The sequence below is a fragment of the Zoogloea sp. genome (genome assembly GCF_041914405.1).
Taxonomy (GTDB): domain Bacteria; phylum Pseudomonadota; class Gammaproteobacteria; order Burkholderiales; family Rhodocyclaceae; genus Zoogloea.
On sequence record NZ_JAYSDK010000001.1, the window covers coordinates 113,810 to 170,559 of the forward strand.

Genomic DNA, 56,750 nt, shown 5'->3' on the forward strand with positions numbered 1-56,750 from the left:
GCTCGAGGGGCGACCAGCCCTTGCCACCGTATTCCGCCGGCCAATGGGCCACCGACCAGCCCTGCTGGTCGAGCAGGTGCATCCAGCGCACGTAGTCGTCCTTCGACAGCACCTGGTGGCGGTGGGACTTGTCGCGCAGGTCGGCGGGCATCACGGTAGCGTGGAAATCGCGCACCGCCTGGCGCAGGCTGTCGGCCCGCGCCCTCAGTTCGGAAAGCGGAGCCGGGCTCATCGTGCCTCCTCGTCGGAAATCTTGACCAGCTGGACACCCCGGTTCTTACCGTGGAACACCCGGCCGATGGCCTCGACCATCGACTCCAGGCCGTCCAGCACCTCGATCTGGTACTTCAGCGCGCCGGTGGCGACCCATTCCTGCAGGATGCCGACCACCTCGTCGTAACGGTGCAGGTACTCGCTGACCAGAAAGCCCTCCATGCGCGCCGCCTTGTTCACCAGCGTCATCAGCGACGCGGTGTTCTGGGTGACGCCGCCGTTGTAGCTGGACACCAGCCCACACAGCACGACGCGGCCCTTGAAGCGCAGGCGCTCGATGAGCATGTCCATCACCGGGCCGCCGACGTTCTCGTAGACGACGTCGATGCCTTCCGGGCACAGCGCGTCGAGACGCGCGGCGACGTCCTCGGACTTGTAGTCGATGACATGCTCGATGCCGCATTCGTCGCGCAGCCAGCCACACTTCTCGCTGCCGCCGGCGATGCCGACCACCTTCAGGCCGAGCTTCTTGCCGATCTGGCACACCAGGGAGCCGACGCTCCCGGCAGCGGCGGTGACCACCAGGGTCTCGCCGGCCTTCGGACGGCCGATCTCGGTGAGGCCGCAGTAGGCAGTGAGGCCCTGTACGTCGAGCACCGAGCGATAGGCGGCCAGCGGCACGCCCGGCCGCGGGCGGACCTTCTGCAGCTGGCCGGCCGGCGCCACCGACCACACCTGGCAACCGCCGAGGCCATTCACGTAGTCGCCGGGAGCCAGCGACGGATCACGGGACGACTCGACGATGCCGAGGGTGATGCCGGTCATCACCTCGCCGAGAGGCTGCGGCGGGAAGTAGGTTTCCTTCTCGTTCATCCACAGGCGCATGGACGGCGGGATCAGCAGGTACAGGTTGCGCACCCGCACCTCGCCGGGGCCGGGCTCGGGGATCGGCGCACGGGTCACCTCGAAGTGCTCGCGGCCGACCTCACCAGTCGGGCGGCTGGCCAGCCGCCACTGCACGTTGAGGGTATCTAGAGGGGCGTTCACTTGCCGCCTCCCAGCCCGAGGTACTTGTCGAGGGTCTCGTGGTGGTGGCGGATACGGCTTTCCTGGTAGCTGGCCAGACTGACCGTACCCTTCTTGGACGCGCGCAGGCCCTTGGTCATCGCGCCGAGGTTGCGCATGTCCTGGTCGAACACCGGGCCGAGGGCGCCCAGCTCCGCCGCCGCAGAGAAGGGCTGATCGTCCGGCAGGCGGTTGAGCTTGGCCGGCGGCGGCGGCACTTCACCTTCCTTGTGGCGCCACAGCAGCATCACGTCGAAGATGCAGCTTTCGTGGTTGTTGCCGTCGGGGATCACGCGATACACGATGTTGCCGCAGTAGCCGGACCAGATCTGGGTATTCGGGAAGATCGAGTACAGGATGGCGTCCTGCAGTTCGGCCAGCGTGGCGTGAGCCAGGTCGCGGCCCGATGCCTCGCCGAAGATGCGCCGGTTCAGCTCGCCAATGTACTGGCGGGCGGTCTGGCCTTCGGGCAGGGTGTGGGCGCTGCCGTCGGAGTCGGCCATGCGGCCGGATTCCTCGAGAATGTCGTGCAGCACCAGCGGCTCGACGACGCCGCGGGTGTGGGTGCTGGGCACCGCCATCGGGGTGACGCTGCGGCTGATGTTGTCGCCGTACATGTCGTACTGGCTGTCGCAGTCAGCGGTGAAGGTGAGCAGCTGCGGGTGGGTCACGCGGGCGTGCATGGACTCCATGAAGGCTTCCTGGGCCACCTTCCAGTTGGCTTCGACGCGGCGCTGCACGTGGGCGACGATCACCGAGCGCTCGAAGGCGTAGTCGCGGAAGTGCTCGGGCAGCGCGTCCAGGTAGTCGTTCAGCGGCTGGGCATTCTCATCCAGGTTGATGAAGACGAAGCCGAGCCAGCTGTCCACGCGCACCGGCGGCAGGTCGTTGTTGCGCCCTTCCAGGTGCTTGAAATCCCAGGTGCAGGGCATGCTGGCGAGCTTGCCCTTCAGGTCCCACGTAAAGCCGTGGTAGGGGCACTTGAGCTGGCCGACGGTGCCGCCGTTCATGCGCAGCGCGCGGCCGCGGTGCAGGCAGGAATTGTGGAAGGCGCGGATCACGCCATCGTCACCGCGCATCACGATGATGGAGCTGTCGACGATGTCGTACACCAGGTGGTCGCCGGCCTTCGGGATCTGTTCCTCGCGGCCGACGAACTGCCAGGTCTTCGGCCACATCTTTTCCGCTTCAAGACGGTGAAAGGCTGCCGAAGCATAGCGATCGACGGACAGATCCGCGTCGCCGAAGCCCGGGTTGTGGGGGGCCAGGTAGTCGGGCACCGGCACCGTCTCCTGCTTGAGGAGCTGCTGGAAGACACCCGGGTCGCCGCCCTGTTCCTGCGGCAGGATCTCGAATTTTTCGCTGGGCTTGTTCATGTCTCTGTCTCCGTCCGTTTCTCTTTTGTGTGGGGCGGCCGGCTTCAGCCGGCCTGCAGGATGGTCACGGCGCTGACGCCGGGGGCGCCATAGACGTGGGTGTAGCCGAGCCGGGGCGTACCCGGCACTTGCCGCGCGCCGGCCTGGCCGCGCAGCTGCGTGCAGATTTCGATGACCTGGCGCAGGCCCGAAGCGCCCACCGGCTCGCCGTTGGCCAGGCAGCCACCATCGGTGTTGATGGGCAGGCGGCCGTGGATGTCGGTATCGCCGTTCTTCAGCAGGTGGGCCTGCTCGCCGTGTTCGCAGAAGCCGTTCTCGGCGATGTGGATCAGCTCGGAGCCGCTGTCGGTGTCCTGCAGCTGGATCACGTCGATGTCCTGCGGCCCGACACCGGCCAGCTCGAAGGCGGCGCGGGAGGCCATCACCGTCGGCGCCGGGGATTGCTGCGCGGCCAGGCCCGGGTTGAAGACCTCGAAGGAGCCGTGGTGGCGGGTACGCATCACGGCGGCCTTAACGATCACCGGGTTGGCGCTGTATTTACGGGCATGCTTGGCGCTGCACAGCACCAGCGCCGCGCCGCCTTCCGCCGGGTTGCAGAACATGAACTTGCGCAGCGGCAGGTTCACCGGCATCGACCCGGCGATTTCCTCGTAGGACAGCTCGCGGCGGCGCCACGCGTGGGGCGTCAGCGCGCCGTTGCGGAAGGCCCGCTGGGCGATGCGCACCAGCGCGTCCTCGCCGATGCCGTGCTCGTGCATGTAGCGCTGGGTCTTCAGCGCGAAGAACTGGGTGGTCAGCATCAGGCCGGTTTCGCCGTACCAGTCCTCCAGCCCCCAGTCCTTCGGCCTGGGGTTGAAGGCGCCGCGCGGGTGCTTGTCGAAGCCCACCGCAACGCCGATCTCGGCCACGCCGGACTGGATCGCCGCGATCACGCTGGCCAGCGCCGAGCCGCCGGTGGCGCAGCCGTTGGCCACATTCACGAAGGGGATGCCGGTCAGGCCCAGATGGTTCGACAGCGCGTCGGCGTTGCCGCCGTCCTGGCTGCCGCCGTAGGCGACGCCGACGTCCTTCCATTCGATGCCGGCGTCCTTCAGGGCCTCGCGCACCGCGTAGGCGCCCTGCTGCTGGCCGGACAGCGCGTCGGTGCGTCCAAAGGGATGCAGGCCGACGCCGATGATTGCAACTTCATTGTCCATGCGGGGAATCTCCAGGGAATCAGGCGGGGGCGAAGGCGTAGGTGTAGACCGGCTCCTCACCGGGCACCTGGCGGTAGGCCTGCAGGGTCAGGATCATCGGCATGCCGATGGCCAGCAGCGCCGGGTCAGCGACGGTCAGGCGGCTTTCCACCTTCACGCCGGACGGCATCTCCACGTAGCCGACGCCGTAGGGCTTGAAATCCGCCTCGGACTCACCGCCGTTGTAGGGCGCCTTGGGCTGGAAACCCTGGATCGTCCATGACCACAGCTTTCCTTCACTGCCCACGCGGTAGGACTCCATGTCGGTGGTACAGCAGCGCGTGCAGCCATGGCTGGCCGGGAAGTACACCTCGCCGCAGGCGCGACAGCGGCTGCCCAGCAAGGCCGGGCGCCCGCCGGCCAGGTCGAGCAGCTCGGGACAGGCAAGTTTCTTGGGGGTATCCAGCTTCATCGGACCGGCCTCGTGTTGGTATAAAACAATCAATTCTGTTTGTTATAGTACAGGAAAGAAATTGATGGGGACAACAGGGAAATGGATTTCTTTGGTGCGGACGATCCCCGTGGGGGCGAATTCATTCGTCCTCAGTCGGTTGAAGGGAGTCCGCGGGCGAATGAATTCGCCCCTACGGGTTCAGCTGCCTGCGCCAGACGGCACAAAGGGGCCGCGCGGCCCCTTTGTCTTTCTACTGGAAACAGACTTCCTCAGTCCGCCACAACCTTCTTCGCCGCACGCCGCGCCTTGGGCGCCGGCGCGGCGGCAGGCTCGGGTTCCGCAGCCGGCATCGGCGGGATCTTGGTGCCGTGCACGGCCTCGTAGGCTTTCTCGAACTCCATCATCGCCACCGAGGCGAGCAGCTTGTGCAGGCGGTGCAGACGATCGCCCTGCATGTAGGGGGTCGGATTGACGGCGACGCCCTTCAATGAATGGAAGAACAAGTCGCGCAGCACTTCGCCGGTCTGCGGGTAGTCAGCCCAGAACGGGAACCGCTTCAGCATGCTGGCGTTCTTCTTGTCGTCGAGCGCCTTCTCGAGGGGCTGCATGACCCGGGCGAGGTCCTTGTCGGTACGGGCGCCGCGCTGAAGTTCCTGCAAGGCGATGAAGGACGGCCGCGCGTAGTAGTACTTCTGCAGCATCTCGAGGGTATCGAGCATGCTCTCGTAGGTGGCCAGGTCACCTTCCGGCAGGCGGATGCGCCGGCAGGCGTCCTCGTATTCAGCGGCGCGCAGGTCGGTGATGTACTCAGCGGCGGCCTCGAAGACGTCGGCGCGGGACTTGAAGTGGTGGGTCATCGCGCCCCGGGAGACGCCGGCCTTCTGGGCGATCTTCTCGGTGGTGGTCTGGGTGTAGCCGAGCTCGACGAGGCACTGCAGCGTGGCCTCGAGGATCTGGTTGCGGGTGGCCTGGCTCTTCTCGGCCTGCCACGTACCGCCGCTGGCCTTGGAGCGGGCGGCGTCGCGCTTGGGGCGGACGATCTTGCGTACCGGCGGAGCCTCGGGGCTCAGCAAAGATTCCGGTTTGTTTTCTTCAGTCATGTAGGTATCCCCCAGATCCGGGCAGTGGCCGCCGGTCCGGCGTAGTCGTGAAGCGCCAGGGCACGCCGAGGCAAAGTGAAGCGCCCTTTTGCTCTCTGCTGCGCCCCCGGCGGACGCCGGGGGAAAACGCGTGTTATGTATTTATTTCAGCAGGTTTTCCGGCGAGGATTCTACGACAAGCGAACCGAGTGTCCATAGTCGACGGTCAAGACACTGCCGTTCATGTACGACGACGCTTCGCTGGCCAAGAGCAGCAGCGGACCGTCGAGTTCCTCCAGGCGCCCAAGGCGTTTGGCGGGCAGGTGGGCAATCTCCTTCTTGCCGGCCTCCGATTCGTAGAACGGGTTGGTCATCTCGCTCGGGAAGTAGCCCGGCGCGATCGCATTGACGCGGATGCCGTGAGGCAGCAGGTCCAGCGCCATGTAGCGCGTCATGTGGATCAGCGCGCCCTTGGTCGTACCGTAGTTGATGAAGTTGGGATACGCCAGGTGGCCGAGAATGGAGGCGATGTTGATGATCGAGCCGCCCTGCTCAGCGGCGATCAGGCGCTGCGCCACGGCCTGGGTCACGAAGAACGGGCCCGACAGATTCACGTCGAGCACCGAGTTCCACTGCGCCTCGCTCATCTGATGGAACACCGTCGGATCGGTGGCGCCGGCGTTGTTGACCAGGATGTGCGCCGGGTTGCCGAAGCGCTGCTCGATGGCGTCCAGCGCGGCGCCGATGGTGGCCTGGTCGCCGACGTCCATGCGGCAGGCCATGGCCTGGCCGCCGGCGTCACGGATCGCCGCGGCGACCGCCTCGACGCGCTCGACGCGGCGCGCGACGCAGGCCACCTTGGCGCCGGCCGCCGCCAGCACGTGGGCCATGCGTTCACCCAGGCCGGAACCGGCCCCGGTCACCAGGGCGACCCGACCTTCCAGGGAAAAACGTTGCAGGAGCGTTCCTGCCTCAATGTGGGTCGTCATCTTGTTGTCCTTATCGTGGTTTCAGGCCAGCGCCGCCGGATCGGCCAGCGCGTCGGCGATACAGCGGGTGAAGCGAGCCGCGTCGGCACCGTTGATCACCCGGTGGTCGTAACTCAGGGACAAGGGCAGCACCGGCACGCCGACCACTTGCCCCTCCACCAACTTGAGCCGCTCGGCCGTACGGGTGACGCCGAGGATGGCGACTTCCGGCGCATTGATGATCGGCGTAAAGCCGGTGCCACCGAGGTTGCCGAGGGAGCTGATGGTGAAGCAGCCGCCGGACATCTCGGTGATCGGCAGGCCCTTGCCGCGAGCCCGCTCAGCCTTTTCGGCCAGCTCGGCAGCGATCTCCGGGATGCTCTTCTTGTCGCAATCTCGGATGACCGGCACAACGAGGCCGTTGGGCGTTTCCACGGCGATGCCGATGTGGAAGTAGCGCTTCATCACCAGGCCGTCACCGTTCGGCGTCAGCGAAGCGTTGAAGCGCGGGAAGGCCTGCAGCGCCTTCACCGCCGCCTTGACCAGGAAGGCCACCTGGGTAACCTTCACGCCGGACTCGGCGCTGATCGCCTTGCGCGCCGCGTCCAGCCCGGGCAGTTCGGCCTCGTCCTGGTGGAACACGTGGGGGATCTGCGCCCAGTTGCGGGCCAGGAAGGACGCCACCAGCTTCTGGTGGCGCGGCAGCGGCACCGTCTCCACCTCGCCGAACAGGCCGAAGTCCATCACCGGCATCGGCGGCAGGCTGGCCGGCCAGGCCGGCACGGCGGGCGCTTCGGGCTTTGCGCTCATCACACGAGCTCGCCGATGACGGTGCCGACCTCGTAGGTTTCGCCGGCTTCCTTGATGATCTTCAGGGTGCCGTCGGCCGGGGCCTCGACTTCCTGCACGGACTTCTCGCTCTCCATCGTGTACAGCAGCTGGCCTTTCTCTACGGCGCCGCCGTCCGGCACCATCCATTCGGTCAGGATGGCTTCATTGACGGAAAAGCCGAGCTTGGGGAGGATGATTTCGGTTGCCATGGTGTTGTCCTTGTCGGGGTTGGGGGTTGGCTTACTTCAGGGTTTCGCGAATGGCCGCCAGGATGCGTTCGCGGGTCGGCACGAAGGCGGCTTCGAGGGGCTTGGAGAAAGGCACCGGCGAGCGCGCCGCGCCGACCCGCGCCACCGGAGCCTTGAGCTGGCCGAAGAGTTCCTTGTGCAGGCGCGCGGAGATCTCGGCGCCGACGCCGAAGTCCACCTGGGCTTCGTGGGCCACCACCACGCGGCCGGTCTTGCGGGCCGAGGCGAGGATGGTGTCCATGTCCAGCGGGGAGATGGTGCGCAGGTCGATGACATCGGCGGCGATACCTTCCTTGGCCAGTTCCTTGGCCACGCCGATCACGTCGTGGAGGGTCTTGCTGTAGCTGATCAGCGTGATGTCGCTGCCTTCCTGCACGATCCTGGCCTTGCCGATCGGCACCCGCACGCCGGGCTCCGGCGCTTCGCCGGGGACGAAGTACAGCGGCAGGTTCTCGATGAAGATGCACGGGTCGTCGTCGAAGATGCACGACAGCATCAGGCCGTAGGCGTCCGCCGGGGTTGCCGGGGCGACGACCTTCAGGCCGGCGGTGTGGGCGAACCAGGCTTCCAGGTAGTCGGCGTGCTGGCCACCGGTGCCGAAGCCGGCGCCGGTGGTGGTGCGGATCACCAGCGGCACGTGGGTCTGGCCGCCCGTCATGAAGCGCAGCTTGGCGGCGTGGTTGACGATCTGATCCATCGCCACCGTGGTGAAGTTCATCAGCATGATTTCGGCCACCGGACGCAGGCCGGCCAGCGCGCCGCCGACCGCCGCGCCGACGATGGCCTGCTCGGCGATCGGCGTCGATTTGACGCGGCCGGTGCCGAACTTGGTGGACAGGCCGGCGGTGCACTTGAACACCCCGCCGCCTTCCCGGTCGGCGATGTCCTCGCCGAGGACCACCACCGATTCGTCGAGGGCCATGGCGTCATGGAGGGCCAGGTTGATGGCCTGGGCGGAATTCATCTTCTTGGCTGCGGTGCTCATGCTTGGGCTCCCTCGGCAACGACATCCTTGGCGAGTTCGGACACATCGGGATAAGGGCTGGCGAGGGCGTACTCGACGGCCTCTTCGAAGGCGGCGGCGTTGGTGGCCTCGATGTCGGACAGCTGGCCGTCGCTGGCGTGGCCCTGGGCGATCAGCCAGGCACGGAAGCGCGGCAGCGGATCGGCGGCGATGGCGGCAGCCATCTCGTCCTTGGCGATGTAGTGGCTGTCGTCGCCCATCAGGTGGCCGCGGAAGCGGAAGGTGTTGGCTTCCAGCAGGGTCGGGCCTTCGCCGGCGCGGGCACGGGCGACCGCTGCGCTGGCGGCCTGCCACATGGCGACGGCGTCGTTGCCGTCCACCTCGACGCCCGGAATGCCGTAGCCGATGGCCCGGTCGGCGATGGTCGCCGCGCCGGTACCGTATTCGTACTTGGTGTGCTCGGCGTAGCCGTTGTTCTGGCACACGAAGAGCACCGGCAGCTTCCATACTGCGGCCAGATTGAGGGCTTCGTGGAAGGCGCCGATGTTGGACGCGCCGTCGCCGAAGTTGACCACCGTGACCTGGTCGGTGCCCTTGAGTTGCGACGCCCAGGCCAGGCCGTTGGCGATCGGCAGGCCGGCACCGACGATGCCGGTGGTCACCGGCAGGCCGGACGCGACGTGGGTCACGTGCATCGGCCCGCCCTTGCCCTTGCAGGTGCCGGTGGCGCGGCCGAGCAGTTCGGCCACGAAGGGCTTCAGCGGAATGCCCTTGGCGAGCTGGTCGTGGATGCCGCGATAGGTGGTCACCACGTAGTCGCTGGCCTTGAGGTTCACCGAGATCGCCGCCGGGATCAGCTCCTGGCCCCGCGGCGAGTAGTACGGCGAGGCGATCTGGCCGGCCTTGATCAGCTCGATGAAGCGGTCGTCCGCACGCTTGATCAGCGTCGCGATGCGGTAAATGTCCAGCAGGACCGCCTTGCTGGGTTGCTGCGTTTCACTCATGCCCTACCTCTCGATTGGGTTGGTAACGGGGGGCCGTGGAACCGGCGGCTCATCCGGCAAACGGAAAAGAAACCAACAATCCCGTTTGTTTTTTTGCAGTATATCGGCAGTGATCAGGGGGCACAAGGGGATCCGAAAGAGGTTTTTCGGTGCGGCCATCGATCCCTGTCACGGGCGGATTTCCAGCGTTGCACGCCGGCGGGCGAATGAATTCGCCCCCACAGGGGAAGGCCCGGCCCCCATCGCACCGCACCAGAAAGCCCAGTCCCAGCACCGGCTTCGGCTTCGGCTTCGGCTTCGGCTTCGGCTTCGGCTCCAGGCTCGCGCTCCGGCACCTGTAGGGGCGAATTCATTCGCCCGCCCCTGCCATCCCCCAACTCATACCCGACGCCCGCTCACCCCTCCAGATACGTATCCAGCGTCCGGTGGTGCGCGCGGATGCGCAGTTCCTGGTAGCTGGCCAGCGTCACCACGCCGGTCAGCGAGGACTTCAGGCCGCGGGTCATGTGCGGCAGGTTGCGCATATCCTGGTCGAGCACCGGGCCCAGCGCGCCGAGTTCCGGCGCCGCGCTGAAGGGCTCGTCGTCCTTCAGCCAATGCACCGCGGGCGCCGCCTGCTTGGCCTCACCGGCCTTGTGGCGGCCGAGGACCATCACGTCGTAGATGCAGCTCTCCGGGTTGTTGCCGTCCGGCATGGCCCGGTAGACGATGTTGCCGAAGTAGCCGGCCCAGATCTGGAAGTGCGGGAACACCGAATACAGGATCGCGTCCTGCAGTTCGGCCAGCGTGACGTGGGACAGGTCGCGGCCGGTGGCCTCGGCGTAGGCGGCGCGGTTCATTTCGCCGACGTACTGGCGCGCCGTCATGCCGTCCGGCAGGCGGTGGGCATCGCCATTGGCGTCCGCCATGCGGCCCGACGCGGCGATGCAGTCGCGCATCACTTCGGCCTGGCTGACCCCCTCCAGGTTGGGGCTGGCGATGGACATCGGCGTGATGCAGCGGGCGATGTTGGGGCCGAACACGTCGTACTGGCTGTCCACGTCGTCGGTGAAGGTCATGATGTGCGGGTGGGTGGCGCGCACGTGAAAGGATTCGAAGAAGGCTTCCTGGGCCAGCTTCCAGTTACAGGGGATGCGCTTGCGCACGTGCAACAGCGTGGTGGCGTGCTCCAGGTCGTAGTCGGCACAGTGATCCGGTACCACGCCCAGCCAGTCGGCGAGCGGCGCGGCGTTCTGGTCGAAGTTGATGAAGATGAAGCCGGCCCAGCTCTCCACGCGGACCTGCGGCAGGTCCTGGCGCGCCTCCCCGAGATGCTTGAAATCCCAGGCACACGGCAGGCTCTTCATACGCCCGGCGAGGTCCCAGGTGAAGCCGTGGAAGGGGCAGCGCAGACTCTTCACATGGCCACCTTCGGTGCGCAGTGCGATGCCCCGATGCAGGCAGGAATTGGCGAAGGCGCGCACCTGGCCGTCCTTGCCGCGCATGACGATCAGCGAGCGCTCACCGATGTCGTGCACCACGTGGTCGCCCGGATTGGGGATCGCCTCGTCGCGGGCCACGAACTGCCACACCCGCGGCCACATCTTCTCCATCTCCTGGCGGTGGAAGTCCGGCGAGAAGTAGCGTTCGACCGCCAGGTCCGCGTCGCCGAACCCGGGCGCCGGGGCCGGGCGCAGGAAATCGGGCACCGGCACCGTCTCCTCGGCAAGCAGACGCTGGAAGGTAGCCGGATCGCCAAGGTTGTCGGGCGGCAGATAGGTATGCGGCAGTGCGGGTGCATTCATTGTCAGTCTCCTCCTGAGCCTGGCGGCAGCGGGCCACCGGCGGGTTTATTGGCTGGATCGCCACCCGGCCGGGGCCGGCAGCGGCGATGGAGGGATTCTGCCGGGCCCCGAAAACCCCACCTTGATTACGGTCAACAAACGAACATATTTGTTTGTTTTGTTAAATGGCGCACCAGCTTGGCAGCGCGGCCACCACTTTCTATGCTGTGTGCTCCGATCATTGTTTCCGCACCAGACCCGGCCCATGGACAACCCCTTCGTCGCCCAGGCGGCACTCGCCCTGCTGGCCGACAACCCCCGTGACGCGCTGCGCATTGCCCGCATGGGCCTGAGCCTGTGCAACGACGAGCCGGCGCTGCTGGAGATCGCTGCCGACAGCGCCAGCCAGCTCGACCAGGACACCGACGCCGCCCGTTACTGGCAGCGCCTCGGCGAGCTCGTGCCGGACCATTCCCAGGCCTGGAACGGCCTCGGCATCGCGCTGCAGCGCCTCGGCGCCGTCGATGAAGCGGAAGCGGCCTGGCGCCGGGCCCTCGCGCTGCTGCCGGACGATGCCAACCTGCACACCAACCTGGGCCTGCTGCTGGCCGAACGCGGCGCGCTGGCTGAGGCAGAACAGCACCAGCGCCGCGCCGTGGCCCTCGCGCCGGACTCCGCGCCCATCCTCACCAACCTCGGCGACCTGCTCGCCCACGACAGCCCGGAGGAAGCCCTCGCCAGCTACCACACGGCCCTCGTCCACGACGCCGGCTTCGCCACCGCCCACTGCAACCTGGGCGTGCTGCTCGCCGACCAGGGGCAGGCCACGGCCGCCGAAGCGGCCTTCCGCCAGGCCCTCGCGCTGCGGCCGGATTTTCCCCAGTGCCGGGTAAACCTGGCCCAGCTCCTGCTGCGCCAGGGCCGCTTCGACGAAGGCTGGGCCCTGCACGAAAGCCGGCTGGCGCTTGCCTGGCGACGGGGCGAAGTCCCTGCCCCCCACACAACACCTCCCCAATGGCAGGGCGAGTCCCTGCGCGGTCGTTCGATCATCGTGCTGCCCGAACAGGGCTACGGCGACGACATCCAGTTCTGCCGCTACGTCCCGTGGCTGAAGTCGCTCGGCGCCGCGCGGGTCACGCTGGCCTGCCGCCCCGGGCTGACCGCGCTGATGCACACCCTCGCCGGCGCCGACCAGGTGATCGATGCGGACGAGGGCCAGGCGCAGCTGCCGCAACATGACTACTGGACCGTGGCCCTGAGCCTGCCCCTGCGTGCCGGCACCACCTGGGACAGCATTCCGGCCCCGGTGCCCTACCTGCATCCGGACCCAGCCCGCCAGCGCCGGCTGCAAGCCCTGCTGGAGGCCGACGCCCCCGCCGGCACACTGCGGGTCGGCCTGGTCTGGCGCGGCAATCCCCGCCATGCCAACGACCGGGCGCGCTCCCTGCCGGGCCTGGCAACCCTCGCCCCCTTGTGGGCCGTGCCGGGCGTCCACTTCTTCAGCGTGCAGAAGCCCTCTCCCGCCAGCCTGGCAGTCGCGCCGCCGCCGGGCCAGCCGCTCGTCGACCTCGCCCCGCAGCTCGGCGACTTCGCCGACACCGCCGCCCTGATTGCGGGCCTCGACCTGGTGATCAGCGTGGACACCGCCGTGGCCCACCTGGCCGGCGCCCTCGGCCGCCGCTGCTGGGTCCTGCTCCCGGCCCGCAAGGCCGACTGGCGCTGGCCGGAAGGCCGGACGGACAGCCCCTGGTATCCGGACCTGCGCCTTTTCCGTCAGACCAGGCACGACGACTGGAGCGCCGTTGTGGCATCCGTCGCGAAAGCACTGGAAGAATTGCGGGCTAAGTGAAAAACGGGATTGCAGTTTCCCGCCACGCTGACGATGATGCGGGGACCGATCGACCCGCCTTCCGTAGCGAGAACTTCATGCCGCGCCTTCCCGCCGACCGAGGCCAGCACATTCCGAGGATCGTCGGGATCTACACGGTCTTTGCCTCCCTGTGGATCCTGCTGTCCGACAAGGCGGTCGAACTGCTGTTCACCACCCCGGCCCAGATGACCGCCGCCAGCATCGCCAAGGGCTGGGTCTTCGTGGCGGTCACCGCCCTGCTGCTGTACGTACTGATGCGGCGGGCCTGGCTGCGCGCCGAGAACGAACGTGCCGAACGCCTGCGCACCCTGAACCTGCTCGGCGCCATTGCCGACGGTTCGGACGACGCCATCTTCGCCAAGGACCTGGATGGGCGCTACCTGCTCGCCAACCGGGCCAGCTGCCGCTTCGTCGGCAAGCGCGAAGACGAGGTGATCGGCCATGATGACCACGCCTTTTTTCCGCCGGCCCAGGCCGACATGCTGCACGCCATCGACCGGCAGATCGTCGCCTCCGGCGAGACCCAGACCCACGAGGAGATCCTCGATACGCTCGGCGGTAGCCGCGTCTTCCAGGCCACCAAGGGCCCCCTCAAGGACAGCCAGGGCCGGACCATCGGCATCTTCGGGATTGCCCGCGACATCACCGAACGCCAGCACACCGCGACGACGATCCGCCAGCTGAACGCCGAACTGACCGCCACCCTGCAGGCGATCCCCGACCTGCTCTTCGACATGGACGCCCAGGGCGTCTATCGGGGCATCTGGGCCCAGAACGCCGAACTGCTGGCCGATCAGGAAAGCCGCCTGCTCGGCCGCAGCGTCAGCGAGGTGCTCCCAGCCGATGCCGCCGAAGGCGTGCTGGCGGCGATCCGCGAGGCCGCCGCCAAGGGCCACGCCTACGGCCAGGTGGTCCGCCTCGGGCGTGGCCGGGACGCCAAATGGTTCGAGCTGTCGGTCACCCGCAAGGGCTGCGACGGCGGCCCCGCCGCACGCTTCATGATCCTGTCCCGCGACATCACCGAGCGCTACCAAGCCGAAGCGGCGCTGATGGAGCGGGACTTCAAGCTCGGCGCGATCATCCGCCACTCCCCGTCGCCGCTCACCCTCAAGACGCCGGACGGCCGCTACGCGCTGGCCAACCCCAATTTCCAGGAGATTCACGGCCTCGGCGAGGACGAGGTGATCGGCAAGACCGATTTCGACCTTTTTCCGGCGGAAACCGCCCGGAGCTTCCAGGCCAACGATGCGCGCGTGCTGGAAAGCCTGCAGTGCCACGTCATCGAGGAGAGCATGCTGGTGGACGGCCAGCCGCACACCTTCATGTCGCACATTTTCCCGATCCTCGACGCCTCGGGCGCAGCGCGCTTCGTGTGCCGCATCGCGCTGGACATCACCGAGCGCAAGAAGGTCGAGGAAGAGCTGCGCAAGCTGGCCCAGGCGGTGGAGCAAAGCCCCGAGAACATCTTCATCACCGACCTCGAGGCCCGGATCGAGTACGTGAACGAAGCCTTTGTGCGCAACACCGGCTACAGCCGCGAGGAGGTGCTGCAGCAGAATCCGCGCTTCCTGCGCTCGGGCCGCACACCCACCGCCACCTTCCGCGCCCTGTGGCAGACCCTCGTACAGGGCGAGGCCTGGAAGGGCGAGCTGTTCAACCGCCGCAAGGACGGCAGCGACTACACCGCCCTGTCCATCATCACCCCGATCCGCCAGGCCGACGGCCGCATCAGCCATTACGTGGCGGTACAGGAAGACATTACCGAGAGGCAGCGCACCCAGGAAGAACTCGACCGCTACCGCCACCACCTGGAAGAGCTGGTCGCCACCCGCACCCTCGAACTGGCCGACGCGACCGCCGCCGCCGAGGCCGCCAACATCGCCAAGAGCGCCTTCCTGGCCAACATGAGCCACGAGATCCGCACTCCGCTGAGCGGCATCATCGGCATGGCCCACCTGATGCGCCGCAGCACGGTCAGCGAGCGCCAGGCCGAACAGCTCGACAAGATCGAAGCCTCCGGCAAGCATCTGCTGCAGATCATCAACGACATCCTCGACCTGTCGAAGATCGAAGCCGGCAAGCTGACGCTCAATGAGCGGGATTTCACCCTGCGCGAAATGCTCGACGCCACCCTGGCGGTCACCAGCGACGCGGTGGCCGCGAAGGGCCTGCAGCTGCGCACCGATGTCGCGAGCCTGCCGCCCGTCCTGCATGGCGACCCGACCCGCCTGTCCCAGGCCCTGGTCAATTACATCGGCAACGCGCTGAAGTTCACCGAGCACGGCGCGATCACCCTGCACGGCCGCCTGTTGGCCGAGGACGACACCGGCTACCTGCTGCGCTTCGAGGTCAGCGACACCGGCATCGGCATGTCGACGGAGCAGCAGGCCCACCTCTTCGAGGCCTTCGAGCAGGCCGACAACTCCACCACCCGCAAGTACGGCGGCACCGGCCTCGGGCTGGCGATCACCCGCCACATCGCCCAGCTGATGGGGGGCGAGGTCGGCGTACGCAGCGCAGCGGGGGCCGGCAGCACCTTCTGGCTGAGCGGCCACTTCGGCAAGCCGCTCAACCCGCCGCCCCCGGCCGCCCCCGCCGCCGACGAGCGCCCGGAAACCGTGCTCGGCCGGGACCACGCCGGGGCCCGCATCCTGCTCGTCGAGGACAACCCGGTGAACCAGGAGGTCGCCCTGCTGCTGCTCAGCGACGCCGGCCTGGGTTGCGACCTGGCGACGGACGGCGGAGAAGCCCTGCGCCTGGCCGGCGAGCGGGACTACGCGCTGATCCTGATGGACATCCAGATGCCGGTGATGGACGGCCTGCAGGCCACCCGGGAGATCCGCCGCCTGCCCGGCCGCGCCGACGTTCCGATCCTGGCCCTGACCGCCAACGCCTTCGCCGAAGACCGGGAGAACTGCCTGGCCGCCGGCATGAACGACTTCATCGCGAAACCCTTTGAACCCGAAGTCCTGTACACCACCCTCCTCAAGTGGCTGACGAAGCCCGGCGAGGGCTGACGGAGCGTCCCCCTTGCCCCCGGCAATCCCTAGTCATCACGCCTCCAGCCAGCGCAACAGCACCGCGTAGAACGCAGCCGGCTCGACGGGCTTGGCGACGAAGTCGTTCATGCCCGCGTCGAGGCAGTGCTGGCGGTCTTCGGCGAAGGCATTGGCAGTCATCGCCAGGATCGGCAGCTTCGCCTTGCCGGGCAACAGGCGGATCCGGCGGGTCGCCTCGAGGCCATCCATCACCGGCATCTGCATGTCCATCAAGACCAGGTCGAAGTCTTCGACGGCGATCCGCGCCACCGCTTCCGCGCCATCGCCGACCGCGGTCGTCTGCAGGCCGCATTCGTCCAGGAAGAAGCGCGCCACTTCCTGGTTGAGGGGCTCGTCCTCCACCAGCAGGATGCGCGCGCCGGCGTGATCGCGGCGGAGGATGACATCCGCCGGCAGGCGGTCGCCCGACTGCTGCTCGGCGATGCTGACGGCGGGCGCCACGGCGCGGCGGAAGCGCGCCGTGAGCCAGAAGGTGCTGCCGACGCCCGGCTCGCTGCGCACACCGGCCTCGCCGCCCATCAGGCGGGCCAGGCGGCGGGTGATCGCCAGCCCGAGGCCGGTACCGCCGTACTTGCGGGTGGTCGAGTCGTCGGCCTGCTCGAAGGCCATGAACAGGCGCGGCAGGGCCTCGGCCGGGATGCCGATGCCGGTGTCTTCGACCTCGAAACGCAGCAGCAGGCGCTCACCGGCCGCCTCGACGATCCGCACGCGCAGCGTGATGCGGCCGTGCTCGGTGAATTTGACCGCGTTGCCCAGATAGTTGAGCAGGGCCTGGCTCAGGCGCACCGCATCGCCATTGAGCCAGCCCAGTTCCCCGGGCACATCGAAGACCAGCTCCAGGCCCTTCTCGCGCAGGCGCTCGCCGAGCATCGAGCCAATCCGCGCGAGGACCGTGGCGAAGTCGAAATCGGCCTTTTCGAGGACCAGCTTGTCGGCCTCGATCTTGGAGATGTCGAGGATGTCGTTGATGACCCCCAGCAGGTGGTCGGCGGAGCCGAGGATCTTGTCCAGCATGCCGGCCTGCATCCCATCGATGCCGGTTCGGCGCAGCGCGTGGGTGAGGCCGATGATCGCGTTCATCGGGGTACGGATCTCATGACTCATGTTGGCGAGGAACACGCTCTTGGCGCGGGTCGCGCTTTCCGCCTCGTCGGCGCGGTGGGCCAGCTCCTCGTTCAGGGCCTCGATCTCCCGCTCCCTCTCCTTCGCCAAAGTGATGTCGGAAGCCAGGGCAAAGTAGCCGCACACGACGCCGTCCTGGTAGTCGGGGATGTACTGCACCTGGGTCCACCTGCGCACGCCACGCACATCCACCAACGGACGCTCGAAGGATCGCATCTGCCCGCGCAGCACAGCCTCTATGTGGGGACGGGTCATCTCGAACGCCTCTGGGCCGATCACCTGGCGCAGATGCAACCCCTTCACTTCCCGCGGCGTGAGCCCGAACATGCCCTCGAAGGCGTTGTTGGCGAATTCATTGTGCAGGTCGCGGTTCCAGTAGGCGATCAGCGCCGGTACGTTGTCGAGCACCCCGTGCAGCAGCGCTTCGCTCTTGCGCAAAGCCAGTTCCAGCGCCTTGCGCTGGCGGTTGTCGAAGACGGTGGTGCGGGACGCGACGAAGCGACCCGCAGCGTCGCGAATCGCCGTCGAATTGATAAGCACCGCCATCGTGCTTCCGTCCTTGCAACGCAGCTCCCATTCCAGATCCTGAACAAAGCCATCCTCCTGGAAGCGGGCGAAATTTGCCTCGAAGTGCTGCGCCAACTCCGCGGTGAGGACATCGGTCAGATGCAACTTGCCGACCACTTCCCCACGCTGGTAACCCAACCATTCCAGCTCCGTATCGTTGATGCGCAGGAAAACCCCATCACGATCCACCGAGTGGTAGCCACAAGGCGCCCGGTTATAGAGATCCTCGACCTCCACCGAACGCTGGCTCAGCGCCGCATTGGCGGCCCGCAGCTCGGCCGTGCGCACCGACACCTCACGCTCCAGGCGGTCCCGCTCCTTGCTGATGAAATCCTTCTGGCCCGCAACCTGCGCCTGCAGCACGTTGAAGTTGTGCAGCAGCAGGCGGATCTCGCGGCTGCCGGACTCTTCCAGCTGCACCGCCGGCAGTTCCCCGGCAACGGACTCGCCGATCCGCTGCGTCGCCCGTTCGAGAGGGGCCAACGCACGGCGCAGGCCGAACCAGATCAATCCGCCGGCGAGTAGCGCAGCCAGCGCCGCTCCACCATAGATGCGGCCGGTCGCCTCCCGCAGCGGGGCGAAGGCTTCGGCGGTGGGCAGATAGGACACCACCAGCCACTGCCCATCCATCACCGGCGCGGCGGCGCTGATCAGGTCCACCCCTTTCGAGTCCACCGTCCGCCCGGGCCCGAGGTAACCCTCCAGGCGGCGATCGAGCAGCGGATTGACGCCCGCCCCGGGCAGCGGACGCAGGACCCGGCTCGCGTCCGTACTGGCCGCGAAAATGCGCTGCTCGAGGGCATACACGTGAAAACCGCCGGTCTGCCCGTTGCGGACTTCCTCGGTCAGGTGGAAATGGCTGCCCTTCTCGATCAGTTCGGCGCCGCACATGGCACCGAGCAGTTGTCCGTGGCGATCGACGATCGGGACCGCGGCCAGCAGCACCGGCTGGCGCGCAAAACGCCCGAACCACGCGCGGATCACCGGCTTGCGGCTCTCCATCAGGCTCACGAAATACCCGGCGTCCCGGTAGTGGCTGCCGACATGGCCGCGCACCGGACTCTCCGCGATGCGCACGCCATCGCGCCAGATCACATACACGTCACGGGTGAACAAGCGATTGGCCATCGGCTGGGTCAGCAGATAGTCCTGCACCGCACGCGCGGACGGGTCCGGCAAGGCCGCGATGTGCTCCGCCATCACCTTGAGCGTATCGAGGCGGAAGTGCAGTTCCGCATCCAGCGTACGCGCCAGGAAACTCGCCGCGGTGGCCTGCTCGTGGCCGATCAGGGCTTCGAAATCGTCACGCAGGCCGCTGGCCACATGCCAGGCCAGCGCCCCGATCCCGGCCGTGAAGACGAGCACCGACAGCAGTGCTGCCTTGATCTTCAAAGGCAGGACCGAGAACGCATTCCTCCACACGCCGGCTCGCAGTTGCATCGACACCTTGCACCACTCCTCCGCCCTTGCCTCCGCATGCCTGCCACCCCGCGTGGGCTCGGGAATACAATGCGGAAGCGGCGAATCCAACACACCACGTGTAGGAAGGCTCTCCCAGCAGCCTGGCCAACGCTATGCGACACTTCACAAACCACCAGGCTACGACATTTTTTTGGCGCGAGCCCGCGCGGGATGAGAACGCGACACCCAGTCGTGCCACCCGCCAGTCCCTCCAATCACTTTAGATCGACACCCTGCCCATGGATCTGCAACAGCAATTTCGCGATGACGAACTGGAAAAGATCGTCGACGAGGCCACGCTGTACATGTGCGCCTGCCCCGGCCAGGTGGCCTCTGAACTCTTCACCCTGCGCGATCTGATCCGCTACCAGCGCAAATGCCTCGAGAACAGCGACACGGCGCCGGCCGTCCACCGCACGATCGCCGATGCGGCGCTGCAAGCCCATCGACTGATGGAGGACTGCCTGACCCAGGTACTGGAACTGGAAGGCTGGGACCGGCAAACCCTGGTGATGCCCGAAGGCCTGCGCCAGCGCCGCGACGCACTGATCGAGGGCAAGGACTGACACCCCGGAAACAAAAAAACGAAGGGACCACCCCGGGGCTAAACCCCGGGGTGGTCCCTCCACCCGCGCGTCGCTGACTCAGCCGCTCAGCAGCCGGCGGTGACACCCACCTTGGTCGGCGGCGCTTCGGTCGGCACCTCGCCGACGCCGCGCAGGAAAGCCTTGTGCATGTTCTGCAGGGCCGGCTCGTTGGCACCGAAGGTGCTGTAGCGCAGCATGCCGGCGTTGAGGTTCTTCATCACGTTGGTGGACACCCAGTAGTCCTCCTCATCCACCACCTTGCAGATGAACTCGAAGTGCTCCTGCGGCGTGTTGCCATCCCAGCCCTTCTCGCCGCCCTGGCGTACGTAGCTGCGGTAGATGGTGCGGTGCTCACCGGGCTTGTCACCGGGATAGAGCTTGAAGAACTCCACCGACACCGGCGACACCAGCAACGAGGTGTTGGGGTAGATGAAGTGCACCAGCTGGAAGTCGTTGAAGATGTCCAGCGTCCATTCGGACTCGGGGATCTCCTTCAGGCGCTTGATGCTCTCGTTGGGAAAGGCCAGGCGATGGTTGCGCCCCTCGGGGCCAAAGGTATCGAAGGCCGAGGTGTTGCCGATGGAGATGCCGCCGAGGGTGTTCTTGTGCAGGGCCAGGAAGTGGTAGCCCTCGCAGAAGGTGTCCAGCGCCAGCTTCCAGTTGGTCTGCAGCTTCCACTCGTGCTGGGCCACGTAGCCGAGGGAGCCCAGGTCCCACATCTCGAAGACCGGGGCCATGTCACCGAGGATCTCATCCACCGAAACCTTCACGTCGGGGTGCATGCCGGCGAAGATCATCCCGTACTTTTCCTCGACCGGCAGGCGCACCAGGTCGTACAGGGATTTCTCGATGCTGCCGAAGCTCTTCTCTTCCCACACCGCGCGCAGCTTGCCTTTCAGGTCGAAGCCCCAGTTGTGGTACGGGCAGGCCAGCGAGGCGGTCTTGCCGCAGCCGTCCTTCAGGCGCGCGGCGCGGTGGGTACAGGCGTTGAGGAAGGCATTGACCTTGCCTTCGTTGTCGCGGGTCAGCAGCACCGGCACGCCGAGGTCGTCGAAGGTGTAGTAGCTGCCCTTCTCCGGCAGGTCGCTGGAGAAGCACACGAACTGCGGCTCGTCCTTGAAGATGGTGGCCTTCTCGCGCTCGAACAGGGCCTGGTCGGTATACACCGAGGACGGCTGGCGGTAGGCACCGGCGGCGCTGTCGGTGGTGCCGGCATCGACGAGGGCCAGCATGCGCTTGATGAGATCCTTGTAAACCTGAACGTTGTCCATTGTCTCGCTCCTTATCATCAGGACTGTTTGTTTTTTATGTAGGCCGCAGTATCGTCCGTTCGGCCGTTGCCGACAACTACCGGATCAGGTAGTGGCCGGAGCGCCGGGCAGCCCGTCGAAGTAGCGGCCGGCCAGGTTGCCGCCATCCACCACCATCTCGGCGCCGCACACGTAGGAGGCTTCCTCGCCGAGCAGGAACAGGGCCATGCGGGCGATCTCGATGGGCCGGCCGATGCGCGGCACCGGCTGGCTGCGGTAAGCCTTGTCGAGGGCGTCGGTGTCACCGTCGAACATGCTGCCCATGCTCGTGTCGATGCCGCCCGGATGGATCGAATTGACCCGCACGCCGCGCTGGCCCAGCTCCAGCGCCGCCACCCGGCTGAGGCCGCGCAGGCCCCACTTGCTGGCGCAGTAGGCGCCCATCGAGTTCCAGGCCGTCATGCCGCCGATCGACGAAATATTGACGATGCGGCCGTAGCCGCGCGCCGCCATCGCCGGCCCCACGTGCTTGATGCCGAGGAAGGGCCCAACCAGGTTCACGTCCACCACCCGGCGGAAATCCGCCAGGCCGGTCTTGGCCAGGGTTTCCGAGAAGTTGATGCCGGCGTTGTTGACCAGCCCGTCGATGCTGCCCCAGCACTCCAGCACCTCGCTGACGACGCGCTGCCAGTCGGCCTCCTCCGTCACATCGAGATGCTGGAACAGCGCACCGTCGCCGAGCTCGTCGGCCAGCGCCGCGCCATCGGTATCGAGGATGTCGGCGATCACCACGCTGGCACCTTCGGCATGGAACAGGCGCGCCATCGTCGCACCCATGCCGCGTGCCGCACCGGTCACCAGCACTACCCGTCCGGCGAGGCGCTTCATGCCGCCACCCCGGTCTCGACCTGTTCCGCCAGCGCAGCGCGGGCTGCCTCGGTGCCGGCCAGGCGGCCGAACACCACCGCATTGCCGATCGACAGGCCGCCACCACCGTAGCGCGCCCCATGGAAGCAGCCCAGCACCTCGCCCGCGGCGTAGAGACCGGGGATCGGCTGCTGATGCGCGTCGAGCACGCGGGCCTGGCGGTCGATATCGAGGCCGGCGGCGGTCAGGCCGATGATCGCGGCGCGGATCTCCACCGCATAGAACGGCCCCCGGCGGATCGGGAAGTAGGCCGGCGCCTTCTTGAAGAACTGGAAGTCGCCACCGGCGTCGCAGTCAGCGTTGTAGCGGGCCACGGTCTGCGCCAGTGCGGCACCGTCGATGCCGACCTGGTCGGCCAGCGCCGCCAGGCTGTCCGCCACCTTGACGCGGCCGGCCGCGACCTGGGCGCGCAGGGTCGGCTCCTCCCAGGTCGGGATGCTGATACCGGCGTTGTAGGGGTCGAGGTACTTGGTGTTGGTACTGGCTTCCACCAACGCCTGTTCGTCGAAGATCGCCCAGGCCTTGCGCTCGGTCTGCGCATTGAGCAGGTAACCGCACACGCTGTACGGCGACAGCTCGGACATGAAGCGCCGGCCCTCCTTGTTCACCGCGATGATCCACGGCGGCAGGAAGGCCTCCAGCGACTTGCTGAAGCCCGAGGTGGGCAGCACCAGACCGGTGTCGTGACCGACCACGCCGGCGCCGAGCTTCTCGGCCAGCGTGATGCCGTCGCCGAGCACATAAGGCACGTCCTTATGCACCGCCCAGGTCCAGCCCTCGTGACAGGCCGACGGGTACAGGCGCCGCAACATCTCCGGGTTATTGCCGAAGCCGCCGCTGGTGATCACCACCGTCGGCGCGCGCAGCTCGGCGCCGGCGGCACGAATGCCGACGACCCGGCCGTCCTCGAAGAGGATCTCTTCCACACGGCTGCCGAGGGCCGTATCGATGCCCTTCGCCCCGGCCGCGTTGATCAGCGCATCGGCAATGCCGGAACCCGCCCCCTGGCTGGAATGGCCGCGGGCCACCGTGTCCACGCCCGATTTGACCAGCCACTCCTTGGGAAACTCGCTGCCCAGCTCGATCAGCCATTCCAGCGCGGCGCCGCAGTGGTCCGCGTAGTAGCGGATCAGGTCCGGGCGCAGCTGCCATTGGTTGAGGGTCATCAGGTAGTCGTAGAGGTCGTCGGGCGTGTCGTCCATGATGCCGGCGGCCCGCTGCACGCTGGTGCCGCAGGCGTAGAACACCCCGCCCGACTGGGCGGTAGCGCCGCCGAGCCGGCCGTCGGCCTCGACGATCATGCAGCGGGCGCCCTCTTTATGAGCCATCAGCGCGGCGGCCAGGCCGGCGCCGCCCCCGCCGACAATGATCACGTCGTAATCCCAGTCCATCTTGTGTCTCCGTTTCTTGCGTAAGTGGTCGAATGAATTCGACCCCACACGTAGCTTGCCCGTGGGGGCGAATTCATTCGCCCGCAGTCGTAATCAAGTGATACGCACCAGTTGCTTGCCGAGGCTGCGCCCGGCCAGCAGGTCAAGGAGCGCCTGCGGGGCGTTTTCCAGCCCGTCGGCGATGGTTTCGCGGTAATGGATGCGGCCGGCCGCAACATGGCCGGACAGCGCGTCAATGGCCACCGGCCAGCGTGCCGGGTGGTCGCCGACGATGAAGCCCTGCAGCTTCACGCGATTGACGATCAGCGGCAGCAGGCGGCGCAGCCCGGTCGGGCTGGGGTTATCCACCTCCGAGATGGCGCCGCACAGGGCCACCCGCGCAAACGGCTTGAGGCGGCCGACCAGCGCGTCAAGCACTGGCCCGCCGACGTTGTCGAAGATGCAGTCGATACCCTGCGGCACCGCCGCCTTGAGCTGCTGGCGGAAGTCCTCGGCGCGGTAGTCGAGGCAGGCGTCGAAGCCCAGGTCTTCCACCACGTGGCGGCACTTGTCAGGCCCGCCGGCCACGCCGACCACGCGACAGCCGGCGATGCGCGCCAGCTGGCCGGCCACACCGCCGACACCGCCCGACGCTGCGGTGACCACCACCGTCTCGCCGGCCTGCGGCGCGCACAGGTCCATCAGTCCGACCCACGCGGTGACACCGGGCATGCCGGCCACGCCGAGGCCGGCCGACAGCGGCACGCGGGCCGTGTCCACACGGCGCAGGGCCTGGCCCGGCAGCGTGCCGTAGCGCTGCCAGCCGAGGGGGCCGGCCACCGCGTCACCGACCGCGAAATCGGCATGGCGCGACGCGACGACAACACCGGCGGTATCGCCCACCATCACGTCGCCCAGCGCCACCGGCTCGGCATAGGTGCGGATGTCCATCATGCGGCCACGCATGTAGGGGTCGATGGACAGCCACTGGTTGCGTACCAGCACCTCGCCTTCGGCGGGCTCCGGCAACGGCCCTGTCTCGACGCGGAAGTTGGCGGTGGAGGGCTTGCCGTCGGGCCGGCTGGCGAGGACGACTTTCAGGTTGGTTTCGGCCATCGCTCAGCCCCCCGCCCGATCAGCCAAGATCAGCTTGGAGGCCTGCCAGCCCAGCGCCATCGCCGGCCCGTTGGTGTTACCGGAGATCGGCGCCGGCATGACCGAACAGTCCGCCGCGCGCAGGCCCTGCACGCCACGCACGCGCAGGCGTTCATCGACGACGGAAGCGGCATCGCGGCCCATCCGGCAGGTGGCGACGGCGTGGGTGCCGCACAGGGAGGCGCGGCGGAACAGGTCGAGAATCTGCTCATCGGTCTCACAGGCGACGCCGGGGCCGAGCTCCTCCCCGACATAGCCGGCCAGCGCCGGCTGACGCATGTAGCGGCGCATGTAGCGGAGCATGTCGATGGCTGCACGGCAGTCCTCGTCGGTGCTCAGCCAGTTGGGCTTGATGTCCATCGCGGCATTCGGGTCGGCGGAGGTGATGGACATTTCACCTTCGCTGCTCAGGCGCACCAGCTGGCCGTAGGCGGTGATGCCGGGCTGATCCTCGACGCCGTCCGGCACCGGGAAGTTGTCGTCACTGCGCGGATAGGTGAAGGCCGACAGATAGAGCTGGGCGTCCGGCGTCTTCACCGCCGGCGAGGTGCGCACGAAGGCGCCCACCTCAAAGGGCCCGGTGGCCATCGGACCGCTGCGCAGCAGGTAGTACTCCAGCACGCTGCGCACCAGGCCGAGGCCGCGGAAACGGTGGTTGAGGCCCTTGTCGTTCTTCAGGCGGAACGGCAGCAGGAAGCCCAGGTGCTCGCGCATGCGGCGGCCCACGTCAGGCGCATCCACCAGCACCGGCACGCCGGCCTTCTGCAGCACCGCGCCGGGGCCGATACCGGACAGCTGCAGGATCTTCGGCGTCAGCATCGCGCCGCCGGACAGGATCACCTCGCCGCGGCAGCGGTAGCTGACTGCCTCGCCGTTGCGCCGGCCGGCCACGCCGACCGCCCGCGTGCCGTCGAACAGCACCCGGTCCACGTGCACGCCGGTCATCACCTTCAGGTTGGGCCGCCGCCGGGCCGGCTCCAGGAAGGCCTTGGCGGCGCTCCAGCGCCGCCCCTTGTGGATGGTGTGGGCGTAATAGCCGACGCCTTCCTGGTCCTCCCGGTTGAGGTCTTCCTTGCGCTGCAGGCCCATGTCCTGGCCGGCGCGGATCATCGCCTCGCTGACCGGGTAGCGGAACTTGCCGGCGCTGACGTGCAGCGGTCCGCCCACGCCACGCAGCTCGTCGGCGCCGAGGTCATGGTTCTCGATGGTGCGGAAGACTTCCTTCATCGTCGCCCAGTTCCAGTCGGCCCCCGCCGCCTCGCCCCAGGCTTCGTAGTCTTCCGGCTGGCCGCGCACGTAGATCATGCCGTTGATGGCGCTGGAGCCGCCGAGGCCCTTGCCGCGCACCCACATCTCGCCGGGCGGCAGACCCGGCAGGCGCGGCTGCTGGACCGGAAAGTGCCAGGCATGGGCCGGCATCGCGACCAGCTTGGCGAAGCCCTTGGGCATGTTCACCAGCGGCGTCGCGTTGTGATCGCCAGCCTCCAGCAGCAGCACGCGGCTACGGCCGTCCTCCGACAGGCGGTTGGCCAGCACGCAGCCGGCCGAACCGGCGCCGACGACGATGTAGTCGTAGTGTTCCATGAATGCCGTTCTCCTCCAGCCTCGCGCGGCGTCACCGGTCCGGCTGCGTCTTCATTTTTACAAACAAACAATTTTGTTTGTTTAAGACTACTCCGCTTCGGTGCAAAAACCAAGGGGCGACCGGAGACAAATTCTCTGTCCAGCGCCTCACGCTGTGGGTTGTAGGGGCGAATTCATTCGCCCGCAGTGGTCGATCCACGTGCGAAGGGCGAATGAATTCGCCCCTACGGTGTCTTCCGACGTGGGCCCGCGTCTCCCCGAGCTGGGGTTGGGCCTGTGGGGGAGCCTCACTCGGGCAGCGTCACCTTGCGGCGCAGTACCACCGGCTTGCCGCCGGCACTCTTCTTGACCAGCCAGTGAGCCAGCGCGGAATCCAGGTAGTCGGCGTGGCCCGGGAACCAGCGCGCCAGTTCGGCGGCGAACTCGCGGCCGATGGCGATGTTGCCGGCAGCCACCAGCGGCTCGACCTCGCGGGCCGAGCCCAGCACCGCATTGTGGTCGTCCACATGACAATCGGTGGCCGGAAAGTCGCTCGCCTCCATCCACGCCTTCTCGTCGGCGAAATGCTTTTCGGCATGCTCGATGAAGGCGCGCACGTTGCCGGCCAGTTCGTCGTCGGCACAGGTGAGCATGGCGTTCACCACGTCCACGAACTCCCGGTGGGTGTCGTCCATCGGCGTGTAGCCGAGCAGGTAATTGTCGGTCCACGGCAGGCCGTTCGTTTCTTCGCTCATTGCTGTCTCCTAGTGATCTTGTGTTGTGCTTTACCGCGTCAGTATCCCAGAGCGGCTAGCTCCTTGGCCAGATAGGCCTTCTGCCCGTCCCCCGACCAGTCCGTCGCGTCGAAAAGGGAATGGATGGCGATACCCAGCAATTGCACCAGCAGGCGCCGGGCGGCGGTGCCCACGTCGTCCGGCACCACGCGGCAGCGCCCGGCGGCAACCCGCGCCTCCAGCACGCGCTGCAGGATGGAACGCGCGTTCTCGGCCTGGGAGCGTTGCTCGGCGGCGAAATCCGCATCCACCAGGGCCATCTGCCAGAACGCGAAATAGACCTTCCACTCCCCCAGCCGGGCCGGGTCCAGCGGCAGCAGCGCCTCGATGCTGCCCTGCAAGTCGGCCGGGTCCCGCGCCAGCACCTCGTCCACCCGCTGCTGGGCGTCGAGCGCCGACGAGCGGTAGGTGTACAGCAGCAGCTCGCGTTTGTTGGCGAAGTAGTGGGTGACGATGGTCGTGCTGAATCCGGCCTCGGCGGCGATCTGGCGCATCGTCACCGCGTCCAGCCCGACACGGGAAATGATGTCGGTGGCGATGCGGGCGATCTGCCGGCGGCGGCTTTCGTGGTCGACGGGTGCAGGCATGTGTTGACTCTTCAATCAGGCTTGGTCTAGTTTACAACACGTGTTGTAAATAAAAAAAGGCGCGGCGCAACAAAGCTCCGGACGAACCGGACACGCACCGCGCTGGAGACTCGGCAGGCCCCGGACAAGGCCCGCCCCAAGACGAAAATCCAAAGGAGAACGTGATGAGCAGCACTACCCCCAAGCAGTCCACCCGTCGCGACCTGCTGAAGCGCGGTGCCATCGCCGCGGGCAGCCTGGCCACCCTCGGCCTCGCGCCCTCTGCCGCCGAGGCAGCCAAGGCTTCCGCCCAGAAGTGGGACCATGAAACCGACGTGGTCTGCGTCGGCTCCGGCGCGGCCGCCTGCGCTGCTGCAGTCACCGCGGTCGGCCAAGGCGCCAAGGTGATCCTGGTCGAGAAGATGCCGCTGCCCGGCGGCACCACCGGCAAGTCCGGCGGCGTCACCTGGATTCCCAACAACCCTTTCCTGCGCGCCCGCGGCATCCAGGACGACAAGCTCGACTGCCTGCGCTACCTGGCCCGCTACGCCTACCCCCGCGAATACACGCCGCACAGCCCGACCCTCGGCCTCGACCCGCACGACTACCGCCTGCTGGAGACCTTCTACGACAAGGGCTCGAAGATGATCGAGCACCTGGGCAAGCTGGACGCGGTGCATTTCCGTGAATTCAAGATGTGGTTCGTGGACAAGTACGCCCCGGATTATGCCGACCACCTGCCGGAGAACAAGGTCTCCCGCGGCCGCGCTCTCGAACCGGCGGCCGGCGCCGGCTCCAGCGTCGGTGGCGGCAGCCTGGCCAGCCAGATGGAAAAGTGGCTGGCCGCCCGCAAGATGCCGATCCTCCTCGAACACCGGGTCACCCGCGTCGTGAAGGACGGCGAGCGCGTGGTCGGCATCGAGGCCATGCACGGCGACAAGCTGGTGCGCATCAAGGCCCGCCGCGGCGTGGTCTTCGGCACCGGCGGCTTCGCCCACAACACCGAGCTGGTCGGCCTGCACCAGCCCGGCCTGTATGGCGCCTGCGCAATGCCCGGCTCGACCGGCGACTTCATCTCCATCGCCGGCGCTGCCGGTGCCCGCATGGGCAGCCTCAACACGGCCTGGCGCACCCAGGTCGTGCTGGAGGAAGCCCTGCAGAACCGCGCCATCGGCATGGGCGCCTTCGTGCTGCCGGGGGACTCGATGATCCTGGTCAACAAGTACGGCCGGCGCATCGTCAACGAAAAGATCAACTACAACGACCGCACCCAGGTGCACTTCGTCTTCGATCCGGTGAAGAAGGAGTACCCCAACCAGTTCCAGTTCATGATCTTCGACGGGCGCAGCCTGGACGCCTTCGGCGGCGCCTTCCCGATCCCCGCCGACCGCCGCGCCTCGCCGCACCTGATCGAGGGCGCCAGCCTCGCCGAGCTGTCCGCCAACATCGCCGCGCGCCTCGACAAGCTGCAGGACAAGACCGGCGGCTTCAAGCTGGAAGCGGACTTCGCCAGCCAGCTCGCCGACACCGTCGGCCGCTTCAACGGCTACGCGAAGACAGGCAAGGACCTGGAGTTCGACCGCGGCGCGCACGACTACGACAAGGACTGGCAGGCCCTGTTCTCGCCGGTGCGCAAAGGCAGCAGCCAGCCCGCCAACCCGATGCCCAACGTGACGATGCACCCGTTCACCGAGCAGGGTCCGTACTACGCCTTCATCCTCGCCCCGGGTGCCCTCGACACCAACGGCGGGCCGATGATCAACGAGCACGCCCAGGTGCTCGACACCAATGGCAAGCCGATCCCCGGCCTCTACGGCGCCGGCAACTGCATCGCCAGCCCGGCTCGCGGCGCCTACTACGGCGCCGGCGGCACCATCGGCATGGCGCTCACCTTCGGCTACATCGCCGGCCTGCACGCCACCGGAGCTGCAGCCTGATGCGCCCCGCCAGCTTCGCGACCCTCGCGGTCGCTGCGCTGGCGGCCCTGGCATCCGCCGGTGCCGGGGCCGCCGCGCCCGCCGTCAGCGCCTCTGTCAGTTTCGCCCGCGACGTCGCCCCCGTGCTGCGCGCCAACTGCGCGACCTGCCACCTCACCGGCCAGGAAGCCGGCCAGATGAAGCTCCACCCAGGCGGCGCCTACGCTTCCCTGGTCAAGGTGGCCTCGGTGGAGAGCCCACTGCAGCGGGTCGCGCCCGGCGCGCCGGACAAGAGCTACCTGATGCACAAACTGGACGGCACCCACCTGGACGCCGGCGGCAGCGGGGAGCGCATGCCCTTCGGCCAGCCGCCCCTCGACGACGCCACCCGTGAGCTGCTGCGCCGCTGGATCGCCGCCGGCGCCGCCAACAACTGACAACAAGAAACACCGGAGACAAAACATGACGCAGCCCCCCGAAATCCTGCGCGCCGCGCAGATTGACCGCTGGAACGACGAAGCCGACGTGATCGTCGTCGGCATGGGCATCGCCGGTGCCTGCGCGGCCCTGGAAGCCCAGCGCGCCGGCGCCGACGTGCTGGTGATCGAACGCGCCAGCGCCGGCGGCGGGGCCAGCGCCCTGTCGTCCGGCATCTTCTACCTGGGCGGCGGCACCGCCGTACAGCAGGCCGCCGGCTACGAGGATACCCCGCAGGCCATGTACGACTTCCTGATGGCCAACGGCGTGTCGCCGGACGCGGAGATCATCCGCGCCTTCTGCGACGGCTGCGTCGAGCATTTCGACTGGCTGGAAGCCGAGGGCGTGCCCTTCGAGCGCAGCTACTTCCCGGGCAAGGCGGTGTTCCTGACCACCACCACCTGCCTGATGAGCACCGGCAACGAGAAGGTGTGGCCCTACCGGGAGGTCGCCAAGCCCGCCCCGCGCGGCCACAAGGTCGCCCGCGAAGGCGAGAACGCCGGCTCGCTGGCGATGGAAGCCCTGCTGGCCCGCTGCGCCGAAGCCAAGCTGCGCACCCATTTCGACAGCCAGGTCACGGCGCTGGTCATCGACGACGACGGCCGCGTGGTCGGCGTGCGCTACCGCAAGACCGGCGAGGACCGCTTCGCCCGCACCGCCCGCGGGGTGATCCTGTCCACCGGCGGCTACAACATGAACAAGGAACTGCTGGCCGCCCACATGCCGCACATGCTCGGCAACTCCGAGCCCCTCGGCGTGCCCTACAACGACGGCGCCGGCATCCTGCTCGGCCAGTCGGCCGGCGCGGCCACCCAGTCGATGAGCGGCGTCATCGCCACGGCTTCGTTCTACCCACCGAGCCAGCTCATCAAGGGCATCCTGGTGAACACCCGCGGCGAGCGCTTCGTCGCCGAGGATTCCTACCACGGCCGCACCGCCGCCTTCATCACCGAGCAACCGGGCCGCAAGGCCTACCTGATCCTCGATTCGGAGATCTTCGCCTACCTGATCCTCGATTCGGAGATCTTCGCCTACCCGGAGCTAACGGACTTCTCCCACCACACGCTGGTGGACGGCTGGGAAACTGTCGAGGAGATGGAAGCTGGCCTGGCGCTGCCGCCGGGCTCGCTGCAGCGCACCCTCGACGACTACAACCGCCACGCGGAGAACGGCGAGGACCCGCTGCTGCACAAGCACCCGGAGTGGATCAAGCCCCTCACCGCCGCGCCGTACGCCGCCTTCGACGTGTCCTTCAACAAGTCGGTGTATCTGTTCATCACCCTCGGCGGCCTCAAGACCAACGCCCGCACGGAAGTCATCGGCGTGGATGGCGCCGTGGTTCCCGGCCTCTACGCGGCGGGCGCCTGCGCCTCCAGCGTGTCCCGCGACGGCAAGGACTACGCCAGCGGTCTCAGCCTCGGGCCGGGCTCGTTCTTCGGCCGCGTCGCCGGACGCCTGGCCGCCAGCGCCGGCTGACACCTCCGCCCCAGCCCCGTTTTCCCACCCCCGTGACCAAGGAGACTGCCATGGTCCGCAACACCGCCGCCCGCTTCCGCGAAGGCCTCGCCACCAGCCCCTCCCTCGCCGCGGCCGGGCGCCTGCTGGCCGAGTACTCCGCGGCGTTGGGCTGGGAACGCGCCGCCTTCCAGGTGGACATGGAGCAGACCCGCCTGGCGCTGGCAGAGGACGGCCGCTTCGTCGCCATCGACATGGGCTGGTCGACGGACACCCTGAAGCACTGGCAGGACGACCGCCTGGCCCTGCACTGCCCGGTTACCCGGCGCTGCGGGCGCAGCATGGACGCCTTCCTGTGGGACGCCGACCCGGACAGCGAGACCTGGCGCGGCGAAGCCCTCGACGCCGCGCAGCGGGACACGCTGGCGGCCTACCGGGACTGCGCCGACGGCGCGGTGACGGTGCCGGTGCACCGCCCCGGCGGCAAGACCGGTTACGTGTCCTGGTTCGGCCACGACCCAGCCGCGCTGCGCCGCCGCCACCGGGACACCTGGCGCGAGACCTGGCTGATCTCCCACGCCTTCATCGCCCGGGCGGATGCCCTCGAAAGCGCCGCCCGCAAGCGCGACGCTCAGGCCGCCGCCGACACCCTGTCGCCACGGGAGCTGGAGTGCCTGTCGTGGGTGGCCCGCGGCAAGACCGACGAGGAGATCGGGCTGATCCTCGGCCGCTCCCGCGAGACCGTCCATTTCCACCTCGGCAAGGCCATGAAGAAGCTGCAGGCCAGCAACCGCAGCCACGCGGTGGCCATCGCCTGCACCCTCGGCCTGATCCGCCTGTTCTGAGCCCACCATGGCCCTGACCCACATCCATACCCCGCTCCGCCTCGGCTCCGTCGAGCTGAAGAACCGCGTCGTGCGCACCGCCCACGCCACCAACCTCGGCGGCGGCACGATGAGCGACGCGCTGATCGGCTACCACCGGGCCCGCGCCGAAGGCGGCGTCGGCCTGTCGATCATCGAGATCCTGTCGGTCCACCCGACGACGCCAGCGACCCTCAACGTGTTCACCCCCGGTATCGGCGAGGGCTACCGCAAGCTGGTGGACGCCGTCCGCCCCCACGGCATGAAGCTGTTCCAGCAGCTCTGGCACGGCGGCCACAACGCGCTGCCGGTGGACGGCTCGCCGCCCTGGTCGGCCTCCGACGTGCCGAGCCCGACGATAGGCGTGACGCCGCAGCCGATGAGCCAGGCGATGATCGACGAGATCGTCGCCGCCTACGCCGACACGGCGCGGCAATGCGAAGCCTGGGGCCTCGACGGCGTGGAGATCCACGGCGCCCACGGCTACCTGCCGGCCCAGTTCCTGTCCCGCAACGCCAACCGGCGCGACGACGCCTATGGCGGCAGCCTGGCCAACCGCATGCGCTTCCTGCTGGAAGTGGTGACGGCGGTGCGCCGCGCCGTGTCGCCGGGCTTCGCCGTCGGCGTGCGGATGGCCCCGGACCTGTCCGCCGGCGGCATCGGCGTTAGCGACGTCCAGCAGGTGGTGGCTGAGCTGGAGGAGCGCCGGCTGATCGACTTCGTCGACGTCTCCCTCGGCGACTACCACGCCTTTCCCAAGCTGATCGGCGCGATGCACGAGCCCCTCGGCTACGAAATGGCTACCAGCGCACCCATCGCCCGCGCAGCGCGCGCACCGGCCATCGTCACCGGCCGCTTCCGCACCCTGGAAGAGGCCGACCAGGTGATCCGCGCCGGCGATGCCGACCTGGTCGCGCTAACCCGCGCCCATATCGCCGACCCGGAGCTGGTCAGCAAGACCCTCGCCGGCCACCCGGAACGGGTGCGCCCGTGCATCGCCTGCAACCAGGGATGCGTCGGCGGCCTGCTCGGCCCGGCGGCGCGCATGGGCTGCACCGTCAATCCGGCCGTCGGCCTCGAGGACAGCCTGGAGGACGCCCGCCTTCAGCCTGCCGTCACGCCACGCCGCGTGCTGGTCGTGGGCGGCGGCCCAGCCGGCCTGGAAGCGGCCCGCGTGGCGGCCCTGCGCGGCCACCGGGTGACCCTCGCCGAAGCGGCCGACAAGCTCGGCGGCACGCTGCGCATCGCCGCCCGCGCGCCCCAGCGCCACGGCATCGGCGACATCGCGGCGTGGCTCGAACAGGAGATCTATCGCCTCGGCGTGGAGGTGCGCCTGTCGTCCTACCTGGGCGCCGATGACATCCGCCGGGAGGCACCGGAGGCGGTAATCCTGGCCACCGGCTCACTACCGCGCATGGACGGCATTCAGCTGTCCCACCCGGGCGAGCCGATCGCCGGCATCGACCGCCCCCACGTGCTGTCGAGCTGGGATCTGCTGACTGAAAAGCCGCCGCGGGCGGTCCGCAGCGCGGTGGTCATCGACGACGTGGGCCACTACGAAGGCATCGCCGCCGCCGAACACCTCGTCGCGCTCGGCGCCGAAGTCCATTTCGTAACCCGCCACGCCGCCTTTGCACACCAGATGGAGGCCGCCTTGTCCGCCGAGCCGGCCCTGCAGCGCCTGGCTCGCGGCCGCTTCCACCTGCACCTGCGCACCCGCGCCCTCGCCATCGGACCCGACCACGTCGAACTGCTGCCGGCCTACCTGTCGCCCGAGGGGCCCGGTGCGTTCCGGGTCGCCGCCGAGCGGGTCGTCTTCATCTCCCACAACGCGCCATGCCGGGACCTGGCGGACGAACTGGCCAACAGCGGACTGCCGCTCCGGCTGATCGGCGACGCCTGCTCGCCGCGCTTCCTGCCGACGGCGCTGCGCGAAGGCCGGCTGGCCGGCATGGCCATCGACAGGATGGTCGGCCAGCCGGCCTGAGGCGCTGACGAAACAGGCCTGGCTCCACATAAAAAACCAACTATATTGTTTGTTATTGGAGTAGTATTTCCGCCAACACAAGTCACCGGAACGGCCGGACAGCCAGCACACCGAGCCGTGCCCGAATCGCAGACGTCACCGCCGCACAGACGGCGGGGCGTCCCCCGACGGACGAGACCTTGACCATCCATATCAATGAGGGCCGGTCCCGAGCCGGCACCGAAGGAGGACGACATGAGCACCGAGCAACGCATCGAAGAGGCAAAGGAGCGCGGCAAATTCCTGCGCGGCGACCCGATCACCGGCGACCGCTATTACTCCAGGGAATTCGCCCAGAAGGAATGGGACCACGTCTTCACCCGCACCTGGCAGATCGGCGGCATGGCGGCCCAGCTGGCCAAGCCCGGCTCGACCGTGACCCAGAACATCGGCGCGGAATCCATCCTGATGACCAGCGACGAAGACGGCACGATCCGCGCCTTCTACAACGTCTGTCCGCACCGCGGCAACCGACTGGTTGCCGATGACGGCAAGTGCGGTGTGAAGCGCATGGTGTGCGCCTACCACAGCTGGGCCTTCAGCCTGGACGGCGTGGTGCGCCACGTGCGTGACGCCGAGGACTACCCGCAGGGCAACCCGATCGGCAAGATGAAGCTGAAGGAGATCCGCTGCGAAACCCTCGGCGGCCTGGTGTGGTTCAACATGGACCCGAACGCCCCGTCCCTGCGCGACTACCTGGGCGTCGTCGCCGATCAGCTGGAGGCCTACCAGACCGCCAACTGGACGCGGGTCAACTGGATGACCGGCCTGGTGGACTGCAACTGGAAGATCATCCACGACAACTTCAACGAGGCCTATCACATCCTCAGCCTGCACCGCGAGCTGGGCACCTTCATCGACGACGCCTACCAGAACACCGAGTTCGAGCTGTACAAAAACGGCCACAACGTGATGAAGATGAAGGGCCACCTGCCCTCCGCCAATTCCCGCGTGAACGTCGTGCAGCCGCCGCTGGACGCCATCCTGCGCGAATGGGACCTGGACCCGGCGGCCTTCGAAGGCCGCGTGCGCGACACCCGCGTGGCGCTGCAGCAGCAGAAGCGCGCCCTCGGCCCCGCCCGCGGCCACAAGCACTATGAAGGCGTGTCGGACGCCCAGCTGACTGACTACCACCACTTCACGATCTTCCCGAACACCACGCTGACCATGGCCAGCGACTTCTTCCAGGTCCTGCGGCCGCTGCCGCACCCCAGCGATCCGGAGAAATGCCTGTTCGACCACTGGGTCATGATGCCGCCGGTGGAAGGCCGCGACGAGGTGGACACCCCGACCGGCAAGCGCAAGTTCGAGCCGGCACCGCACGAGACCTTCCTGCACGGCGAGGCCTCCATCGGCTTCGTCGCCGACCAGGATCTGAGCGTCGCCGTGGCCCAGCAGCTCGGCCTGCACTCCCGCGGCTACCAGGACGCCTACCTGTCCGGCCAGGAAGACCGCGTGCGCCGCCTGCACGAAGTGATCAACGACTACATCGAAGGCCGCCGCTGAGCGGTCCGGCCTGCTCCCCATGGGGGCAGGCCAGGCAGAGCACCTGCGGGGGATGCCCTGTGGGGGCGAATTCATTCGCCCTCTGCGCGTGGCCCGACCGCTGCGGGCGAATGAATTCCCCCACAACAAACCCCGCCCCAACCCGCAACCCACTCCAACGGAAACCGCCATGCAAAAAGAATTCGACAACAAGGTCGTCCTCATCACCGGCGCCGGCTCCGGCATCGGCCGCGCCGCCGCCCTGGCCTTCGCCCGCGAGGGTGCCCGCGTCGCCGTGGCCGACATCACCGAGGCCGGCGGCAAGGACACCGTCGCCCAGATCGAGGCCGCCGGCGGCACCGCCCGCTTCTTCCGCCTCGACGTCACCAAGTCTTCGGAGGTCGAGAGCCTGGTGCGCCAGATCGTCGAGACCTGGGGCCGCCTCGACATCACCCTCAACAACGCCGGCGTGGACAACGACATGGCGCCGATCACCGAGACCTCCGAAGCGGACTTCGACCGGGTCATCGCGGTGAACCTGAAGGGCGTCTGGCTGTGCATGAAGTACGCCATCGCGCAGATGGAAAAGCAGGGTGGCGGCGTGGTCATCAACACCGCCTCGGCCCTCAGCATCACCGTGGTGCCCGGAGCCTCCCCCTACAACGCCAGCAAACATGCGGTGGCCGGCCTGACCAAGACGGTGGCGGTGGAGGTCGGCGGCAAGAACATCCGCGTCAATGCGATCTGCCCCGGCGTGATCCGCACCCCGCTGCTGGAAAACCACCCCAACCTGCCGGAGCTGGAGAAGAGCCTGCTGCCGCTGCACCCCATCGGCCGCCTCGGCCAGGTGGACGAGGTTGCCAACGCGGTGCTGTGGCTGGCCTCCGACAAGGCCTCCTTCGTCCACGGCGCGCTGCTGACCGTGGATGGCGGCTGGACCGCGATGTAGGGGCGAATTCATTCGCCCTGGGGGGTCGATCCACGCACAGTGGGCGAATGAATTCGCCCCTACCGAACTCGACCAGCCCACTCGATGATGCACCACGGCCCTCCATTCACCTCCGCGGGCGAATGAATTCGCCCCCTCGGGAGACTGCCATGCCCCACACCCTCAACCGCCAGATCACCCTCGCCCGCCGCCCGGACGGCATCCCCGAGGCGGACGACTTTGCCTGGAGCAAGGTCCCGGTCCCCGAGCCCGCCGACGGCGAGGTGCTGATCCAGAACCTCTACCTGTCCCTCGACGCGGCGATCCGCAGCTGGATGAAGCCGGACTGCACCTACTTCCCGCCGATCCCCATCGGCGCACCGGTGCGCAGCACGGCCCTCGGCCGCGTCGTCAAGAGCCGCAACCCGGCCCACAAGGAAGGCGACTACGTGGTCGCCTACGCCTGCAGCGCGTGGCAGGACTACTCGGTGATCGGCGCCGACGGCATCCTCCACACGGTCCAGCCGAGTCCCGACTTTCCGCTGCATTACCACCTGAGCATCTTCAGCGCGATGGGCCTGACGCCCTACTTCGGCATGCTCGACATCGGCCAACCCAAGCCCGGCGAAACCGCGCTGATCAGCGCCGCTGCCGGCGCGGTCGGCTCGATCGCCGGGCAGATCGCCAAGATCAAAGGCTGCCGCGTGGTCGGCATCGCCGGCAGCGACGAGAAGTGCCGCATGCTGGTGGACGAGCTCGGTTTCGACGCCGCCTTCAACTACAAGGGCAAGAACACCGAGCAACTGTCCCGCGACATCGCCGAGCTGTGCCCCAAGGGCGTGGACATCTTCTTCGATAACGTCGGCGGCGAGATCCTCGACGCGGCGCTGCTCAACCTGGCCATGTTCGCGCGCATCGCGTTCTGCGGCGCCATCGGCGACTACACCAAGAGCGGCCCGATCCCCGGCCCCTACAACTACTGGCAGATCCTGGCCCGCTGCGCCACCGTGCGGGGCTTCCTGACGCTCTACTACCAGGACCAGTTCCCTGCCGCCATCGCCGAGATGAAGGGCTGGGTGGACAGCGGCCAGCTGAAGTTCAGCGAGGACATCTCGGTCGGCCTCGACAGCACCATTCCGGCCTTCGCCAAGCTGTTCACCGGCGCCAACACCGGCAAGCTGCTGGTCAAGCTGACCGACGAAGACCTCTAAGCGAAACAAGAAAACCCCGGAGCACCGCCGGCCAGGCGGCGCTCCGGGGTTCGCATTTCAGGCGTGGAAGCCGCCCGTCAGCTGCTGCAGCTCGAACACATTGCCGTCCGGATCACGGCCGTAGGTGGCCTTGGCCACGCCGAAATCCTGCGGCGGGGTGTGGAAGCGCACGCCGGCGGCGCTCAGGCGGTGGTATTCCGCGTCCACGTCATCCACGTCGAAACACAGGTGGGTGATGCCGTGCTTGTGCACCGGCCGCTCGCCATCGACCTTCGGCGGCTGCGTCGGCGCCGCGAACTGGAACAGCTCCACGCACAGTGGGCCGAGCTCCAGCATCACCGTCGTCGCCGCGGTTTCCGGCAGGTCCATGACCCGGTCGATCTTGGCCTGGTCGCCGTTCCAGCTGGCGCGGGCAATCTCCCGGAAGCCGAGCAGGTCGCAATAGAAGGCCTGCAGGCGCGGCAGGTCGGCGGTGGACAGGGCCACGTGATGAACTGCGCGAATCATCCCATGCCCCTCCTCAGTACTTGTAGGACTGGCCGCCGTCGATGGGGACGACCGCCGCGTTGATGAAAGTCGACTCGTCCGACAGCAGGAATGCCACCACCGTCGCCACCTCCTCCGGCCGCCCGAAGCGCTGCATCGGGTTGGCGCTGACGAACTGCCGCCCGACCGCCTCCCAGTTGTCGCCGCCCATCTGGCGCAATGAGCCTTCCACCATCGGCGTCATGATCGCGCCGGGCGCCACCGCATTGACGCGGATGCCGTACTGCCCGTACTCGACCGCCGAATTGCGGGTCAGCCCGACCACCCCGTGCTTGCTGGCCGAATAGCCCGACTGGTTGCCAACGCCCCGGATGCCACCAACCGACGCCATGTTGACGACCGCCCCGCAGCCCTGCTTCTGCATCACGGCGAGCACATGCTTGAGGCCGTAGAAGACGCCGTTGAGGTTCACATTGACGACCCGGTGGAACTCCTCGATGCCGTAGTCGGCGGTCGGGTTCTGGCGGCCTTCAACCCCGGCGTTGTTGAAGAAGCCGTCGAGGCGCCCGTAGCGGGCCACCGTGTCGGCCACGAAGGCTGCCACCGCCGGCTCGTCGGTCACGTCGGCGACCGTCAGGCTGACCGGCGCATCCGGCCGGAACTCGAGAATCTGGCGGCGGGTTTCCTCGAGGGATGCGGCACCCACATCCACCATCGCCAGGCGGGCGCCCTCGCGGGCCAGTTGTAATGCCGTCGCCCGGCCGAGCCCGGAACCGGCGCCGGTGATTAGCACCACCTTGTTGTCGAAACGCATGCGGCTTTTCTCCTCCTTGTTGGATGAAAGGCCGGAAGCCTCGCGGCTTCCGGCCTCATTCGCTCAGACTCAGGGCCTCAGGGCACCAGGCCGAGCTGGTAGACGCGGTCATTGCGGTCCCGCGAGCCCTGGATGCGGTAGGCGGCGAACTCACCGTCCTCACGGCCGGCATAGGGCCAGCAGCCGTTCCAGTCCATCACCAGGTCGCGGTGGCGCATTTTCCAGACGCCGTCGCGCTTTTCCCACACGTCACGGTAACGCATGTTGTCCGGGCAGTTGATCCTGGTGCCGTCGGGCAGCGCCGCCGCCGCGTTGCCGAGCATGTAGGACTCGGCGCGGGCCAGCGTGTCGCTGTCGAACTCGATCAGCACGTTGGCGATGCGGTGATAGGCCCAGATCAGGTTGTCCTTGATGAAGGGAATGTCGTAGTCGCAGAAGGCGTGGGCGTTGCCGTCGAAGATGCCGAAGATCACCGTACCGTCGTGGTGGAAGGTGGACTTCAGCAGCTCGAGGTCGCAGCGATCGACGGCCTGGATGTAGCGGCACATCTGCTCGTGGATCGCCTGCTTGTCCGCCAGCGCGCGGATGCGGGCGGCGCTGCTCATGCCTTTTCTCCGAACAGGGTATAGCTGGGGTCGTCCTTGCCGCGGGTACCGCGCAGCTTGATCATGCCGAACAGGCCCTCGTCCCACACGGTGGTGGTCGGGAAGCTCATGTTCCACTCGTGCACGAAGGTACGCCGGGCGATCTTCCAGGCCCCGCCGACCTTGCGGTACTCGTCCAGGTAGCGGCCGCCGATCAGGGTGTCGGTCTTGGCGCCGTCCTTGTTCCAGGTGCTGACGGTGATCACGTACAGCTCCCCGCGGGCCGTGTCGCCCTCCACCTGGTAGAACTCGTTGGACACCGAGTGGAAGCTACGCTCCAGGCCGGCAGGCGCCACGCACACGCCGACAAACTCGCTGGCCGGGCCGCTGAAGCCGCCATCGCTGACCTGCGCGCCGTCGGCGAACAGGCTGGCCAGCAGGCTGCGGTCGGCGCGGTCGGCGGCGCGGGCGAACAGGGTGCCCAGTTCGCGCAGGGCCTGCTTGTCTTCCAGTTGCTGCAAAAGCTGCTGCTCGTTGTTGTCACTCATGCTGGTCTCCTTCTTGGGTGAATCGTCTTTGTAATGATCGCCGCCCCGTTTCGGGGTCAGCGGTTGGCGTAGCCGGCATCCACGTTGATGGTGGTGCCGGTGACGTAGGAAGCGAGGTCGGAAGCCAACCACAGGCTGGCCTGGGCGACTTCCCGCGCCTCGCCGAAGCGGCCGAGCAGGCTCAGCGCCGCGGCGAAATCGGCCTCGCTGGCGCCCATCGCGTCGAGCGCGCCGCGCAGCATCGGGGTGTCGATGGCGCCCGGCGCCACCGCATTGACGCGGATCTTGTGCACGCCGTTCTCCAGCGCCGCGACCTTGGTCAGGCCGATGACGCCGTGCTTGGCCGCGACATAGGCGCCGTTGTTGGGCTGGGGCCGGAAGGAGCTCACCGAACCGATGTTCACGATCGAACCGCCCTGCCCCTGGCGGATCATCTGGGCCAGCTGGTAGCGCAGGCACAGGGCCACGCCCTTCAGGTCCACCGCCATCACCTTGTCGAACTCGGCTTCATCCAGTTCGGCAAGCGGCCGCGTGTCGGGGGTCACCGCTGCATTGTTCACCGCCACGTCGAGACGCCCGAAGCACTCGACGGTGGCACGGACCAGCTGGTCCACGTCGGCGCCGACGGCCACGTTGGCCTTGTGGAACAGCGCCGTGCCGCCAGCCTGTTCGATGCGGGCGACGACCTCGCGGCCGGCCGCCTCATTGACGTCCGACACCACCACCCTGGCGCCGGCTTCGGCGAACAGCAGCGCCGTAGCGGCGCCCATGCCCATTCCGGCGCCGGTGACGATGGCAACCTTGTTGTGCAGGCTCGGTCCTGTCATGGTTTTCTTCTCCTCTTCCTCGTTGTGTTCATTGTTCGGTTGCCGGCGCCAGCACCACTTCCTCGCGGACCAGCAGGCCACGCAGGCTGCCCGGCGCCACCAGCCCGCGGCCGGCCTCCGCGGCGCGCTGCGCCCAAGCTGCCTGCAGGCTGCGCACATCCGGCCACCAGCTACATTCCACGCCGTCGAAGGCGGTGGAAACATCGTCCGGCGCCTCGACGGCCTGGCGGGTCAGGCGCAGCGGCCGGGCGCCGGGCAACAGCGAGGCACCGTCGCCGGCCAGCCACAGGCGCGTGAAGCTGTCACGGGACAGGGCCGGGTCGCGCTGCCACACCAGCATCAGCTTCACCGCGCCGTCCAGCGCGTCTCGCCGCCGCCCGTCGATAAGACGCTCACGAGCGACGCAGGCGATTGCCGGCGGCGTCATGAAGCACGCCTCGTCCGGCCCCGCCCCTTCCCGGTATTCACGGCTGTCCACTAGCCGGGACAGCGCCGCCACGTCGTCGATCCACAGTTCAGGCGCCCCGTCGGCCATCCGCGCCAGCCCCTCGGGCTGCCAGTCCAGCGCGTGGTTCTGGATGTAGCCACGGAAGAAGCCGGCCTCCACCAGCTTCAGCGCGTGGTCCTTGTGGGTGGTCCGCCAGTATTCGCTGAAGCGGGCCTGGCTGAAGTCGGCGCGGCGGTGCAGGAAACTCACGACCTTGAGGGCGTCCACGCTTCAGCCCTCCGCCTGGCCACGGGCCAGGTAACGGTCGGCCGTGCGTTCAAAATGGCGGATGAGGATTTCCTGGTAGTTGCCGAGGGTCTGCCCTGGCTTCTTCGATACCCGGAAGCCCTGCTGCTGGGCCCGCAGGTTGGCGGTGTCCTGGTCGTAGACCTTGGCCAGCAGCGGATCCATCCCCGGCACCACCGCGTAGGATTCCTCCTCGCGCACCAGCACCATCTCAGGAGGATCAGGCGGCAACCCCTCGGCTGGCAGCGGGCGCAGGAGCAGGATTTCGAACAGGCAACGCTCCGGGTCGTCCTTGAGCGGCCGGAAGCGATACACCATCGGCAGCGACACCCCCGGAAACAGCACCATGTTGGGAAACAGGTGGTATTCGATGGTGTCGATGATCTCGGTGTCGGACACCCCGGCAAGATCGCGGCCGTACTTGTCGCCCAGCACCTTTCTTAGGAAGCGGGCCATCACGGTACGGGCGCGCTCGCCCTCTTTCACCACCAGCGCATCACCGACTACCGAACGGTCGCCGAGCAGCATCGAGTCCGCCAGCTCCTGTTCGCTGAGGGCTTTTTCAAGGTGCGGACTGGTCACCGCCAGCGGGACGTAAAAGCGCGCCACGTGGTCGCCATAGACGTCGTACTGCACATTGGCGTCGCCGGTGCCCTTCAGCAACTGGGGATGGGTTTCGAACACATGGTAGGCCTCCAGGAAGGCTTCCATCCCGGCCTTCCAGTTAGCCGGCAGGATCTTGCCCAGATGCAGCTCGGTGTAACGTTGGCCCAGATCCCAATTGCGGAAATGCTCGGGCAGGACTTCCAGGTGAGTTTCCAGGGACGGCGCATCCTCATCCAGGTTGATGAAGACAAAGCCGCCCCACAGACCGACACGGACTTCCGGCAGGCGGTAGGCGTCCGGCTTCACATGGGGAAAGTCCCACGCGCAGGGCACGCTCTTCAGCGCCCCTTCCAGCGTCCACGTCCAGCCGTGGTAAGGGCAGCGCAGCTCCTGGGCCGACCCCATGCCCTCTTCCGGGCGCAGCTTGGTGCCGCGATGCAGGCAGGCGTTGTAATAAGCCTTGATGCCCTCACCCGTGCGGACCACCAGCACCGAATAGAGACCGACTTCGTACACGTAGTAGTCGCCGACCTGTGGAATGTGCTCTTCACGGCAGGCCCATTGCCAGGTCCTGGCCCAGATATGGGTCATTTCCTGCTCGTAACGCTCCCGGGAGGTGTAGCGGGAGTAGTCGATGTCCTCATCGCCGAGAAACTCGTAGCGGGACTCCCGCAGGACCTGCGGCGGCGGATTGACGTCCCGGGAAACGATGTCCTGGGCGCTGGGCCCCGGACAACGGGCGGCACCGGGGGGCAGGCCGGCATCGTCACCGGGCACAAGAGGCATTGGCAGACGATCGTTCACCTCGTCATCTCCTTGTTCAGGCTGGCATGGGCCAGATAGCGATCGACAGTGCGCTCGAAATGGCGGATGCGCACTTCCTGGTAATTGCCGAGGGTCTGACCCGGCTTCTTCGAGGCCCGGAAGCCCTGCTGCTGGGCCCGCAGGTTGGCCGTATCCTGGTCGTAAACCCGCGCCAGCACCGGGTCGAGGCCCGGCACGACGGAGTAGGACGCGTCCTCGCCGACCAGCACCATCTCAGGCGGGTCCGGCGGCACGCCCTGGTCCGGCAGCGGGCGCAGGAACAGGATTTCAAACAGGCAGCGCTCCGGGTCGTCCTTGAGCGGCCGGAAGCGATACACCATCGGTAGGGAGACGCCGGGGAACAGCACCATGTTCGGGAACAGGTGGTACTCGATGGTGTCGATCATTTCCGCGTCGGACACCGCTGACAGGTCACTGCCGTATTTCTCGCCGAGCACCTTGCGCAGGAAGCGCGCCATCACCGTGCGGGCGGTCTCGCCCTCCCCCACCGTCAGCTCGTCGTTCACCACCGAACGGTCGCCGATCAGCATCGTGTTCACCAGCTCCTGCTCGCTGAGGGGCTTTTCCAGGTGCGGGCTGTTCACCCCGCCCACCGCGTAGAAGCGGGTCACATGCTCGCCATACACGTCGTACTGCACGTTGGCGTCGCCGGTGCCGTACAGGAGCTGGGGATGGGTCTCCAGCACGTGGTAGGACTCGATGAAGGCTTCGAGACCGGTCTTCCAGTTGCACGGCAGGATCTTGCCCATGTGCAGTTCGGTATAGCGCTGGCCCAGATCCCAGTCGCGGAAATGTTCGGGCAGCACCTCCAGGTAGCTTTCCAGGGACGGCGCATCCTCATCCATGTTGATGAAGACGAAGCCACCCCACAGGCCGACGCGGACCTCCGGCAATCGATAGGCGTCGGGCTTCACATGGGGGAATTCCCACGCGCAGGGCACGCTCTTCAGCGCCCCTTCCAGCGTCCAGGTCCAGCCGTGGTAGGGGCAGCGCAGTTCGTGGGCGGCGCCCATGCCTTCTTCGGGACGCAGCTTGGTGCCGCGGTGCAGGCAGGCGTTGTAGTAAGCCTTGATGCCCTCTTCCGTGCGGACCACCAGCACCGAGTAGGGACCGACTTCATACACGTAGTAGTCGCCGACCTGCGGGATGTGCTCCTCGCGGCACGCCCATTGCCAGGTCCGCGCCCACAGGTGGGTCATCTCCTGCTCGAAGCGGGTGCGCGAGGTGTAGCGGGCATAGCCGATGTCCTCCTCGCCGAGGAAGCGGTAGCTCGACTCCCGCAGCACCGCCGGAGCCGGCATCGCGTCCTGCGCCACGATGTCCTGCACGCTGGGGCCGGGGCAGCGCGCCGCGCCGGGCGGCAGGCCGGCGTAGTCGCCGGGGATCAGCGGCATCGCAATACGATCGTTCATATGCGCTGCCTCCTCAGGCCGTCACCGGCATGTCGACGGACACCTCGATGCGCCCGTCCACCACCCGCAGCGCGTAGGTGCGCAGCGGCACGCGGCCCATCTGGCCTTTGCCGCAACCGGTGCGCACGTCGAACATCACACCGTGCAGCGGGCAGGCGATCAGGCCGTTGCGGATGCGCCCGCCTTCGAGGGGCGAATCCTGGTGGGTGCAGCGGTTCTGCACCGCGAAGAACTCGCCGGCGGAATTGCCGACCAGGATGTTGTGGCCGTCGATCTGTACGGCCTTGCTGGCGCCGGGCGGCAACTCGGCGGCATCCAGCACGGAATGGAATGCGTTGTTCATGATTGATCTCCAGGCCGGTCGCCGACGCTCATGATTTGAAGAAGGTGTAGGACACGTCGTCCGCGCCGGGCCGGCCGCGGGCCGCCAGCGCACCGATGCCGGCATCCCAGACCGCGCTGCCGGGCTGGCTGGACATCCAGTCCACAACGAACAGGCGCCGCGTGAATTTCCATACCCCGTCGCGCCGCGCGTACGTGTCCAGGTAGCGGCCACCGACCATGTGGTCGGTCTTCGTGCCATCCTCGGCGACCGCCACGCTCACGCCGATCACATAGCTGCGGCCGGTGGCCTGGTCGCCGTCCACCTCGAAGCGCTCGTTGGAGGCGAAGTGATAGCTGATCTCCACCGCCGGGTTCGGCGCGCTGATGACCTCGGCGAACTGCCGGCCAGTGCCCTTGAACAGTCCGAAATCGATCTCCGAGTCTGGCCACCACAGGGTTTCCAGCAGCGCGCGGTCGCGGCGATCCACGCCTTCGGCGTAGCGCACGTTCAGATCGTGCAGATCCTGCCTGGCCTGCAGCTCGGCCACGGCCCGTTCCAGTTGTTCGATGTTCATGTCGTTCCTCATGCGCCTTCGCCGGCGGGATAGGGTTTGGCCAGCACGCCGCCATCCACGTACATCTGGTGGCCGGTCATGAAGCTCGCCTCGTCACTGGCCAGGAAGGCCACCGCGGCGGCGATCTCGGCCACCTCGGCAATCCGGTTGAGGGGCTGCATGCCGGCATAGATGGCTTCGAGCCGGGCCGGATCATCAGAGGCGTCGAGATACTGCTGGAGGTTGGGCGTGCGCGTGGCGGCGGGGTGCACCGAGTTGCAGCGGATCTTGTAGCCCTGCTCGCCGCAGTGCAGCGCGACGGTCTTGGTGACCGCGTCCTGGGCGGCCTTGGCGGCGCCGTAGGCGACGAACAGCGGCCCCGGGCGGATGCTCTCCACGGACGACACGTTGACGATGGCCCCGCCACCGCGCTTCTTCATGCTCGCCACGCCGTACTTGCAGCCGAGGAAAGTGCCTTCGCCATGCACGCGCATGTGCTTGCGCCAGTCGTCCAGCGTGGCGGCCTCGATATGGGCCGGGAAGGAGATGCCGGCGTTGTTCACCAGGATGTCGAGGCCACCCCAGCGCCGCTCCACCTCGGCGATGGCGGCCTGCCAGGCGGCCTCCTCGCGCACGTCGAGGGACAGGTAGGCCGCACGCGGGCCCAGCTCGTCGGCCAGTGCAGCGCCCGCGGCGTCGTTGATGTCGGTGAGCATCACCGTCGCCCCGTCGGCAATCAAACGACGGGCGATGCCGGCGCCGATGCCGGACGCAGCGCCGGTGACCAGGGCCACCTTGTCATGCAATTTATTCATGCTTTCCTCCCGATTCATTCATTTTTTGCCGAGAAATTTGTCCAGCGTCTGGTGCAGCTGGCGCAGGCGCACTTCTTGGTAATTACCGAGGGTCTGGCCCGGCTTGGTGCTGGACTTGAAGCCGCGCTGCTGGCCGCCGAGATTGCCGGTGTCCTGGTCGTAGATCGTCGCCAGGCCGGGGTCGAAGCCCGGCACTTCGTGGAAGGACTGCTCGAAATCCAGCTCGATGACCTCCGCCGGGTCCGACCGGACGCCGGAATCGGGCACCGGCTGCAGGAACAGCAGATCGAAAATGCAGGAATCCGGGTCGTCGCCGTTGGGGCGGAAGCGATAGACCATCGGGAACAGCAGCGAAGGGAACAGACAGGTGTTGGGAAACAGGCAGTACTCGATGGCGTCGATGGTCTCGGACACGCTGAGGTGGGAGAAATCCTTGCCGTAGGCCTTGCCGAAGAGCTGCTGCAGGTGCTGCGCGAAGACCTGGCGGGCGGTGCCACCGGGGGGCACGCGGAGCCGGGTGTCCTCATCGGCGATGCCTTCCACGACGCCCTCGCCGAGCAGCGCGTCGAGCAGTTGCTGCTGGGTGAACGTCTCCTTCAGGTGCGGACTCGGATAACCCACCAGGTGCACGAAGCGCGACACGCTGTCGCCGTAGATGTCGTACTGGCTGTTGGCGTCACCCACCGTCAGGACGCCCTGCGGATGGGTCTCCAGCACGTGGTAGGACTCCAGGAAGGCTTCCAGGCAGGCCTTCCAGTTGGCCGGCAGCAGCTTGCGCACGTGGCGGGCGGTGAACTTGGCGCCCAGGTCCCAGTTGGCGAAGTGCTCCGGCAGCACGCCCAGGTGCTCGGCCAGCGGCGGCGCGTCCTGGTCGAAGTTGATGAAGACGAAGCCGCCCCAGGTGTCCACCTTCAGCGCCGGCAGGTGGAAGTCCTCATCGCGGATGTGCGGAAAATCCCAGCGGCAGGGTACGTCGCTGAGCGCGCCGTCCAGCGTCCAGGTGAAGCCGTGAAAGGGACAGCGCAGGTTCTTCGAGCGCCCGGCCGAGCCGGCCGGCTTGAGCTGCGTGCCGCGGTGCAGGCAGGCGTTGGGATAGGCCTTGATCGCCCCACTCTCGGTGCGCACGATGATCACCGACTTGTCGGTGATCTCATAGACGAAATAGTCGCCGGGGCCGGGGATGTCGTCTTCCCGGCAGGCCCACTGCCACACCTTGGTCCACAGCTTGTCCTTTTCCAGCTGGTGGAAGGCGCGGGACGTGTAGCGGGCGTAGGCGATGTCGGCGTCGCCGAGAAACTGGTAGCTCGGCTCGGTGAGATGGGCCGGCGGCTGGTCGCCGTCGGCGCGGATGATTTCGGCGGTGCTCGGCCCCGGGCAGCGGGCGGCACCAGGCGGCAGGATTTCGGCCGGGTGATTCATGGGTGGTGCTCCTCCTTGATGCGTCACGCGCTGTGCCGTTCGGCGCAACGCGCTTCCGATGCCACCGAGGCGGCAGATTAACGCATTACAAACAGATTGGTCTGTCTTTTATATTGTGCAATGCGGTAGCCGGCCTCAGCCCAGCTCACCGCGGGCAGCCAGGTGCAGCGCCGGCTGGTCCTTCAGGAAGGCGTCGGCGGCCGCGTCGGTGCGGGCCCAGTCGACGATCTCCTTGCGGCGGGCGATCTTCCAGCCCTGGCCACGGTCTTCGTACTCGTCGTGGTAGCGGCCGGCGACGAAGAGGTCCTTCTTCTCACCGTTCTCGGTGATGCGGTGGTGGGCGATGAAATACACCTCGCCCTTCGCCTTGCGGCCGTCCAGCGTGATGCTGACCTGGCCGATCAGATGCTGGCTGGCGTCACAGGCGGCCAGGAAGCCCTGCGCGAAGTCGATGAACTCCGCCGCCGGACCGGCGAACAGGCCGCAATCCACCCACGCGTCGGGATGGAAGGCCAGGCGCTGGGTTGGCGGCAGCAGGCGGTCCTGGCCGCGCATGTAGTTGTTGAGGGCCTGGTGGATGTCGCGGCGGGCCGCCAGGTCGGCCACCTCGGCGCGCAGTTGCTGCAGTTCGCTGTCGTTCATCGGATCGTTTCCCCGTTGTCGATGACCACCGAGGTACCGGTGATGTGGCGGGATTCGTCGGAGGCCAGGAAGACCACCAGGTTGCCCACGTCCTCGGGCTTGCCCTGGCCGTGGTTGTGGATCTGCTCGAGGCCGGCCGCGGCGTCGTCGAGGGACGCCAGCGCGGCGGCGGTCATTGGCGTGTCGTGGGCGCCGGGCAGGATCACGTTGCAGCGGATACCGTAGCCCTGCTCCTGGCAATGCACGGCGATGCTGCGGGTCATGGCCAGGATCGCGCCCTTCGCGGCGGTGTAGGCGATGATCGGGCTGATGCCCTTCAGCGCGGCCACCGAGGCGATGTTGACGATGGAGCCGCCGCCGCTCCTGGCCATCGCCGGGATCGCGTGCTTGCAGCCGAGGAAGGTGCCCTCGGCCATCACCGCGTTCAGGAAACGGAAATCCTCCAGGGTCGTGTCTTCGACGCTGCCGAAGCGCACCAGGCCAGCGTTGTTCACCAGCACGTCGAGGCGCCCGAAGCGCTCGACGGTAGCCGCCACCACAGCCTGCCAGTCGGCTTCGCTGCGCGTGTCGTGGCGGATGAAGAACGCGCCTTCGATACGCTTTGCCACCGCCTCGCCTTGCTCGGCGTTGATGTCGGTGAGCACCACCCGCGCGCCCTCGGCGGCCAGCAGGCGCGCATCGGCGGCCCCCAGCCCCGACGCGGCACCGGTGACGATGGCCACCTTGCCTTGCAGTCTGTTCATGTAACCCTCCTGATGAAAGCCGCCGGCCCGGCCCGCCGGGAAGGCAGGCCGGGCCGGCGTCGGGTCAGCGCACGCCTTCCTGGGCGATGGCTGCCGAATCGTAGAAGGCCGCCTGCTTGGCCTCCGTCGGCTTGGTGACGACCATCATGCCGCCCTCGGCCGGGGTGTAGGCCTGGCGCACATAGGCCCCGCTGTTCAGGTCATGCACGACGAACTCGTGGGGGTTGTGGCCGGTGGTCTCGTAGAAGGGGTAGTAGTTGATCTGCGAGACGCGGAAGATCTTGCCGGCATCGTCATAGTTGTCAGCCATGCCGACCGCCGGAATGTCCTCGTCCCAGTAGATCGTGCGGCGCGGGTAGATGTGGCGCTTGCCTTCCTTCAGCGTGGCTTCCACCACCCACACCCGGTGCAGCTCCCAACGCACACAATCGGGGTTGAGGTGATTGGGCGTGAACACCTTCTCGCTGGGGCACAGCTTCTCGTCGTGCAGCTTGAAGGTGTTGTAGGGGATGAAGATCTCCTTCTTGCCCACCAGCTTGTAGTTGTAGCGGTCCTGCGCGCCGTAGAAGACCTGGGTGTCATCCACGGTGCCGACGCCGCCGCCGGCCGGGCTGGGGGTGTCGTAGGCCACGTCCGGCGACAGCTTCACGCGGCGCTGGCCGGGCAGGTAGGTCCAGGCGCGGCGGCCGACGTTGAGCATGTCCACCGAATCGTGCAGCACCAGTTTCTCGCCGGCCTTGCGCGCCGGGCCTGTCCAGTCAACGCGGCCGTATTCGAGGATGTCATCCGACGAGATCGGCTTGCTGCGGCCCGGCTCGTAGTGGGGATAAGTCTGCCAGTAAGCGAAGGAGCCGGTCTCCACGCGACGGCCGCTGCGGTCCACCAGCGTCGAGGTCTGGCCCGGCGACTGGTAGGCGTACTGGTCGTACTTGAGGGTACGGTTCCACATCACCTCGGCGCCGTTCTTGGGGATCGGGAAGGGCACGCCGCCGAAGCAGGTGCCGGCCAACTGCAGCAGGTTGGGCGCGAGCGCGCAGCTGGCGGCGTTCTTCAGCGTGTTGTCGATGACGTACTTGGGGTACTTGGCGGTGCGATGGCTCGGATAGACGTCGATGCGGAAGGTGGCGTACTTCTTCAGCATCTCCTTCTGGCCGGCGGTCAGCTTGTCCTCGTACTTGGCCATGTTGGCGGCGGTGATCGAGAACAGCGGCTTTTCATTGGCGAAGGGGTCGGGCCGGTACTGCGGCTTCTTCGGGTCGTAGCTGGGCGGCGGCTCGATGCCGCCGGTGTAGGCGGGAATGCTGCCGTCGGCGTTGCCGGCCTTGATGGCGCCCCACGGCGTGAGGGTGGTGCCAAGCTGCTTGATTTCCTCCGGCGTCAGCGCGGCGCCGGCGATGCCCGATGCGCCGAGGGCCAGCATCAGGGTGAGAGTCTTTACGTAAGTATTCATGGGGATGAGCTCTTTCCTTGGATCAGAAGGTAGCCTTGACGGTCAGGGAGACCCAGCCGCGGTCGCGCAGGACGCCGCTGCCGTTGGTGCCCTGCCACACTTCGCTGGCGACGCCGGGCACGGCGACCGGGTTGGCGCCCATGCTGTAGCCGCCGAAGTAGTCGTTGTAGGAGAGGTTCACGGTGTACTTGGAGAAGATGTCGAGGCCGACACCCAGGCTCCACGCACCGGAGTTCTCGCCCGGTCCGAGCGGCACCGGGGAATTACCCTTGAGGCCGCGGCTGTAGTTGATCGGCAGGGTCACGTCGACGCCGGGCAGAACCTGGAACCAGGTCGGCGTGAAGGCCACGTTGAAGCCCCAGGCGTCGTTGGTCGCGCAGCCGGAGCGGATGCCGGTGGTGCAGCCGTAGTCCTTGTGCTTGAAGAAAGCCGCGGTGTCGCCATTCACGTCGTCGAGACGCACGTAGTTCAACTCGACCGTCAGCGGCGCCGAGTCATACAGCGGCGTCTTGCCGAAGTAGGCGATCACGTTGGCCAGCGCGTGCCAGGTGTTGCCGAGGGCCAGGCCGGCGCCGTTGGAGGCCAGCGCCGTGCCTTCGCGCCGCGATGCCTCGGCGCCGAAGGACACCGAGCCGATCTGCTTCGACAGGCTGAGGCCGTAGAGCTTCACGTCCTTGGCGTAGGCGTTGTACATGTAGTCCGGGCCACCCACCATGGTCGGGTAACGGTCGTCGAAGCGGCGGTAATAGACGCCCACGTCGCCACCGATCAGCTCCGAGCGGATCTTGCTCATCACGCCCCAGCTGCCGGTGTTGCCGGGCTTGCGGTTGGGGCCGGTGGACAGGTCGCCGACGACCGGATAGCCGAGGTAGCTGGTGCCGCCGAGGAAGCTCAGATCGGCGCCGCCCAGGTAGGTGCCGCCTTCCGGCAGGCGGTGCGGGTCCCACTGCAGGTAGTAGTTGGCGGCGACGCTGATGTTCTTGGTCAGCTGGGCCCCCATCGACACCTGGTTCTGCGGCAGGAACAGCTCCTTCGCTTCGATGCCGGGCGTGGAGGTCGCCTTGCGCAGGTCCAGCGGGCCTTGGCCGTAGGCGATGCTGTTGGCGAAGGTGAACAGGGACTCGCCCCAATACACGTTGTGGCGACCGACGCGCAGGTTGATCGGCACCTCGGCGACTTCCACGCGGGTGAAGGCGAAGGCGTCGAGCAGCTCGCCGGAGCCCTTGTACCAGCGCTCCACGTGCTTGGTGAAACTGTTGTTCGGATAGGCGGTACCCAGCCCGGCCGCCTGGTAGGCCGGATTGCCATGCACGCGGCTGGTGTAGGCGAAGTCGTTCCACGCCGTCGCGGACACGCGGAAGCCGTGGTGTTCCTTGTAGATGAAGTCGAATTCCGACAGCAGGTCCACCCGGTTGGTCACCAGGTCACCGGTGTTCCAGCCATAGTTGGTGGCCTGGGACACCCAGTTGTCGCCGAGCTTGTTGTCGCGCCCCTCGGCACGCCAGCCGGCGTTGTACTTCAGCGTGTTGTCCCAGCGGATCTTCACGTCCGGGTTACCGGCATCGATCTCGAAAGCGCCGGCCTGCATGCTCGCCATGAGCAACGCGGTCCCGCCGACGAGGTTCAGCGCGATGCCCCCTGCACGGGCGGCACGCGATTTTCTCTTGTTTTTGTGCACTCGTTCTCCTCCTTTGAATGTGGTCGTCCGTGTCTGGCGAACCACACATTAAAAACAAACAAACATCTTTTTATTTTGCTTGCGCGGCGACTCCTTTCTTCCCGATGGGAAAGCGACGCCACGACCGGGCGTACCGACCGACCATGCAGGAAACGGGGAAACGGATAAAGCGGAGTCCCGGCAGTCCGGGAACGGGATGCGTCACCCGCCCGAGGGGCAGGTTCGAAGAAAGGCGCGGACAGCGTTGCTGCCCGGGAAAATGAAGCCAAAAGCGTATTGAAGCATCTGACGGACTCCCGCACCGGCTCTCCGGGCCGACAGGCGCAGGGACAGCGGTGACGATGAATTCAAGGGTGTCCCCGTTCAGCGGAACGGCGACTGCGCAAAGCTCACGTCAAACAATCAAAAACAGTCTTGTTCGTTTTTATATTACCCTTGGGAAAAAACCGTTTCAAGCCCGATGTGCAAAAAATATCCCTTGATGCGAGATGGGCGCGGCCGCGATTTCACCATCGCCCGACCTGCGGATGTCCCTGCCCCGGGACATCCGCAACCCCTCCTCAGGCAGCGGCGCGGTAGTCGCTGTCTACGGCCGCTGGCCGCCCATGCACAGGTACTTGATCTCCAGGTACTCGTCGATGCCGTGGCGGGAGCCCTCGCGGCCGACGCCGGACTCCTTGACCCCGCCGAAGGGCGCCATCTCGTTGGAGATCAGGCCCTCGTTGATGCCGACCATGCCGTATTCCAGCGCCTCGGCGACACGCCACACGCGGTGGATGTCGCGGGAATAGAAGTAGGCTGCAAGGCCGTAGGGCGTGTCGTTGGCCAGCGCGATCGCCTCGTCGTCGGTCTTGAAGCGGAACAGCGGCGCCACCGGGCCGAAGATCTCTTCGCGGGCGATGCGCATGTCGGCGGTGATCCCGGCCAGCACCGTCGGCGTGTAGAACCAGCCGCCGCGCGGGTGGCGCGTGCCGCCGGTGACGAGCTGCGCGCCCTTGGCCAGCGCGTCGCCGACCAGGCCTTCGACCTTTTCAAGCGCCGCCGCGTTGATCAGCGGGCCGACCTGGGCGCCGGCGACCAGGCCGTCGTCCACCTGCAGCGCGGCGGCAGCCTCGGCAAGACGCGCTGCGAAGGCGTCGTAGATGCCGTCCTGCACCAGGATGCGGTTGGCGCAGACGCAGGTCTGGCCGGCATTGCGGTACTTGGAGGCGATGGCACCGGCCACCGCGGCGTCCAGGTCGGCGTCGTCGAAGACGATGAAGGGCGCGTTGCCGCCCAGTTCCAGCGACAGCCGCTTGACCGTGTCGGCGCACTCCGCCATCAGACGCTTGCCGACCGGCGTGGAGCCGGTGAAGGACAGCTTGCGCACCACCGGGCTGGCGGTGAGCACCCCACCAACCACCGCCGGCCGCGCGGTGGTGACGATGTTCAGCACCCCGGCCGGAATGCCGGCCCGCTGGGCCAGCTCGGCCAGCGCCAGCGCGCACAGGGGTGTCGCCTCGGCCGGCTTGACCACCGAGGTGCAGCCCGCCGCCAGCGCCGGCGCGACCTTGCGGGTGATCATCGCGATCGGGAAGTTCCACGGCGTGATCGCCGCGGTAACCCCGACCGGCTGGCGGATGGCCAGCAGGCGCTTGTCGGGAGTCGGCGCAGGGATGGTCTCGCCATACACGCGCTTGCCCTCCTCGGCGAACCACTCGACGAAGGACGCGCCGTAGGCTACCTCGCCCCGCGCCTCGGCCAGCGGCTTGCCCTGCTCGCTGGTCATCAGCAGCGCCAGGTCGTCCTGATTGGCCATGATCAGCTCGTACCAACGACGCAACAGCACGGCCCGGTCCTTGGCCGAGCGGGCACGCCAGGCCGGCAGCGCCCGCGCCGCGGCGTCGATGGCGTGCCGGGTCTCTTCGGCCCCCATGTCGGGTACGCGCGCAATCTCCACGCCAGTGGACGGATTCACCACCGGATGAGTCCCGCCAGCGGCCGCGTCGGCCCACTCGCCATCGATGAATGCCTGCTGGCGCAGCAGGGAATTGTCCTTAAGTTTCATTACTTTCCTTTCGCGAACAGCAAGCGCACTACAACATTCAGGAAATGTGATGCGCTCACTCTTTCCGTGCACGTCAAACCGTTAAAATCGGTGTCGATTGTCCAACGATAAGAAAAGCAAGGAAACAACTCCATGCACAGATACGCTCCCGGCAGAACCGACGAACAAGGCCAGGTGGTCGATCAGGCCGAGGAACTCGGCGGCCGCGTGCTGATCGTGGACGATGAAAAAGTCACCCGCGCCTTCCACCGCGCCATCCTGGCCCAGCAGTTCGACGTACTGACCGCCTCGTCCGGCAGCGAGGCGCTGGAGCTGTGTGTCGGACAGACGCCAGACCTGATCGTGCTGGACGTCGAGATGCCCGGCATCGACGGCTACGAGACCTGCCGCCGCCTGCGCACCTTCACCAGCGTGCCGATCATCTTCGTCACCGGCCACCAGTCCCTTGAGGAGCACCTGAAGGCCTTCGATGCCGGCGGCACCGACCTGATCACCAAACCGGTCAATGCCGACATCTTCCAGCGCAAGGTTGCCGTGGCGATCCGCCAGTACCGTGCCGCCGCCGCTCTGGCCGACGAGAAGAAAGCCCTGGAACAGATGGCGATGGGCTTCCTGTCGAGCGCCAGCCAGACCGGCATCCTGCTCGACTTCATGCGCAAAAGCATCGTCAGCCACGACTACCGCGCCTTGGCCGGTTGCCTGCTGACGGCGATCCAGGAACTGGGCCTCAAGTCCTGCGTGCTGATCCGCCATCCCGACGGCGCGACGACCGCAATCACCGATCACGGCGAGCCCACCTCGCTGGAGCAGTCCATCCTCGAGCACGTCTCCGAGATGGGCCGTCTGTTCCAGTTCAAGAAGCGTCTGGTGGTGAACTACGACCGGGTGTCGCTCATCGTCTCGAACATGCCGGACGAAGCGGAGGAGCCCGAGCGGGCCGGCATCCTGCGCGACAGCCTGGCGATCCTGGCGGAATCGGCGGAAGCCCTGTCGGTCAATGTGGACATCCGCCAGGAGGGGCAGAAACGCGCCGAGCAGCTGCAGATCGCCCTCAGCGAGGCCGAGGTGGCACTGACGGACCTCGGCGACCAGAACAAGGCCACGATGCGCGACACCCGCCTGCTGCTGCAGGAGATGGTGGACAGCATCGAGAAAACCTACGGCTGGCTCAACACCAGCCAGACCCAGGAAGCGACGATCAACGCCACCATGGAACAGGCGATCCAGCGCATCCTCGCCCGCCTGGCCAGCGGCGGCGACTTCGACTCCCAGTTCGCCCAGGTCATGCAAGCCCTCAACGCGGGCCGCAACCACAATGCGGTGGAGCTGTTCTAGGCGGGGCGACGACCGCCCAGTCCCTGTAGGGGCGAATTCATTCGCCCGCGAAGCTTTGGGTGCTTTTTCTTTTACCTGGATCAAACCCACCGCGAGCCTTCCTTGACGGGGTAGCACTAGCATCCTAGCGTTACCCCATCATGACGATCAGCGTGTTTTCCTGGTGGGCCCTGCTATCTGCGGTGGCGGGGCTCAACATCCTGGCCTGGCTGTGGTCGGCCGCGGCCCTCAACCGGCGCCAGGGCCTGCTGTCGGCCGATGCCTACGGGTGGCGGCGCTGGCAGCTGCTGCTGTCGGCGGGCTACGTGTTCGGCTGCGCCTACCGCTCCTTCCTGCCGGTGTTCGATGTGCCGCGCCTGTGCCTGTTCGACTCCTGGCTGTCCAGCGTGATCGTCGGCCGCTCGGTGGCGACCATCGCCGAGCTGTGCTTCGTCACCCAGTGGGCGCTGATGCTGCGCGAAGCCGCCCAGGCCACCCGCAGCACGCCCGGCCGGCTGGCATCCAACCTCATCGTGCCGCTGATCGTGGTGGCGGAAACCTGCTCCTGGTACGCGGTGCTGACCACCGCCAACCTGGGCCACGTCATCGAGGAATCCCTGTGGGGCGTCAGCGCGGCGCTGCTGGTGGTCGGCCTGCTGGCGGTGTGGCCGCGCCTGGCGGTGGCGCAGCGGCCGCTGCTGGCCCTGTGGTGCGTGGCCGGCGTCGGCTATGTGTTCTACATGTTCGGCGTGGATGTACCGATGTACTGGACCCGCTGGCTGACCGACGAGGCCCACGGCCGCCAGTACCTGAGCCTCGCCCAGGGCGTACTGGACGCCTCCAGCCGCTGGGTGGTCTCCCACCGCTGGGCCGACTGGCACGGCGAGATGGTATGGATGTCCCTCTACTTCAGCGTCGCGGTGTGGCTCAGCATCGCGCTGATCCACGCGCCGACGCCGGCCCCGGCACGCGCCGTGCTGCGCCTGGTGGCGAGCCGGCGGCCGGTGGGACGGGCGCTGCGCTACTGACGGCCGCGCAGACCGTCATTCAAACCCTGGTCAGGCCTTCTTCACGAACTCCGACTTCAGCTGCATCGCGCCAAAGCCGTCGATCTTGCAGTCGATGTCGTGGTCGCCG

The 56,750-nt window shown here is 67.3% G+C and carries 51 protein-coding genes (2 of these 51 running past the window's edge); 13 read left to right on the forward strand and 38 right to left on the reverse strand.

The window, feature by feature from the left end:
* The 12 genes from ACE3RX_RS00505 to ACE3RX_RS00560 form a co-directional block, all read right to left on the reverse strand.
* On the reverse strand, positions 1-232 hold the 5' portion of the coding sequence (locus ACE3RX_RS00505; RefSeq protein WP_374479182.1) for an acyl-CoA dehydrogenase family protein. It extends 974 nt beyond the left edge of the window; only the first 232 of its 1,206 coding nucleotides appear in the window; it begins with the start codon at positions 230-232; its stop codon lies off the left edge, out of view.
* A complete protein-coding gene (locus ACE3RX_RS00510; RefSeq protein ID WP_374479184.1) occupies positions 229-1,260 on the reverse strand; it encodes an NADP-dependent oxidoreductase in 1,032 nt (343 codons plus the stop codon). The genes ACE3RX_RS00505 and ACE3RX_RS00510 overlap by 4 nt, the downstream gene beginning before the upstream one ends.
* Entirely contained in the window at positions 1,257-2,654 is a 1,398-nt protein-coding gene (locus tag ACE3RX_RS00515; protein WP_374479186.1) for an SRPBCC family protein, read from the reverse strand. The genes ACE3RX_RS00510 and ACE3RX_RS00515 overlap by 4 nt, the downstream gene beginning before the upstream one ends.
* 44 nt (positions 2,655-2,698) lie before the next feature.
* The gene (locus ACE3RX_RS00520; protein ID WP_374479188.1) at positions 2,699-3,850 is read right to left on the reverse strand and encodes a thiolase family protein; all 1,152 of its coding nucleotides are present in this window, start codon (positions 3,848-3,850) and stop codon (positions 2,699-2,701) included.
* A gap of 19 nt (positions 3,851-3,869) precedes the next feature.
* Positions 3,870-4,301: a Zn-ribbon domain-containing OB-fold protein gene (locus ACE3RX_RS00525; RefSeq protein ID WP_374479190.1), complete on the reverse strand. Its 432-nt coding sequence runs from the start codon at positions 4,299-4,301 to the stop codon at positions 3,870-3,872.
* Between the two features lie 251 nt (positions 4,302-4,552).
* Positions 4,553-5,383, reverse strand: coding sequence for a TetR/AcrR family transcriptional regulator (locus ACE3RX_RS00530; RefSeq protein WP_374479192.1), 831 nt, complete (start codon positions 5,381-5,383; stop codon positions 4,553-4,555).
* Positions 5,384-5,553: 170 nt separating this feature from the next.
* The gene (locus tag ACE3RX_RS00535) at positions 5,554-6,351 is read right to left on the reverse strand and encodes an SDR family NAD(P)-dependent oxidoreductase (protein ID WP_374479194.1); all 798 of its coding nucleotides are present in this window, start codon (positions 6,349-6,351) and stop codon (positions 5,554-5,556) included.
* Between the two features lie 21 nt (positions 6,352-6,372).
* Positions 6,373-7,140, reverse strand: a complete 768-nt coding sequence (locus ACE3RX_RS00540; RefSeq protein ID WP_374479196.1) for a 2-oxo acid dehydrogenase subunit E2 — start codon at positions 7,138-7,140, stop codon at positions 6,373-6,375.
* Positions 7,140-7,370 (reverse strand): biotin/lipoyl-containing protein, encoded by a 231-nt coding sequence (locus ACE3RX_RS00545; protein WP_374479198.1) that lies wholly within the window; start codon positions 7,368-7,370, stop codon positions 7,140-7,142. Before ACE3RX_RS00545 ends, ACE3RX_RS00540 begins: the two co-directional genes overlap by 1 nt.
* Positions 7,371-7,401: 31 nt before the next feature.
* Positions 7,402-8,394 carry an alpha-ketoacid dehydrogenase subunit beta gene (locus ACE3RX_RS00550; RefSeq protein WP_374479200.1) on the reverse strand — a complete coding sequence of 331 codons (993 nt, stop codon included), beginning with the start codon at positions 8,392-8,394 and terminating at the stop codon, positions 7,402-7,404.
* Positions 8,391-9,377 (reverse strand): thiamine pyrophosphate-dependent dehydrogenase E1 component subunit alpha, encoded by a 987-nt coding sequence (locus ACE3RX_RS00555; protein ID WP_079435212.1) that lies wholly within the window; start codon positions 9,375-9,377, stop codon positions 8,391-8,393. The genes ACE3RX_RS00550 and ACE3RX_RS00555 overlap by 4 nt, the downstream gene beginning before the upstream one ends.
* A gap of 395 nt (positions 9,378-9,772) precedes the next feature.
* Positions 9,773-11,161, reverse strand: a complete 1,389-nt coding sequence (locus ACE3RX_RS00560; protein ID WP_374479202.1) for an SRPBCC family protein — start codon at positions 11,159-11,161, stop codon at positions 9,773-9,775.
* A gap of 244 nt (positions 11,162-11,405) precedes the next feature.
* Between ACE3RX_RS00560 and ACE3RX_RS00565 the strand changes: the two genes are divergently transcribed.
* A complete protein-coding gene (locus tag ACE3RX_RS00565; protein WP_374479204.1) occupies positions 11,406-12,989 on the forward strand; it encodes a tetratricopeptide repeat protein in 1,584 nt (527 codons plus the stop codon).
* 77 nt (positions 12,990-13,066) lie between these two features.
* Complete coding sequence (locus tag ACE3RX_RS00570) at positions 13,067-16,027, forward strand: PAS domain-containing protein (protein WP_374479206.1); 2,961 nt, start codon at positions 13,067-13,069, stop codon at positions 16,025-16,027.
* 36 nt (positions 16,028-16,063) lie between these two features.
* Here ACE3RX_RS00570 and ACE3RX_RS00575 read toward each other — a convergent pair whose 3' ends face one another.
* Positions 16,064-19,198 carry an ATP-binding protein gene (locus tag ACE3RX_RS00575; RefSeq protein ID WP_374479417.1) on the reverse strand — a complete coding sequence of 1,045 codons (3,135 nt, stop codon included), beginning with the start codon at positions 19,196-19,198 and terminating at the stop codon, positions 16,064-16,066.
* 260 nt (positions 19,199-19,458) lie between these two features.
* On the opposite strand from ACE3RX_RS00575, the gene ACE3RX_RS00580 reads away from it, so the two are divergent.
* Positions 19,459-19,785: a hypothetical protein gene (locus tag ACE3RX_RS00580; RefSeq protein WP_374479208.1), complete on the forward strand. Its 327-nt coding sequence runs from the start codon at positions 19,459-19,461 to the stop codon at positions 19,783-19,785.
* A gap of 86 nt (positions 19,786-19,871) precedes the next feature.
* Here the strand turns inward: ACE3RX_RS00580 and ACE3RX_RS00585 are convergent, their stop codons facing one another.
* The 7 genes from ACE3RX_RS00585 to ACE3RX_RS00615 form a co-directional block, all read right to left on the reverse strand.
* Positions 19,872-21,077: an SRPBCC family protein gene (locus tag ACE3RX_RS00585; RefSeq protein WP_374479210.1), complete on the reverse strand. Its 1,206-nt coding sequence runs from the start codon at positions 21,075-21,077 to the stop codon at positions 19,872-19,874.
* A gap of 84 nt (positions 21,078-21,161) precedes the next feature.
* Positions 21,162-21,944 (reverse strand): SDR family NAD(P)-dependent oxidoreductase, encoded by a 783-nt coding sequence (locus ACE3RX_RS00590; RefSeq protein WP_374479212.1) that lies wholly within the window; start codon positions 21,942-21,944, stop codon positions 21,162-21,164.
* Positions 21,941-23,374 (reverse strand): FAD-dependent oxidoreductase, encoded by a 1,434-nt coding sequence (locus ACE3RX_RS00595; protein ID WP_374479214.1) that lies wholly within the window; start codon positions 23,372-23,374, stop codon positions 21,941-21,943. Before ACE3RX_RS00595 ends, ACE3RX_RS00590 begins: the two co-directional genes overlap by 4 nt.
* Before the next feature lie 93 nt (positions 23,375-23,467).
* Positions 23,468-24,469: an NADP-dependent oxidoreductase gene (locus ACE3RX_RS00600; protein ID WP_374479216.1), complete on the reverse strand. Its 1,002-nt coding sequence runs from the start codon at positions 24,467-24,469 to the stop codon at positions 23,468-23,470.
* 3 nt (positions 24,470-24,472) lie between these two features.
* Complete coding sequence (locus tag ACE3RX_RS00605; protein ID WP_374479218.1) at positions 24,473-26,092, reverse strand: GMC family oxidoreductase; 1,620 nt, start codon at positions 26,090-26,092, stop codon at positions 24,473-24,475.
* 287 nt (positions 26,093-26,379) lie between these two features.
* A complete protein-coding gene (locus ACE3RX_RS00610; protein WP_374479220.1) occupies positions 26,380-26,826 on the reverse strand; it encodes a bacteriohemerythrin in 447 nt (148 codons plus the stop codon).
* A 38-nt stretch (positions 26,827-26,864) separates the two neighbouring features.
* A complete protein-coding gene (locus ACE3RX_RS00615; RefSeq protein ID WP_374479222.1) occupies positions 26,865-27,452 on the reverse strand; it encodes a TetR/AcrR family transcriptional regulator in 588 nt (195 codons plus the stop codon).
* 164 nt (positions 27,453-27,616) lie between these two features.
* On the opposite strand from ACE3RX_RS00615, the gene ACE3RX_RS00620 reads away from it, so the two are divergent.
* From ACE3RX_RS00620 to ACE3RX_RS00655, 8 genes are all read left to right on the forward strand, one after another.
* Complete coding sequence (locus ACE3RX_RS00620; RefSeq protein WP_374479225.1) at positions 27,617-29,368, forward strand: FAD-dependent oxidoreductase; 1,752 nt, start codon at positions 27,617-27,619, stop codon at positions 29,366-29,368.
* Entirely contained in the window at positions 29,368-29,784 is a 417-nt protein-coding gene (locus ACE3RX_RS00625; RefSeq protein WP_374479227.1) for a hypothetical protein, read from the forward strand. The genes ACE3RX_RS00620 and ACE3RX_RS00625 overlap by 1 nt, the downstream gene beginning before the upstream one ends.
* Before the next feature lie 25 nt (positions 29,785-29,809).
* On the forward strand, positions 29,810-31,300 hold the full coding sequence (locus ACE3RX_RS00630; RefSeq protein ID WP_374479229.1) for an FAD-binding protein: 1,491 nt from the start codon (positions 29,810-29,812) through the stop codon (positions 31,298-31,300).
* 50 nt (positions 31,301-31,350) lie between these two features.
* Positions 31,351-32,124: a LuxR C-terminal-related transcriptional regulator gene (locus tag ACE3RX_RS00635; protein WP_374479231.1), complete on the forward strand. Its 774-nt coding sequence runs from the start codon at positions 31,351-31,353 to the stop codon at positions 32,122-32,124.
* Between the two features lie 7 nt (positions 32,125-32,131).
* On the forward strand, positions 32,132-34,129 hold the full coding sequence (locus ACE3RX_RS00640) for an FAD-dependent oxidoreductase (protein WP_374479233.1): 1,998 nt from the start codon (positions 32,132-32,134) through the stop codon (positions 34,127-34,129).
* Positions 34,130-34,363: 234 nt separating this feature from the next.
* Positions 34,364-35,674 carry an SRPBCC family protein gene (locus ACE3RX_RS00645; protein ID WP_374479235.1) on the forward strand — a complete coding sequence of 437 codons (1,311 nt, stop codon included), beginning with the start codon at positions 34,364-34,366 and terminating at the stop codon, positions 35,672-35,674.
* A gap of 169 nt (positions 35,675-35,843) precedes the next feature.
* Positions 35,844-36,602, forward strand: a complete 759-nt coding sequence (locus tag ACE3RX_RS00650) for an SDR family NAD(P)-dependent oxidoreductase (protein WP_374479237.1) — start codon at positions 35,844-35,846, stop codon at positions 36,600-36,602.
* 149 nt (positions 36,603-36,751) lie between these two features.
* On the forward strand, positions 36,752-37,792 hold the full coding sequence (locus ACE3RX_RS00655) for an NADP-dependent oxidoreductase (protein WP_374479239.1): 1,041 nt from the start codon (positions 36,752-36,754) through the stop codon (positions 37,790-37,792).
* A gap of 57 nt (positions 37,793-37,849) precedes the next feature.
* On the opposite strand, the gene ACE3RX_RS00660 is transcribed toward ACE3RX_RS00655, so the two are convergent.
* The 17 genes from ACE3RX_RS00660 to ACE3RX_RS00740 form a co-directional block, all read right to left on the reverse strand.
* On the reverse strand, positions 37,850-38,299 hold the full coding sequence (locus tag ACE3RX_RS00660; protein WP_374479241.1) for a VOC family protein: 450 nt from the start codon (positions 38,297-38,299) through the stop codon (positions 37,850-37,852).
* Positions 38,300-38,312: 13 nt separating this feature from the next.
* Complete coding sequence (locus ACE3RX_RS00665) at positions 38,313-39,092, reverse strand: SDR family oxidoreductase (RefSeq protein ID WP_374479243.1); 780 nt, start codon at positions 39,090-39,092, stop codon at positions 38,313-38,315.
* Between the two features lie 77 nt (positions 39,093-39,169).
* Positions 39,170-39,697, reverse strand: coding sequence for a nuclear transport factor 2 family protein (locus ACE3RX_RS00670; RefSeq protein WP_374479245.1), 528 nt, complete (start codon positions 39,695-39,697; stop codon positions 39,170-39,172).
* A complete protein-coding gene (locus tag ACE3RX_RS00675) occupies positions 39,694-40,224 on the reverse strand; it encodes a nuclear transport factor 2 family protein (protein ID WP_374479247.1) in 531 nt (176 codons plus the stop codon). Before ACE3RX_RS00675 ends, ACE3RX_RS00670 begins: the two co-directional genes overlap by 4 nt.
* Before the next feature lie 56 nt (positions 40,225-40,280).
* Positions 40,281-41,051, reverse strand: coding sequence for an SDR family NAD(P)-dependent oxidoreductase (locus ACE3RX_RS00680; RefSeq protein WP_374479249.1), 771 nt, complete (start codon positions 41,049-41,051; stop codon positions 40,281-40,283).
* A gap of 28 nt (positions 41,052-41,079) precedes the next feature.
* A complete protein-coding gene (locus ACE3RX_RS00685; protein WP_374479251.1) occupies positions 41,080-41,766 on the reverse strand; it encodes an EthD domain-containing protein in 687 nt (228 codons plus the stop codon).
* A 3-nt stretch (positions 41,767-41,769) separates the two neighbouring features.
* Positions 41,770-43,194, reverse strand: coding sequence for an SRPBCC family protein (locus ACE3RX_RS00690; RefSeq protein ID WP_374479253.1), 1,425 nt, complete (start codon positions 43,192-43,194; stop codon positions 41,770-41,772).
* Positions 43,191-44,627 carry an SRPBCC family protein gene (locus tag ACE3RX_RS00695; protein ID WP_374479255.1) on the reverse strand — a complete coding sequence of 479 codons (1,437 nt, stop codon included), beginning with the start codon at positions 44,625-44,627 and terminating at the stop codon, positions 43,191-43,193. The genes ACE3RX_RS00690 and ACE3RX_RS00695 overlap by 4 nt, the downstream gene beginning before the upstream one ends.
* Before the next feature lie 13 nt (positions 44,628-44,640).
* Entirely contained in the window at positions 44,641-44,970 is a 330-nt protein-coding gene (locus ACE3RX_RS00700; RefSeq protein WP_374479257.1) for a Rieske (2Fe-2S) protein, read from the reverse strand.
* Between the two features lie 28 nt (positions 44,971-44,998).
* On the reverse strand, positions 44,999-45,526 hold the full coding sequence (locus tag ACE3RX_RS00705; protein ID WP_374479259.1) for a nuclear transport factor 2 family protein: 528 nt from the start codon (positions 45,524-45,526) through the stop codon (positions 44,999-45,001).
* Positions 45,527-45,534: 8 nt separating this feature from the next.
* Positions 45,535-46,320, reverse strand: a complete 786-nt coding sequence (locus ACE3RX_RS00710) for a glucose 1-dehydrogenase (protein WP_374479261.1) — start codon at positions 46,318-46,320, stop codon at positions 45,535-45,537.
* Positions 46,321-46,338: 18 nt separating this feature from the next.
* Positions 46,339-47,739 (reverse strand): SRPBCC family protein, encoded by a 1,401-nt coding sequence (locus tag ACE3RX_RS00715; protein WP_374479263.1) that lies wholly within the window; start codon positions 47,737-47,739, stop codon positions 46,339-46,341.
* Between the two features lie 135 nt (positions 47,740-47,874).
* Complete coding sequence (locus ACE3RX_RS00720) at positions 47,875-48,381, reverse strand: nuclear transport factor 2 family protein (protein ID WP_374479265.1); 507 nt, start codon at positions 48,379-48,381, stop codon at positions 47,875-47,877.
* Positions 48,378-49,124, reverse strand: coding sequence for an SDR family oxidoreductase (locus tag ACE3RX_RS00725; protein ID WP_374479267.1), 747 nt, complete (start codon positions 49,122-49,124; stop codon positions 48,378-48,380). The genes ACE3RX_RS00720 and ACE3RX_RS00725 overlap by 4 nt, the downstream gene beginning before the upstream one ends.
* A 64-nt stretch (positions 49,125-49,188) precedes the next feature.
* Entirely contained in the window at positions 49,189-50,574 is a 1,386-nt protein-coding gene (locus ACE3RX_RS00730) for a DUF1329 domain-containing protein (protein ID WP_374479269.1), read from the reverse strand.
* Between the two features lie 22 nt (positions 50,575-50,596).
* Positions 50,597-52,252 carry a DUF1302 domain-containing protein gene (locus ACE3RX_RS00735; protein ID WP_374479271.1) on the reverse strand — a complete coding sequence of 552 codons (1,656 nt, stop codon included), beginning with the start codon at positions 52,250-52,252 and terminating at the stop codon, positions 50,597-50,599.
* A gap of 586 nt (positions 52,253-52,838) precedes the next feature.
* On the reverse strand, positions 52,839-54,299 hold the full coding sequence (locus ACE3RX_RS00740; RefSeq protein WP_374479273.1) for an NAD-dependent succinate-semialdehyde dehydrogenase: 1,461 nt from the start codon (positions 54,297-54,299) through the stop codon (positions 52,839-52,841).
* 132 nt (positions 54,300-54,431) lie between these two features.
* On the opposite strand from ACE3RX_RS00740, the gene ACE3RX_RS00745 reads away from it, so the two are divergent.
* Together ACE3RX_RS00745 and ACE3RX_RS00750 are read left to right on the forward strand one after the other, a co-directional pair.
* Entirely contained in the window at positions 54,432-55,634 is a 1,203-nt protein-coding gene (locus tag ACE3RX_RS00745) for a PleD family two-component system response regulator (RefSeq protein ID WP_374479275.1), read from the forward strand.
* Between the two features lie 140 nt (positions 55,635-55,774).
* Positions 55,775-56,641 (forward strand): hypothetical protein, encoded by an 867-nt coding sequence (locus ACE3RX_RS00750; protein ID WP_374479277.1) that lies wholly within the window; start codon positions 55,775-55,777, stop codon positions 56,639-56,641.
* A gap of 30 nt (positions 56,642-56,671) precedes the next feature.
* On the opposite strand, the gene ACE3RX_RS00755 is transcribed toward ACE3RX_RS00750, so the two are convergent.
* Positions 56,672-56,750, reverse strand: partial view of a zinc ribbon domain-containing protein YjdM gene (locus ACE3RX_RS00755; RefSeq protein WP_079435169.1) — the 3' portion only. Its footprint extends 254 nt past the window's final position; 79 of the gene's 333 nt are visible here — the last part of the coding sequence; the start codon falls outside the window, past its right edge; it ends in the stop codon at positions 56,672-56,674.

Bases quoted from the DNA above. Each gene is read 5' to 3' on its own strand.
- ACE3RX_RS00590 (WP_374479212.1), bottom strand. From the start codon at position 21,944: ATGAAGCGCCTCGCCGGACGGGTAGTGCTGGTGACCGGTGCGGCACGC.
- ACE3RX_RS00560 (WP_374479202.1), bottom strand. From the start codon at position 11,161: ATGAATGCACCCGCACTGCCGCATACCTATCTGCCGCCCGACAACCTT.
- ACE3RX_RS00655 (WP_374479239.1), top strand. From the start codon at position 36,752: ATGCCCCACACCCTCAACCGCCAGATCACCCTCGCCCGCCGCCCGGAC.
- ACE3RX_RS00600 (WP_374479216.1), bottom strand. From the start codon at position 24,469: ATGGCCGAAACCAACCTGAAAGTCGTCCTCGCCAGCCGGCCCGACGGC.
- ACE3RX_RS00695 (WP_374479255.1), bottom strand. From the start codon at position 44,627: ATGAACGATCGTATTGCGATGCCGCTGATCCCCGGCGACTACGCCGGC.
- ACE3RX_RS00545 (WP_374479198.1), bottom strand. From the start codon at position 7,370: ATGGCAACCGAAATCATCCTCCCCAAGCTCGGCTTTTCCGTCAATGAA.
- ACE3RX_RS00515 (WP_374479186.1), bottom strand. From the start codon at position 2,654: ATGAACAAGCCCAGCGAAAAATTCGAGATCCTGCCGCAGGAACAGGGC.
- ACE3RX_RS00585 (WP_374479210.1), bottom strand. From the start codon at position 21,077: ATGGACAACGTTCAGGTTTACAAGGATCTCATCAAGCGCATGCTGGCC.
- ACE3RX_RS00520 (WP_374479188.1), bottom strand. From the start codon at position 3,850: ATGGACAATGAAGTTGCAATCATCGGCGTCGGCCTGCATCCCTTTGGA.
- ACE3RX_RS00740 (WP_374479273.1), bottom strand. From the start codon at position 54,299: ATGAAACTTAAGGACAATTCCCTGCTGCGCCAGCAGGCATTCATCGAT.
- ACE3RX_RS00630 (WP_374479229.1), top strand. From the start codon at position 29,810: ATGACGCAGCCCCCCGAAATCCTGCGCGCCGCGCAGATTGACCGCTGG.
- ACE3RX_RS00605 (WP_374479218.1), bottom strand. From the start codon at position 26,092: ATGGAACACTACGACTACATCGTCGTCGGCGCCGGTTCGGCCGGCTGC.
- ACE3RX_RS00535 (WP_374479194.1), bottom strand. From the start codon at position 6,351: ATGACGACCCACATTGAGGCAGGAACGCTCCTGCAACGTTTTTCCCTG.
- ACE3RX_RS00640 (WP_374479233.1), top strand. From the start codon at position 32,132: ATGGCCCTGACCCACATCCATACCCCGCTCCGCCTCGGCTCCGTCGAG.
- ACE3RX_RS00715 (WP_374479263.1), bottom strand. From the start codon at position 47,739: ATGAATCACCCGGCCGAAATCCTGCCGCCTGGTGCCGCCCGCTGCCCG.
- ACE3RX_RS00525 (WP_374479190.1), bottom strand. From the start codon at position 4,301: ATGAAGCTGGATACCCCCAAGAAACTTGCCTGTCCCGAGCTGCTCGAC.
- ACE3RX_RS00625 (WP_374479227.1), top strand. From the start codon at position 29,368: ATGCGCCCCGCCAGCTTCGCGACCCTCGCGGTCGCTGCGCTGGCGGCC.
- ACE3RX_RS00705 (WP_374479259.1), bottom strand. From the start codon at position 45,526: ATGAACATCGAACAACTGGAACGGGCCGTGGCCGAGCTGCAGGCCAGG.
- ACE3RX_RS00540 (WP_374479196.1), bottom strand. From the start codon at position 7,140: ATGAGCGCAAAGCCCGAAGCGCCCGCCGTGCCGGCCTGGCCGGCCAGC.
- ACE3RX_RS00720 (WP_374479265.1), bottom strand. From the start codon at position 48,381: ATGAACGACAGCGAACTGCAGCAACTGCGCGCCGAGGTGGCCGACCTG.
- ACE3RX_RS00550 (WP_374479200.1), bottom strand. From the start codon at position 8,394: ATGAGCACCGCAGCCAAGAAGATGAATTCCGCCCAGGCCATCAACCTG.
- ACE3RX_RS00565 (WP_374479204.1), top strand. From the start codon at position 11,406: ATGGACAACCCCTTCGTCGCCCAGGCGGCACTCGCCCTGCTGGCCGAC.
- ACE3RX_RS00700 (WP_374479257.1), bottom strand. From the start codon at position 44,970: ATGAACAACGCATTCCATTCCGTGCTGGATGCCGCCGAGTTGCCGCCC.
- ACE3RX_RS00650 (WP_374479237.1), top strand. From the start codon at position 35,844: ATGCAAAAAGAATTCGACAACAAGGTCGTCCTCATCACCGGCGCCGGC.
- ACE3RX_RS00670 (WP_374479245.1), bottom strand. From the start codon at position 39,697: ATGAGCAGCGCCGCCCGCATCCGCGCGCTGGCGGACAAGCAGGCGATC.
- ACE3RX_RS00750 (WP_374479277.1), top strand. From the start codon at position 55,775: ATGACGATCAGCGTGTTTTCCTGGTGGGCCCTGCTATCTGCGGTGGCG.
- ACE3RX_RS00530 (WP_374479192.1), bottom strand. From the start codon at position 5,383: ATGACTGAAGAAAACAAACCGGAATCTTTGCTGAGCCCCGAGGCTCCG.
- ACE3RX_RS00660 (WP_374479241.1), bottom strand. From the start codon at position 38,299: ATGATTCGCGCAGTTCATCACGTGGCCCTGTCCACCGCCGACCTGCCG.
- ACE3RX_RS00575 (WP_374479417.1), bottom strand. From the start codon at position 19,198: ATGCAACTGCGAGCCGGCGTGTGGAGGAATGCGTTCTCGGTCCTGCCT.
- ACE3RX_RS00730 (WP_374479269.1), bottom strand. From the start codon at position 50,574: ATGAATACTTACGTAAAGACTCTCACCCTGATGCTGGCCCTCGGCGCA.
- ACE3RX_RS00745 (WP_374479275.1), top strand. From the start codon at position 54,432: ATGCACAGATACGCTCCCGGCAGAACCGACGAACAAGGCCAGGTGGTC.
- ACE3RX_RS00580 (WP_374479208.1), top strand. From the start codon at position 19,459: ATGGATCTGCAACAGCAATTTCGCGATGACGAACTGGAAAAGATCGTC.
- ACE3RX_RS00615 (WP_374479222.1), bottom strand. From the start codon at position 27,452: ATGCCTGCACCCGTCGACCACGAAAGCCGCCGCCGGCAGATCGCCCGC.
- ACE3RX_RS00710 (WP_374479261.1), bottom strand. From the start codon at position 46,320: ATGAATAAATTGCATGACAAGGTGGCCCTGGTCACCGGCGCTGCGTCC.
- ACE3RX_RS00680 (WP_374479249.1), bottom strand. From the start codon at position 41,051: ATGACAGGACCGAGCCTGCACAACAAGGTTGCCATCGTCACCGGCGCC.
- ACE3RX_RS00665 (WP_374479243.1), bottom strand. From the start codon at position 39,092: ATGCGTTTCGACAACAAGGTGGTGCTAATCACCGGCGCCGGTTCCGGG.
- ACE3RX_RS00620 (WP_374479225.1), top strand. From the start codon at position 27,617: ATGAGCAGCACTACCCCCAAGCAGTCCACCCGTCGCGACCTGCTGAAG.
- ACE3RX_RS00645 (WP_374479235.1), top strand. From the start codon at position 34,364: ATGAGCACCGAGCAACGCATCGAAGAGGCAAAGGAGCGCGGCAAATTC.
- ACE3RX_RS00610 (WP_374479220.1), bottom strand. From the start codon at position 26,826: ATGAGCGAAGAAACGAACGGCCTGCCGTGGACCGACAATTACCTGCTC.
- ACE3RX_RS00635 (WP_374479231.1), top strand. From the start codon at position 31,351: ATGGTCCGCAACACCGCCGCCCGCTTCCGCGAAGGCCTCGCCACCAGC.
- ACE3RX_RS00725 (WP_374479267.1), bottom strand. From the start codon at position 49,124: ATGAACAGACTGCAAGGCAAGGTGGCCATCGTCACCGGTGCCGCGTCG.
- ACE3RX_RS00570 (WP_374479206.1), top strand. From the start codon at position 13,067: ATGCCGCGCCTTCCCGCCGACCGAGGCCAGCACATTCCGAGGATCGTC.
- ACE3RX_RS00555 (WP_079435212.1), bottom strand. From the start codon at position 9,377: ATGAGTGAAACGCAGCAACCCAGCAAGGCGGTCCTGCTGGACATTTAC.
- ACE3RX_RS00675 (WP_374479247.1), bottom strand. From the start codon at position 40,224: ATGAGTGACAACAACGAGCAGCAGCTTTTGCAGCAACTGGAAGACAAG.
- ACE3RX_RS00595 (WP_374479214.1), bottom strand. From the start codon at position 23,374: ATGGACTGGGATTACGACGTGATCATTGTCGGCGGGGGCGGCGCCGGC.